Raw genomic sequence first — 57,530 nt, 5'->3', positions numbered from 1 at the left:
TCGGCCGATCTCTGCGCAGAACGCGGGGCGCGGCGCGGCGCGCCGCGATGCGCAGTCGCAGACATCAGCGCCTGCGACCACGCACCAACGCGTCACTTGCGCTCGAAGAACTCGTGATAGGCCTTGGATTTGCCTTCCGGTGACTTGCCCACGCCATTGCGGATCAGCGTCTTGCCGTCGGCAGAAAACGTCCAGAACTCGCCGACAATCACGTCGTCGTCCTTCATCTTGAGGATCTGGTAGGTATCGGCACCGGTCTTGCTCACCGAGATCTGGTTGAAGCGCGCCTGCTCGTTGAGTGGGCTGGGTTTGCCATCGAGCGTGGTGATGTAATCGACCTTGTACGGGGTGGCCGGACGGGTGGTGTTGATGGAGTGGTACTCGATGCGGTTGTCGGAGAACTGCACGTTGATGGTCAGGCGCATGCCCTTGGGAAACTTGCCGTCGCTCCAGTTGGATTTGGATTCCACCAACGTCCAGGCGCCATCGTGCGGATCGGCCGCGAATGCGGTGGAGGTGGCGGTCAGCGTTGCGATGGCGAACAAGGCGGTGGTCAGAAAGGTGCGCATGGGCAGTGTCCTTGGATGCTGGGATGTCAGGCGGTGATGCCGGGTGGCGGCTTCAGGTGTGGCCATCGTCGGAAGGCGATGATCAGAAGTCGGTGCGCGATTCCAGGTGTTGTTCGACCTGTTCGCGGGTGGTCCACAAGGTGCGGAACTCCCCCTTAGATAGCAGCTGTAGCTGGTCGCTGATGTGTGCCGAGCCGGGCTGGCTGGCATTGCCGTAACTCATCAAGCCTTTGGCCTTGATGGGCGTGGAAAACTCCACCAGCGACACCCAGGTTTCGCCGTGTTGCGGCAGGCGTTGGCCATCGGCATTGGGCGGGTTCCAGGTGATCACATCGAACGCGCCGAGATTGCCGAAACCGCCGCGGCCAGGCACATCGACCTCGCCCAGATGGAAGCGCGACACCTCACCGTAGGGCCGATCAATCGCGCCATAGGTCTTCTTGGTGCTGGTCACGGCCTGCTTGAGCTGACGCAGCGCCAGCGCCGGATCCTTCAAGCCGCTAGGTGTGGTCAATGGTGCGGCCAATGACCACGGCGTGGCGTAGCCGGCTTGCGAAAGGTAACGCGCATCGCCGGTGAACAAGCGCGCCCATTCCTCGAACAACAACGCGCCGCGGCTGTCGGTTTCGAAATGGCGGTCCCAGGCCTTGAGCACGGCGATCGCAGCGAGGATGTCCGGATCGGTGCTGTCTGCGGCCGCGGCATACAGCTGCGGCAATGTGCGATCGGCCGCCAACGCCTGCGCGGTGCGCTTGAGCGCGACGAACTGGTCGAAGTCGATGTTGTCGTGTTCGGCCAGCATCTTTACCGAGGTCTGTGCGCGCAACGACATCGGCCCGACCGGTGCGACATACGCGGGAAATGCGCTCGGTTCCAGCACGCGCGGCCAGCTCGCCAGCCACGGCGGGTCGTTGGTGTTCTGCACGAAACCGCCGGCCGGGTTGATCACCTTGGGCAGCTCGTCGTAGCCGTGCACCTCACGCCACAATGTGGACGCGGTATCGCCCGGCACCAGCCCGCTCCAGTACTTCAGATCGCCCTGCGCGTGTTTGGGCAGGATGCCGTTGTCCAGAAACAGCACGTTGCCGGCCTTGTCGGCGTAGACGATGTTGAACATCGGCACCTGCAGCTGTTTCAGCGCGCGCTGGAACTGCGCAAAATCCTGCGCCTTGCCCATGTCCCAGTACTGCTTGAGCATGTCGGGGCGATCCAGCCCTGCCACGCGCAGCGCCACGGTGCTGCCGTCGTAACGCTGAAAAACCGGGCCGTGCACGCTCTGGCGAACTTGCAGCGCCTCTTCCTTCAGCGCGCCATCGGCCTGACGGATCTTCAAGGTCCTGGTCTCACGCTTGAACGGCAGCACCTTGCCGTCCAGCAGATAGCCCTCGCCCGACAGTGTGAGTTTGTAGGTGGTCTGGCCCAGCAGCGTGTTCACCGTATTGGTGAAACCCAGTTGCTTGTTGAAACCGAAACGCAGGATCGGCAGGCCCACCTGGGTAGCGCCGTACAGATCCACGCCGGGCCCGTTGAGATGCGCTTCGTAATAGGTGAAAAAGCCGCTGCCCCACGGCAGATGCGGGTTGGCCAGCAGCATGGCGTGGCCGTCGCGGGTCTTCTTGGGCATCACCGCCCAGGCGTTGGAGCCGTCGCGCGCCTGACCGTCCTTGGGCGGCTCGCCCAGCACTTTCGCAGGCGAGGCGATGTAGACGTAATTCATCAACCGGTGTGCATGCGCCACCACGTCCACGCCGGTGATCGGCAGCACCACTTTGACCTCGGCATCCAGCGCCTCCGGGTGTGCGGCGGCGTAATCGTTGATGCCTTGCGCGAATGCATCCAGATCGGCGCGAAAGCCCGGATCCTGCTGCCGATACCACTGCTGCGCGCGCGCGTAGACATCGTTGCTGGCCAGCCAGCGATCCTGTTCGATGTAGGTGTCGCCCCAGTATTCGGCGGCACGGCCGCGCGCTTCGCCATAGAGATGCAGCAGCAGATTGCCGTGGCTGTGCGTTTGCGCCCAACCGAAGCCGTAAAAGGTGCCTGCCTCGGTCTTGGCGTAGACATGCGGCACGCCGTAGCGATCCCACAGGATCTCGCCGGTATCTTTACCGCTGCTGGCGAGCACCGCCATCGGCGCGCATGCCAGCGCGATCAACAGCAACCCTGCGTAGGTGAAAGCGCTGCGCGAACGCGCCCGCATCAAAGACAATTGCGGCACTGGATCACTCCTCAAAAGGTGTACGTCAACTTGGTGTAGTAGGACCCGCCGGTGAAGCCATACGGCACGCTGGTGACGTAGAAACCACTGCCGGTGCTGGCGACCACGCCGATGTTTTTCGGATATTGGTTGAACAGGTTGTTGGCGCCGAGCGTCCAGGTGATGCGATCGGACAGTGCGTAGGACGCCTCCAGATCGGTGATCCATTTGGCCGGCACGTGCTCGTCGTTGGCCGGGTTGTTTTCCAGCACGTCGAAACTGCCGAAGCGGTTGACGCGCACGTTGAGCGCGAAGTCGCCGATCACCCAATTTCCGCCCAGCAGCAACTTGCTGCGCGGGGTGCGCGACAGATAGCCGCGCGAGGCGCGGTCGAACAGTTCGTAGCCGGTGCCCAGCGAGTCCAGCGCGGCCGGGTTGTCGGCGATGCGGGTGATCTCGGTTTTGTTGTAGTTGTAGCCCAGGTTCCAGTTGACCCGGCCCCAGTCGCCGGCCTCCATGCGCCAGGTCGCCACCACGTCCACGCCTTCGGTGCGGGTGTCGATGGCGTTGGTGAAGTACTGCGCGCTGTCGACCCCGGACACGCCGGCGCGGGTGAGCAGGTCGGTGATCGCCGCACCGGTGATGTAGCCGGTCATGCCGATGCGATCGTCCAGATCGATGCGGTAGGCATCCACGGTGAGGCTGAGCGCGCGGCTGGGGTTGTAGGTGAAGCCGATGCTGGCGTTGGTGGATTCTTCCGGCTTCAGCGGTTCGGCGCCGAGTGCGAGCGCGGCGGGAGAATCCACCGGCAGCGTCTTGGCCAGGAACAACTCGCGATCGCCGTTGTCCAGCGTGCGCCAGCTGCTGTTGGTGGCCGCGTACAAGGCCTGCGCCAAGGCCGGCGCGCGGAAGCCGGTGCTGGCCGCGCCTCGCAATGCGAAGGTAGGGGTGATGGCCCAGCGCGCAGTGAACTTGCCCACCGCGGTATCGCCGGCCGAATCGTCGAAGCGCTCGTAGCGGCCGGCCAGGCCCAGCGACACGCTGTCGGCCACGTCCCAGGTCAGGTCGACATAGGCCGCGCCGCTGTTGCGATGCAGGCTGCCGGCTTCATCGGGCTGGAAGGTGATCGCACCCTGCGCGCCGGGCGGCGGCGCCTGCCCGGCACGCGGATGGCCGGCCGGAAACACGTAGTCGCCAGCCGCATACGCCGCCTGCTCGCCGGCCTGGATTTCGTATTTTTCGTAGCGGTGCTGCACGCCTAGCGACACCTGCAATGGACGCTCGGCCAGCTGCAGGCCGCGGGTGATGTCCAGGCTGGTGGTCCAGTCGGTGGAGGTCAGCTGGCCGAGATAGAACTCGGTGGGGCTGGTTGGCCCCAGACTGGCATTGAGCGTGTGCAGCCCGTCGCGTTCGGAGGCGTTGCTGCCGTAGCTGGTGGCCAGGTCCCAATCCCACTCGCCCCACAGCCCCTTGATGCCGGCGGTGAACTCGTAATCGGTCTCGTCGATGCGCAGGCGCGGGCTGTACCCGTCCGGGTAAATTTCCTGCAGCGTGTTGTTGGCGTTGGGATTGCGGAACGACCATTCCAGATCGCTCAGGCGGCGGCTGTAGGTGGCGTAGGAATAACCGCGCAGGTCGCCGCCCAGGCCGAGTTCGGCGTTGTAGGACAGGTTGGCGCCCTTCTGCCAGGGCTGGCCGAAGTTGCGCGTGATCAACCGGTCGGCGGTGGCCTCGCGCGGGTCTGGCTGGCCGTTGACCGGGTAGTACAGCCGGTAGTTGTCGGCCACCGGCACCGCGCGGTTGGAGGTCTGTTGATAGCGGGCGTCGGCGGCCAGATAGACGAAGCCGTCGCTGCCCAGCGCCAGGCCCTTGCCGATGCTGGCGCTGCTGCTGTCGCCATCGGCGCGGTCGATGTTCTGGCCCCACAGGAGGTCGGCCTTGCCGCCGTCGGCATCGGATTTGAGAAGGATGTTGATGACACCGGCGATCGCATCCGAGCCGTATTGCGCGGCGGCGCCGTCGCGCAGCACTTCGATATGGTCCACCGCCGAGACCGGGATCAGGCTCATGTCCACCGGCACCGAACCACGGCCGACGATACCGGCGATGTTGATGCTGGCGGTGCGATGGCGGCGCTTGCCGTTGACCAGCACCAGGGTGTGATCCGGATTGAGCCCGCGCAGCCCGCCGGTGGCGATCACATACGAGGTGCCGTTGCCGGATTTGGCCGGCGCATTGAACGAAGGTACCAGGTCGTTGAGCGCCGAGAGCAGGCCCGGGCGCCCGGTCTTTTCCAGTTCCGCCGCGCCGATCACATCGATCGGGGTGGGACTTTCGGTGACGGTGCGCTGCACGCCGCGCGCGCCGGTGACCACCACCGCATCCAGATTGCCGACTGCGGCGTCTGCGGGCGGCGCGGCGGAGGGTGCGTCCACTTGTGCATAGCCCACGCCGGGATGGCCGTGCAAGGCGGCCGTCATCGGCTGCGCCGAGGCCAGCGTGATGCGTTCGCCGTCGTCTTCGACCACGCTCAATCCGGTGCCGGTCAGTAATTGCCGTAGTGCCACGCGCGATTCCAGCGTGCCCTGCACTGCCGGCGTGCGCACCTGCTGCAGATACTCGCCCGGCGCCACGATCTGCACGCCGGCCTGCCGTGCGAACTCCGGCAACGCCACCACGGCATTGCTCTCCGGCAGCGAGAACGTGCGCCCCTGCGGTGAGGCGGCCAACGCATGGCCCGCTGCCATCATCGCCACGGCCGTGCCGATGGCCTTGCTCAAACGCCTTGTTGCTGCCTGCATCACTGTTCTCCGCGGGCGCGCGTGCGCCGCTGTTTGATCGCTGTCACCGTTGCTGCCTGGCTCCCCTGTGTGTTCGATGCGTCGCCGCCGCTTTTCCGCCATGGACATCGCATCAGGTGACGCACGGCCATGCACATCACTGCGCGAATGCCCCGCGCAGATGGATGCCGCCACGGGTGTGTTCGATCTGCAGGCCCATGCTCAGTGCGACAGAGCGCGCGAACCCTTCCGGATCGTTGGCCGAGTACAGGCCGACCACGGTGCGTCGCGCCACGGCGGGGTCGTCGATCAGGATGCGCATGTCGTTGTAGCGGGCGAATTCGGCAGCGGCCTGCGCCAGCGTGTCGCCATCGAAGGCGATCATGCCGTCGCGCCAGACCAGCAACTGCTGCACGCGTTGCGCATCCAGCGGCTGCAGCTGCACTGCCCGCGTCGGGCTGACCATGGCCAACATGTTCGCTGTCACGCGTTGCGGTGCGCGCTGGTCGGCATCCACGTCGACGGTGCCTTCGCGCACCACGACCTTGACTGCATCGTCCTGCCGGCGGCGCACGCTGAAGCTGGTGCCGACCGCACGCACTTCCGAGCCGGCCGCCATCACCACGAACGGGCGGTGGCGATCCTTGGCCACATCGAACAAGGCCTCGCCACGCAGCAGCTGGATCTGACGCCGGTCGGCGCGATACTCCACCACCACTTCCGAGCCGGAGTTGAGCGTCACTGCCGAGCCGTCTGCCAATGGCAGGCGCAGCACCTCGCCAATGCGGGTGAGGTGATGGCCGCTGCCGGGCGTGCCGCTGCCCGCCACGGCCTCACTGGGCATGCGATTCATGCGCATGGGTTGCTGCAGCGCCAGCATGCCGCTGGCTGCGGCGACCACACTGGCCGCAAGCGCGGCCAACCAGGCACCGCGTCGGCGCGCACGCACGCGCCTGGCCTGGGTCTGTACTGCGAAGCCCTGCCCCAACGCACGCGCACGATCGAAATGCAGATGCACTGCGTGCGCACGCGCATATGCCCCGCGATGGCGCACGTCTTCGGCCAGCCAGCGGTCGCGCTGCATGCACTCGGCCGGCGTGAGCCGGTCGCCGTCTTCGCGCCCCACCCAGGCGGCGGCAATGTCGTCGATGGTGCGCATGCTCAGGTGCCACGCTGCGGGTCGGCCAGGCGTGTGGCCTGCGCGTCGTGGACGGCGGCCGGTGCGGAGACGCGGGTGCGGCCCATGCGGGCCATCAGCAAACGCAATCCCTTCACGATGTGTTTTTCCACGGTGTTCTCGCTGATTCCGAGCCGCGCGGCGATCTCGCGCTGCGACAGTCCATCGACCTTGCGCAGCAGAAATACCTGGCGGCATTTGTCCGGCAGTGCCGACAGCGCTTCGCCGATGCGGCGCAGCTCCTGACCGGCAATGGCGTGGCGCTCGGGTGAGCGCTCGTCCTGTGTGATGTCCAGGCGCTCGATTTCCGCCACGCTTTCGATCGAAACGATCCTGGCGCGCCGCACCTGCTGCAACAGCACCGACTGCGCGGCGGTGAACAGATAGGCGCGCGGGTTGGCGATATGGCCCACCTCGCCCAGCCCGGCCAGGATGGCGTAGGTCTCCTGGATGACATCGTCGCAATCGACGTTGCCGGGGGCGTGCTTGCGCAGCCAGCGCCGCAGCGCCGGCTCATGCGGCAGGATCTGCGTCGCCAGCCAGGCGGCGCGCTCGGAAGTGATGGCCGGCATCTAGGACGCGGCCGCTGACGTGCCCGCACGTCGAAGTGAGGAAGTCATTGCGTTCTCCGGGGGATTCGAGCGAATGACCTGCTCTTGAAGTCACGATGCGTCAGCGACGCACCTCCGCCATGCCCTCCGACGGGTGGTTCGCTGCGATGGCACTACCCGCGCAGATCGCGCCAGAAATCGACAATGTCCGGTCGGATGCGGCCAACGAAATGGCCGTTGGCAATGACCTCACTGCTTTGGGTTATGCAGGCGCGCCATGCACCAGAGCGCGCTGCCACGCGACTGCCCACGCCACGGTGATGGGCGCCGCCGTGCACGGCAATGCGGTACTTGGCGGTCTGACCGTGTGGCATCCGGGCGCGACGATCGGAACCAATGCGCAAGCGAGTACGGTGTTTGTGGGCCGGGCGTGTTCTACGGCTATGTCGATCCGGAGACCATGACAAATTCCGAATTCGGGGCCGATCTGCACCAGGCGGTGTCGGAAATCACCGCGCGGCCGGCGGGTTGGTGATCGGTTACCGCTGCAGCTGCAACCAACCGCAGGTCATCGCCTGATGTGACCGATACGCGCAGGCCGGGAATGGCCTGCGACACGCGGTTTCAGTCGCCCAGCTCGGCCAAACGCGCGCGCACGCTTTCCACATCGATGTGCTCGCGCACATGCGGCCACTGCCTCGCCCACACCAAGCGGAACACGATCCACGCACCGAACACGCCCAGACAGGTCGAGCCCAGCGCCAGCAGCAACGGATGCAACGGCGAGCCGTTGCCGGTCTGGAACAGATACATGAAGGCCCCGGAAAACAGCAGCCACACGCCGAACACCGGCCAGTTGCTGGCCAGCAGACTCGCGTTAGGGCGCTCGATCTCACGCAGCAACCGGGTCAGCGCCTTGCGTTCGTCTTCGTCCGGTGTCATCGACTGGCCGCTCCATGGGTTGACTGTGTTTTTTAGAGCGGCTAACAAAACGTAGCGAGCGGTCGTCAGGTGGGCGTGGACGGCGCGCTCAGAACCGGAGTGTACGGGTGGTACATGCCGATTCCGAGCACTGGCCGCGCCCGTCTGGCGGCCGCGCAGTAGTTTTGTTAGTCGCTCTTGATCGCCGCGCTAGATCACGCGGCAGAATACTGCCTTCAGATAGCGCGATTCCTGCACGTGCGCCATGAAAGGATGGTCCGGACCGGCACCGGCGACTTTCAGGATCTGGATGGTGCGCCCGGAGAAATACGAGGCGCGGCGCAGCATGTCCAGAAACTCCTGCTCGGCCACCAGCCCGGTGCACGAGAAGGTGGCGAACAGGCCACCGGGCTTGACCACGCCCAACGCCAATTTGTTCATGTCCAGGTATTTCTTCAACGCGGGAATCACCTGCTCGCGGTCGCGGGTCATCTTGGCCGGGTCCAGGATCACCACATCGAACTGGTCGCCGCGATTGGACGCATCGCGCAGCCACGGAAAGATGTCGGCCTGCACGAACTTGGGGCGCACGTTGTTGAGCTTCGCATTGCCCTTGGCCAAGGCGATCACATCCTCGTCGATGTCCACGCCCAGCACCTCCGAGGCGCCACGCGCGGCCGCATACACCGCAAAGCCGCCGGTGTTGCAGCACAGGTCCAGCACGCTCTTGCCTTCAACCTGCTCGCTCAGCCACTGACGGTTTTCGCGCTGATCGGCAAAAAACCCGGTCTTGTGCGCCCCCGCCGGATCGGCGCGGAACTTGATGCCGTATTCGGTGATCACCGCCGCTTCGGTGGTGGTGTTGCCGTGGAAATCGAAGCTTTCCTGCTTTTGCACATGTTCGTCGGCAAAACTGTGGAAGCGGCAGCCCGGGAACTGCTCGCGCAGCGCCTCGTAGATCCATTCGCGATGGCGGAACATGCCGGCGGCGAAGAACTCCACCACCACCAGATCGCCGTAGCGGTCCACCACCAGGCCGGACAGGCCGTCGCCTTCGCTGTGCACCACGCGCCAGGCATCGGACACGCCATCGAGCTTGAGCCAGTCGCGGCGCAGGCTCACCGCTGCAGCGATCTTGCGCGAGAACCAGCCCGCATCCACCGGCACCGATTGATCGGTTTCCAGGATGCGCACGGCAATGCGCGAGTGGCCGTTGTAGAAGCCGCGGCCGATCCATTCCCCATCCACGCCGACCACATCGACGATGGTGCCGGGTTTGGGCTTGGCGGCGGGCTTTTCCACCAGCTTCTGGAAGATCCACGGGTGGCTGGAGCGCCACGCATTCTTGAGTCGGACGACGGGGACAGGAGTATTCATCCGCCCATTGTATCCGGCTGGATTGACGTGCCTGAGCCCGCAACGCAGAATCGGGCTCAGAAGGGGAGTAGCTCCCAGGAACGGCCAACAGAACGTGGCAGCGGTCATGCCATCGTTCGGGAAGTCGCTCCAGCGTTGTCGCCGTCATTACGAGCCCTGTCATCAGGCGCTCCGGTGCAACGGCAACCGGCCACACCGGTTGCGAGCGAGACCTTCGCCGCGCAGGCGAAGGTCCGTCACCCGGAATCCACGATTTCCGTGTCACAAGGCCTCAGCCCACCGGCTGTCCAGGTCGTTTCACTTTTCGGGATTCTTTTATGCAAACCATTGGCAATGTGTGGTTATGGGGTGGCTTCGCGATCGTGGTGATCGTGGCGCTGATGGTCGATCTGGTGCTGATGCGCCATGGCGGCGCGCACAAGGTGACCTTCAAGGAAGCCACCTGGTGGAGCATCGGCTGGGTGCTGCTGGCGCTGGCCTTCAACGCCGGGCTGTGGTGGTACCTGCAGGGCAGCATGGGCGACGCGGCGGCCGACCGGATCGGGCTGGAGTTCCTGACCGGCTATCTGGTGGAGAAGTCACTCGCAGTCGACAACATCTTCGTGTTCCTGATGGTCATGACCTACTTCGGCGTGCCCGAAGAACAGCGCCAGCGCGTACTGATCATCGGCGTGCTGGGGGCCATCGTGCTGCGCGCGATCATGATCTTTGCAGGCTCGGTGCTACTGACCAAGTTCCATTGGCTGCTGTACGTGTTCGGCGCGTTCCTGCTGCTGACCGGCATCAAGATGTGGTTCTCCGCCGGCAAGGAGCCGGATCTGGAAGCCAACCCGGTGCTGCGCTGGATGCGCGGCCATCTGCGGCTCAGCCCGCAGTACGACGGCAACGCGCTGAGCGTGATCAAGGACGGCAAGCGCTGGTTCACCCCGTTGTTCGTGGTGCTGATCCTGATTGCGGTGATCGATGTGATCTTCGCGGTGGACAGCATTCCGGCGATCTTCGCCATCACCACCGACCCGTTCATCGTGCTGACCTCCAACGTGTTCGCAGTGCTGGGCCTGCGCGCGATGTTCTTCCTGCTGGCCGGCATGGCTGATCGCTTCCATTTGTTGCCGTATGGCCTGGCGGTGATCCTGGTGTTCATCGGCACCAAGATGATGATCATCGATCTGTACAAGATCCCGGTGCTGGTGTCGCTGGCGGCGGTAGTGCTGATCCTGATCTTCACCATCGTGCTGAGCCTGCTGCGTCCGCCCAAGCCGGCGCGGCACTGACGGGCCGGGATTGGGGATTCGTGAATGGCAGCGCCGCGTGCGCTGCTCGCATCTAGCGCACCGACCGTCTCCACTGGTCCTTGCCCGCCCACCGTCGCGGGACCTTACGCGGCATGGATGCCGCGTAAGAGCCTACACGGACGTACTTGCGGCGTGTCCCGCGATGGTGGGCGGGCAAGGACCCTGCAGCCAAGGCGCAGATCAACAATCAAAAGCTAGGTGAGTCGAGGGCGCGGTGCCCTCACCGCTCGCGGGACACGCCGTGAATCCGTCCGTGGAGGCTCGGTGGCGGCATCCATGCCGCCACACGGTCCCGCAATCGGCGAGGACACCGCACCAGACGGTTTGTAGGTGGCTTTGTTGAAAACATGCACACCGACCAGCTCGACTGGTCATTGCCCGCCCACCGTCGCGGGACCTTACGCGGCATGGATGCCGCGTAAGAGCCTACACGGACGTACTTGCGGCGTGTCCCGCGATGGTGGGCGGGCAAGGGCCCTGCAGCCAAGCCGCAGATCGTCCGTGATAAGGCGCAGGCCGATCCGCCAACGACCGGCGCCGGGATTGGATTATCCCGTCGCCGGGCCTGCTTATCCCGAGCCGGATAGGCTTGTAAAAAAACCCGCGCGACGCCATCCGTGAAGGCATGACACAGCATCCTGTTGCCGCCGCCGACGCCACCGCCCAAGACCGTCTGGACCGTTCCCGGGTCTTGCGTGCCTTCAACTTCAGCCTGGCCGCCGTGCTGCTGCTGGTGGCGGTATTCACCGCCCAGGGCATGTTCGACTGGCGCGCCTGGGCGGTGGCACCGCTACAGGCCGACGGCCTGCTCGGCATTCTCACCGCACCGCTGCTGCATGGCTCGCTCGCGCATCTGGGCGCCAATGCGGCCGCCTTGCTGATCCTGGGCACGTTAGCCGGCAGCGTGTATCCGCGCGCCACCGCCATGGCGCTACCGTTGTTGTGGCTGGGCTCGGGCCTGGGCGCCTGGCTGCTGGGCGAACCCGGCAGCCGCCACCTGGGCGCCAGCGGTGTCACCCACGGGCTGATGTTTCTGGTGTTCGTGCTCGGCCTGCTGCGCCGCGACCGCCCGGCGATCGCCACCAGCATGATCGCCTTCCTGTTCTACGGCGGCATGCTGCTGACCATCCTGCCGCACGAAGCCGGCGTGTCCTGGCAGTCGCACCTGGGCGGCGCCGTGGCCGGCCTGATCGCCGCGCTGCTGCTGCGCCTGCGCGACCCGCAACAGGCCAAGCCGCGCTACAGCTGGGACGACGAGGACGAAGACGCCGCCTGGGAAGTCAGCACCGCCGAGCGCGACGTGCTGGAACCGCCGCCGCCGCGCCAGGTGCCGGTGCTATGGCAACGCCAGGAAGACGGCTCGCACAACGTGGTGCTGCATTTCCCCCCGCGCGAACGACCGCCGGGAGCGTAGGAGCGCGCTTGCGCGCGATGGGGCGTTATCGGTAACGCCTCATCGCGCGCAGGCACGCTCCTACAACGGCTGATTGCGAGGACGCGCCGTTACTGACGCTCGTTCAACGCACGCCGCGCCAGTCCCGGATCGTCGGCAAAGAACGCATCGATACCGGCATCCAGATACGCCTTCAGCTCGGCCAAAGCGCCCGCCTCGTTACGCTCGGTCACCGCGCCAGCACTGCGATTGTTGATCGCCAGAAAATAATTCTCCGGACGGAACGTATATGGCTGCACCTGCAATCCGGCCGCATGCGCGTCGTGCACCAGGCTGGTCGGCGTACCCAGGCGTTGCTGCGCATCCAACGGAATGATGCTGCGGATGTCCGGGCCGATCGCATCGGCATAGCTGGCGATCTGCTTCAGCCCTTCGGGCGTCACCATCTGCCCATAGGTGCGCGGCGCACTGCCAACACCGGCATCGGGCAGCGCCATCTGCGCGCCACCCAGCAACTGCAGCAGACGAATGTTGCTGGTGCGCCCGATCTTGCCGCGCAGGTCACGCAAATTGCCGGTCTCGAACGACTGGATCACCACCGGCGCGGTCTGCGTGTAGGCATGCGCACGCAAGCTCGCCAGCACCTTGTCTTCCATCGGCAACTTCAGCGCACTGAAATAGCTCGGGTGCTTGATCTCCGGAATCAGCCCGATGGTGCGCCCGGTCGCTGCCGATTCGGCTGCGACAAAATCGATGATCTCGTCGAAGGTGACGATCTGAAACTGCCCATCCCAACGCGTGCCACGCAGTTGCGGCAGCCGCTCGCGCGCGCGCAACGTCTTCAATTCGGCAAGACTGAAGTCTTCGGTGAACCAGCCTTCCATCGGCTGGCCATCGATGGTCTTGCGCGTCTTGCGCGCGGCGAACTCCGGATGGCTGGCCACATCGGTGGTGCCGCCGATCTCGTTCTCATGCCGCGCCACCAGCACACCGTCCTTGGTCGACACCAGATCCGGCTCGACGAAATCGGCGCCATCGATAATGGCCTTGGCGTAGGAGGCCAACGTGTGTTCCGGGCGCAACGCGCTGGCACCACGGTGCGCAAAGATCTGCACCGTTTTCGCCAACGGCGCTTCTGCCACTGCGGGGCCGCTCATGCCGACCATCATCGCTCCCAACACTAGAACACGGTGGAACTGCATCATGCATTTCTCCAACGAAAAAGCAGCCATCAAAACCAAGGCGTGATCGCCAGACGAACGCGGCCGATTGGCGGTGCGGGATATGCGACGCGTACATCCCGCTTTCTCCGCATCGTCCGCACCCGCCTGACAACCACGCGCTAAGGAACCTCTGAACAACGCACCACAGATACGCGACACTACCCGCCTGATGTTGAGGAGTGATCCATGCAACTGACGTTCGGTGACGCTGAGGGCCTGGGCAAGCGCAAGCAGACCCGGCGCGAGATCTTTCTGGCCGAGATGGAGCAGGTGGTTCCGTGGCAGCAACTGCTCGGTCTGATCGCGCCGCACTATCCGGTATCGGGCCGGCCAGGTCGGCAGCCGTACGCACTGGCGACGATGTTGCGGATTCATCTGCTGCAGCAGTGGTATGCGCTGAGCGATCCGGCGATGGAAGAAGCACTGCACGAGATCCCGACCTTGCGGCGGTTTGCCCAGCTCGGTGGCTTGGACAACGTTCCGGACGAGACCACGATTCTCAACTTTCGGCGCCTGCTGGAGACCCATGGCCTTGCCGCGCGGATGCTGGAAGCGGTCAACGCGCATCTGGCGCGCAAGGGCCAGAGCCTGCGGTCGGGCACGATCGTCGATGCGACGCTGATCGCGGCGCCCAGTTCGACCAAGAATGCCGACAACGCGCGCGACCCTGAGATGCATCAGACCAAGAAGGGCAATCAGTGGTATTTCGGGATGAAGGCGCACATCGGCGTGGATGAATTTTCCGGGTTGGTGCACCACGTCCATTGCACAGCCGCCAACGTCGCCGATGTCACGGTGATGCACACGTTGCTGCATGGCAAAGAAGACAGCGTGTTCGGCGATAGCGGCTACACCGGTGCGGACAAACGCGAAGAACTGCAGGCCTGCAAGGCTGCATTCTTCATCGCCGCCAGGCCCTCGACGATGCAAGCCCTCGGCAACAAACGCGAGCGTGCTCGGGAAAGACGTTGGGAACACTTCAAGGCCAGCGTGCGCGCGAAGGTGGAGCATCCATTCCGGGTGATCAAGCGCCAGTTCGGCTACACCAAGGTCCGCTATCGCGGCCTGGCCAAGAACACCGCGCAGGTGCTGACCTTGTTTGCGCTATCGAACCTGTGGATGAAGCGAAAGCAGTTACTGCCGACGATGGGGAACGTGCGCCTGTAACCCGGGCAACACCCTGCAAACGCGCCGGAAACGGCAAAAAAATCGAGGATCTGAGCGCCGTCAGCCTGGTCGATGTGGTTAGGCTCATCCTCCGATGCCGTTGATCAGACCATCCCTAAGTCTTGTCAGCCACTTTAAAACTATCTATGTCGATCAACATCGGGAATCCGTAAGCAGCAGCAAGACCCGCCGTTACGAATCCCCAATCCCGATTCCCCAATCCCTGACTCAGAACTTCGCATCCAACGTCAAAAACACCTGCCGCGGCGCACTGGCATGGAACGCCAGCTGACGCCCATTCGGATCGCTGTTGGCGAACGCGGTGAGGTTGGATGCGTAACGCTTGTCGGTGAGGTTGGTGACGTTGAGCGAGAGCTTGAGGCCCTGCAGCACGCCGGCCTGGCCGAAGTCGTACCCGGCGCCCGCGTCGAACGAGGTGTAACCACCAAAGCCCTGGTCGTTGGTGTAGGTGTAATAGCGCTGCCCGGTGTACTTGCCGCGCAGATTGACGTTCCAGTTGGCGTAGTTGAAGGCGATTTCGCTGGCGAACATGCGCTTGGGCGTATCCACCGTGGTCTTGCCGGCAGTGGCAATGGTCACACCGTTCTGCACGTAGTTGTCGTCGTAGGTCGAACGGTTGATCGAGGCCGAGTTGTACCACTGCAGGTAGCTGGTGGGCTTCCAGATCACGGTCAGTTCGCCGCCGCGGCTGCTCACCGAGCCCACGTTGAAGAACCGCGTGGTGCACGCCGGCGTGGTGCCCTGCTGGATGCTGGCGCAGGGATTGAGCGAGAGCAGACGGTTATCGAAGGTGACGTCATAACCGACCAGCGAGGCTTCGAAGTGGTCGCGCACGAAGCGATAACCGGCTTCCATGGTGCGCGACTTTTCCGGCTCCAGCGCACCAACGCTGGCATCGAACGAGGCCTGCGTCACCAGCAACGGACCGCCGGCGCCGCCGCCCTGGAAGGCGGCGATGTTTTCCGCGTACGAGGCGAACACTTCCTGCCCTTCGGCCAGGCGATAACCCAGACCGATCTGCGGCAGCACCGACTCGCTGGCCTTGATCGAGCCGGTCGCCACCGGCGCTTCCACTGCGATGCCCGGTGTCTCGCGTGCGGTCATTTCGGTACTCGGGCTCTTGATGCCCAGGTCCACGCTCAGGCGCTCATCGAAGAACTTGAAATTGCCCTGCACGTAGAACTGCCGGGTGGTGATGACGTAGTTCTGCGAGAACAACCGGCGATCCGGATCCTGCAGGAACTTGTCGTCGCTGACCGGCCCATCGATCCAGTAGAAATTGCGCTCCACATCGTGGTGGTTGCGCTCGTACCACAGCCCGGCTTCGAGATGATGCGGGCCCAGGTTCCAACCGAGCGAGGCGATGCCGCCGGTGCGGTTGATCCAGTAATTGGTGCTACGAATCGAAATCGGCAATGCCTGCGGCGTGCCCGGGTTGGACGCCTGACCCGGCGACCACCAGTGGCCCTGACCCTTGTTTTCGTGGTGATAGACCTGGGTGTGCAGGCTGATCGCATCGTTGGGCTGGAAGTCGCCGGCCACGTAGAACAGATCGTCGTCGCGCAACGCACGGCTCTGGTAATAGGCATCGTCGACGTTGTCCACGCCGCCACTGAAACCACAGCGTGCCGCATTCCGCGTGGCCGGTGCGCAATACGCCGCAGCCAATGCGCGATTCCAGTCCGGTGCGTAAAGATTCCAGTCCCAGCCCAGGCCACGCGCCATGCCGCTCTTGGATAGATACGAATAATCCGCCTGCGAGGTGCGCGAGGTATCGGCGAACGCGGTCAACTTGCCGCCGTCGAACTGGTACACGCCCTTGGCATTGAACTGCCGCGTAGTGGTCGGCGAGTCCGGACGCGCCCACATATCGGCCTCGGCGTTGATGCCCGACACATATGCCGAAAAGCCGTTGTAGTCGCCGGTATCCACACGCAGGAAGGTACGGCGGTTGGCATCCGACCCCACCGTCTGCGACACCTGCCCGCCGAACACGCTGGACGGATCGGCCGAGTAGTACTGGATAGTGCCGCCGAGGTTGCTGGTGGAGGCGGTGCCCAGCGCACCGATACCCGAGGCCAGCTCCACGCCGCCGAAGTTCTCGGCGATCAGCGCGCGGCTGATGTTGAGGCCGTTGTAGTTGCCGTAGGCGTTGTCGCCCAGCGGCAGGCCGTCGAGCGTATAGCCCAGGCGCGTGCCGTTGAAGCCGCGCAGGCTGATCGTCTGCGACTCTTCGTTGGCACCGAAGGCATCGTTGGATTGCACGTTGACGCCCGGCATGCGGTTGAGCAGCTTCTGGATGCTGGTGCCCGGCGGCAACACCGGAATGTCCTGCTGGGTGATGCGCTGCACCTGACGCGTTTCGCCCTGGCCGATCACCGAGACCGCATCGAGCTGCTGCACGGTCGTGCCGGTATCGGCAGTCACCTCGGGATCGGCGGCATGGGCAGCCGGCGACAACACGAGCGCGGTAAGAACGGCGGCACTTAACAGATGGGTCTTGGGCATGAGCGGCATGGGGACGAGTCAAAAGATGACGGCAAGCGTGCGACAGCTGTCTTGCGCCGATGCGACCGGGACATGACAGTGCTGCGACAGTCGCTGCGCATCCCGCGCCAGTGCTTCGTTGCGCTGGCATGCACATGTCATCTGCGCGTCGTAATCTGCGAGCTCTTCCATGCGCGTTGTTGAGGGTTGGTCCATGTCGCATCGCAGTGCTCGCTCTTATCCTCGGACGCTGACCGGCATCGCCATCGCCGCGCTGGTCGTCGGCAGCGGCATGCTGAGCGCGCGGGAAAAACCAGCATCGACAGGCTCGGTGATCGCCACCGATGCGCGTGGATATCTTGAAAAAGAACAGTTGCCCGACAGCCTGCGCCTGGTGCCGCCACCGCCGCAGGACGGCAGCGCCGCGCTGGCCAACGACGAAGCCATCGCCAAGGCCATGCTCGCGTTGCGCGGCACACCGCGTTGGAACCTGGCCACCCAGGACGCCGCACTGACTTTCCCCGCAGCCGCCAGTCACTTCAGCTGCGCGCTTGGCGTGCAGATCGACCAGACCAGCACCCCACACCTGCTGCGCCTGCTCGAACGCAGCATGCGCGACGCCAGCAGCAGCACCAGCGCGGCCAAGGCACGCTACCAACGCCCGCGACCGTTCATGCGCAACGACCAACCGATGTGCACGCCCGCCGACGATGCGGCGCTGCGCAAGAACGGTTCCTACCCCTCCGGTCACACCGCCATCGGCTGGAGCTGGGGCCTGATTCTGGCCGAACTCGCCCCCGCACAACGCGATGCCCTGCTCGCCCGCGGCCGCGCCTTCGGCGACAGCCGCCTGGTCTGCAACGTGCATTGGCAGAGCGATGTCCTGCAGGGCCGCATGATGGGCGCGGCCACCGTCGCCGCGTTGCACGACAACCCTGAGTTCCAGAAAGACCTGGCTGGCGCACGCCGCGAGATCGCGCAGGCAAGCGCAAAAAAACCCGCAACTACGGCCTTATCGCCAACGTGCGATGCGGAAAACGCCGCGCTACAGACGGTGTTGCCGGGTGTGATGTAAGTCGGCTTGCAGCGTTGCTGCAAGCGTTCGCCGATTATCGATGTCGACAACGGAGCGTGTGGCCGCGTAATGCGGGGCTCAATGTTTGTTCCCGAAACCGATTGGTTATGCAGCGAGCGATGACATCGCCTGAACATCTGTCGCGCCGAGCAACCGTTCTACTTACCAATACAAAAACTCGAAAAGATCTTGCCCAGCAATTCGTCGGCACTCAGCTTGCCGGTGATGTCGCCGAGTGCTTCGTGCGCCAGACGCAGTTCTTCTGCGGCCAGTTCGAGCTGTTCGAAGCCCAGTTCCAGATCTGCCGCGTCTGCATGCTGTTGGGCGCGACGCAATGCCTCGACATGCCGCGTGCGTGCGGAGAATTCACCCTCCACAGTTTCCATGCCATCGCCCAGCGCCAGTTCGCGCAGACGCACGTGCAACTGCTCCAGTCCCAGCCCGGTCACTGCCGATACCGCGATCGCGTCGCTATCCAGTTGTGCAGGCTCGGCCAGCAGATCGCACTTGTTGTGAATCCACAGCTGCCGCGGCACCGCATCGATGGCATCGCCGATCGCATCGCGTGCGGTTTGCGGGTCGCGTGCATCCAGCACGACCAGCGCCAGGTCGGCGCGCTGCAGTTCCGCGCGTGCGCGGCGCATGCCTTCGCGTTCGATCGCATCGCCGCCGTCGCGCAAGCCAGCGGTGTCGACCAAGGTCAGTTCGAAGCCATCGAGCTGGATGGTTTCCTGCAAGGTATCGCGGGTGGTGCCGGCGACGTCGGTGACGATGGCGCGCTCGCTGCCGGCCAGTGCATTGAGCAAGGAACTCTTGCCTGCATTGGGCGGACCGATCAACACCGCATGCAGGCCGTCGCGCAGTTTGCGTCCACGTTCGGCATCGCGCAGTAGCTGCGCGAGCAAGCTGCCTGCGTGCGTCAGTCCATCGCGCACCTGCGTGCCGCCCAGCGTATCCAGCGGCTCATCGGCAAAATCGATCGCCGCCTCCACGTGGATGCGCAGCCGCGTGAGGCTGTCGCTGACTGCATCGACGCGGCGCGAGAACACGCCATCCAGCGAGCGCCGCGCGGCACGCGCCGCGCGCAGATCGCCGGCGGCAATCAGGTCGGCGATGGCCTCTGCCTGCGCAAGATCGAGTTTGCCGTTGAGAAACGCACGCTCGCTGAATTCGCCCGCGCGTGCCTGCCGTGCGCCCAGTGCGATACAGCGCGCCACCACCTGCCGCAGCAACACCGGGCTGCCATGGCCTTGCAACTCCACCACGTCTTCGCCGGTAAAACTGTGCGGCGCCGGAAACCACAGCGCGATACCGTCGTCGATCACCTCGCCCTGCGCATCGCGAAAGCGTGCATAGCGCGCGTGCCGTGGCTGCAAAGTGGCAATGCCCAGCGCGGCGGCGATCTGCGCAGCCTGCGGGCCGGACAGCCGCACGATGCCGATGCCTCCGGTTCCGGCGGCGCTGGCAATGGCAACAATGGTCGATGGCGAAGAAGACATAGGCTGTTGGTACGGCGTGTGGTCAGAAACGTAGCTTGCAGGCGCGCATGCAGAAAGCCCGCCTTGCGGCGGGCCTTCTTCAGATCACTTGGCGTTGGCCTGGATGATCTTGCTCGGCTTCTCGCCGTGCTGGCGGATCATCCACCACTGGATCAGCAGACCCAGGCCACCGTTGACCACCCAGTACAGCACCAGGCCGGCCGGCATGAAGGCCATCATGACGCCGAACACCAGCGGCATGAACTGCATCATCTTGGCCTGCATCGGGTCCATGCCCGGGGTCGGGGTCAGCTTCTGCGTGGCCCACATGATGGCGATGTTGAGCACCGGCAGGATGAAGTACGGATCGCGCGCGGTCAGGTCCTGGATCCAGCCCAGCCACGGCGCCTGACGCAGTTCCACCGATTCCACCAGCACCCAGTACAGCGCGAAGAAGATCGGCATCTGGATCAGCAGCGGCAGGCAGCCGCCCATCGGGTTGATCTTTTCCTTCTTGAACAGCTCCATCGTCGCCTGCTGGTACTTGACGCGATCGTCGCCATAACGCTCCTTCAACTGCGCCAGGCGCGGCTGGAAGCGGCGCATCTTGGCACCGGACTTGTACTGCGCGGCCGACAACGGATACAGCGCCAGGCGCAGCAGTACCACTAGGCCGATGATGGCCCAGCCCCAGTTGTGCAGGAAGCTGTGCAGATGGCTCAGCACCCAGAACAGGCCCTGGCCGATGATGGCCATGATCGAGAAGCGGCTGTAATCGACCACACGGTCCAGGCCCTTCACGTCTTCCTTGGCGATCAGGCTGACCAGCTTCGGGCCCACCCACAGGCGCGCCTCGGTGCTGGCGGTCTGTCCCGGCGCCACGGTGAAGGCGGGGCCACGCAGCTCGGCCACGTCACGCGGGCCGTCCTGGTTCAGCACATACAACGAGGCCTGGTCCTTCTGCGGAATCCATGCGGTAAAGAAGTGGTGCTGCAGCAGCGCCACCCAGCCACCGGTGATCTGGCGATTGAGGCCGCCATCGTCCATGTAGTCCTTGAACGCGCGACGCTCGTAGCCTTCCTGCGGGCTATACCAGGTCGCCCCGTTGAAGCTGAAGGAATCCGGGTTGGTCATGCCGCGGCTGAGGATGGTCGGCACCCGGCTCAACTTGCGGAAAACGTAGCCGTTCCACGGTGCACCGCTCTTGTTGATGACTTCATCCTTGATCGAGATCGCGTAGCGGCCACGTTCCAGGGTGAAGGTGCGGCGGATCGACACGCCGTTGGGGCCCGTCCACACGAACGGCACCACCAAGGTGTTCTGGCCCTTGGCCAGTTCGAACGCGGTGCCCGGCTGTTCGGCGCGGAAGCCGCCCACGCCCGGTACCGGCGAATGCTCGCTGGCCCAGCCGCTGGTTGCGTTGTATGGGTGCGCGGCGTCTTCGGTCAGCAGGCTGACCGGCGCGGTGCCGTCCTTGGTCTGCGGAAACTGCAGCAGTTCGGCATCCAGCACGCTGCGGCCATCCAGCTTCAGGCGCAGCACGTCCGAGGTTAGGGTGACCACCGGCGCAGCCCCGGCAGCGGCCGGAGTTGCCGCAGTAGTGCTGGTGGCTGACACCGTGCCTGGCACGCCCGCCTGCGGGATCGCCTGGGCCGCCGGCACATTGGCCGCGGTCGCAGCTGCATCCAGATCTCGCGCAGCCGGCACCGACTGGGTCGTTGCCACAGCCGGCGCATTGGCAGCCGTCTTGTCCTTGCCCCACTCCATCCACAGCAACGCCGCGACCATCAGCCAGGCAAAAATCAGGAAAACACGGGTCTGGTTCATCGGGCAGCAACTCGCTCAGTCGGAACTGGGTTCCGGCTCTGTCGGGGAAAGGGAGGATGGGTGCATCGTCCTGGCGGGCGGCATTGTGCCGGGCGCAGCAGGCAGGGGCAATGCGCCGGCACGGCGCAGCAGACGCAGGAAGGCGTCGCGAATCTGTGGATTGGTCGCTTTTGCGGCGGCCGAGCGCGCCACGATGACGTAATCACCACCGGCCAGCTCGGGCAACAGGTGCCGCATGGCATCGCGCAACACGCGTTTGATGCGGTTACGTCCAACCGCACGCGTATCGACCTTGCGCGACACCGCCATGCCCAGGCGCGGCGGCGTATCGCCGGTCCGCCAGTGCAGGCTGAGCAACGGGTCCGAGGTGCGACGTGCAGTATCGAAAACGACCGTATATTGCGCACGCGTACGAACCCGCGCAGAGCGAGGAAATCGCCTGCACGGGTTCGATGCGTTCACGGTAGGGACTGCCTCGGCCGCGGGGAGCGGCGCGGCAATCAAGCGCTCAGGCGCTTGCGGCCCTTGGCGCGGCGGCGAGCCAGGATCTTGCGGCCGTCGGCAGTTGCCATACGTGCGCGGAAGCCATGGTCGCGTGCTCGCTTGAGGTTGCTGGGTTGGAAAGTACGCTTGGTGGCCATGGGGCCCTCTGCATGGATGGAGACGAATAGAACCGGAAATTCTATAGGACCTCTACAGCGCCGGTCAACTCCCCAAACGCTTTACCGCAGGTGAGGATGGCAGCAGCCTGTGGATGGACCTGTGAATAAGTCTGGGAAAACCCTGCCCTCGGTGCTAGTCTGGCCCATCCTCTTTTCACTACCGGGCTGCGAGCACGGCGCTTTTCTGCGCGCCGCAGCCAGCAACAGATGATCATACTTTGATGGATGCTTGGCCCCGCTGTCTGGAACGTCTCGAAGCTGAATTCCCGCCCGAAGACGTCCACACCTGGTTGAAACCCCTGCAAGCCGAAGACCGCGGCGACAGCATCGTGCTGTACGCGCCGAATGCCTTCATCGTCGACCAGGTCCGTGAGCGCTATCTGCCGCGCATCCGCGAACTGGTGGCGTACTTCGTCGGCAATGGCGAAGTGGCGCTGGCGGTCGGCTCGCGTCCCCGTGCGCCAGACCCGTTGCCGGCGCCGATGGCCGCGCCCAGTGCACCGGCTGCCGCACCGATCGTGCCATTTGCCGGCAACCTGGATTCGCACTACACCTTCGCCAATTTCGTCGAAGGCCGCAGCAACCAGCTGGGGCTGGCCGCGGCCATCCAGGCCGCGCAGAAGCCGGGCGATCGTGCGCACAACCCGCTGCTGCTGTACGGCAGCACCGGCCTGGGCAAGACCCACCTGATGTTCGCCGCCGGCAATGCGCTGCGCCAGGCCAATCCGGCCGCCAAGGTGATGTATCTGCGCTCGGAACAGTTCTTCAGTGCGATGATCCGGGCGCTGCAGGACAAGGCGATGGACCAGTTCAAGCGCCAGTTCCAGCAGATCGATGCGCTGTTGATCGACGACATCCAGTTCTTCGCCGGCAAGGACCGCACGCAGGAGGAGTTTTTCCACACCTTCAACGCGCTGTTCGATGGTCGCCAGCAGATCATCCTCACCTGCGATCGCTATCCGCGCGAAGTCGAGGGCCTGGAGCCGCGTCTGAAGTCGCGCCTGGCCTGGGGCCTGTCGGTGGCGATCGATCCGCCCGATTTCGAGACCCGCGCAGCCATCGTGCTGGCCAAGGCGCGCGAGCGCGGCGCCGACATTCCGGATGACGTGGCGTTTTTGATCGCCAAGAAGATGCGCTCCAACGTGCGCGACCTGGAAGGCGCGCTCAACACGCTAGTGGCCCGCGCCAATTTCACCGGGCGCTCGATCACCGTGGAATTCGCCCAGGAGACGCTGCGCGACCTGTTGCGTGCCCAGCAGCAGGCGATCGGCATCCCCAACATCCAGAAGACCGTGGCGGACTACTACGGCCTGCAGATGAAGGATCTGCTCTCCAAGCGGCGCACCCGCTCGCTGGCGCGTCCGCGCCAGGTGGCGATGGCGCTGGCCAAGGAGCTCACCGAACACAGCCTGCCGGAAATCGGCGACGCCTTTGCCGGCCGCGACCACACCACCGTGTTGCATGCCTGCCGGCAGATCCGCACGCTGATGGAAGCCGACGGCAAGCTGCGCGAGGACTGGGAAAAGCTGATTCGCAAGCTCAGCGAGTGAGCCGTTGCGTCCCTTGACGGCCCGCTTGGAGAAAAGCGTGGAAACGTTGGGGTCAAATGCGGGAGAATCTGTGGATAACGTTGCGTCGCGGTTCGAGCGAAAAACTATCCACAGGTTTTACCGCTAGACCAGGGGCACTAGTCCAACGACTTTCAGACGCTGAAATGTCTTTGGAAACAAATAGTTATGGTGGTTATCCGCTGAAAACGGCCCTACCATCACCACCAAGCTTTTGATTTATTCCATTATCTTTTAAAGCATAGGGGCACGGAACCACATGCGTTTTACACTGCAGCGCGAAGCCTTCCTCAAACCGTTGGCCCAAGTGGTCAATGTGGTCGAACGCCGTCAAACCCTGCCTGTTCTGGCCAACCTGCTGGTGCAGGTCAAGGACGGACAGGTCTCGTTGACCGGCACGGACCTGGAAGTGGAAATGATCTCGCGTACGATGGTGGAAGACGCGCAGGACGGCGAAACCACCATCCCGGCCCGCAAGTTGTTCGACATCCTGCGTGCCCTGCCCGACGGCAGCCGCGTCACCATCTCGCAGACTGGCGACAAGGTCACCGTGCAGGCTGGGCGTAGCCGCTTCACGCTCGCTACGCTGCCTGCCAACGACTTTCCTTCGGTGGACGAAGTCGAGGCCACCGAGCGTGTGGTGGTGCCGGAAGCTGGGTTGAAGGAGCTGATCGAGCGCACCGCGTTCGCCATGGCCCAGCAGGACGTGCGCTATTACCTCAACGGCCTGCTGTTCGATCTGCGCGACGGCCTGCTGCGTTGCGTGGCCACCGACGGCCACCGTCTGGCGCTGTGCGAAATGGAGCTGGAGAAGGCCGGCGGCGCCAAGCGCCAGATCATCGTGCCGCGCAAGGGCGTCACCGAATTGCTGCGCTTGCTGGAGGCGGCGGATCGTGAAGTCGAGCTGGAAGTCGGTCGCAGCCATATCCGGGTCAAGCGCGGCGATGTGACCTTCACCTCCAAGCTGATCGATGGCCGCTTTCCGGATTACGAGGCAGTGATCCCGATTGGGGCCGACCGTGAGGTCAAGGTTGACCGTGAAGCGTTGCGTGCCTCGCTGCAGCGTGCTGCAATTCTGTCGAACGAGAAGTACCGCGGCGTGCGGGTGGAAGTCTCTCCCGGTCAGCTCAAGATCAGCGCGCACAACCCGGAGCAGGAAGAAGCGCAGGAAGAGATCGAGGCCGATACCAAGGTCGACGACCTGGCGATTGGCTTCAACGTCAACTACCTGCTCGACGCCCTCTCCGCGTTGCGTGACGAGCATGTGGTGATCCAGCTGCGCGATGCGAACTCGTCTGCGTTGGTGCGGGAAGCCAGCAGCGAGAAGTCGCGTCATGTGGTGATGCCGCTGCGTCTTTGACGTTGCGTTCCACGTGGAACACGAAGGGCCCGGCATTGCCGGGCTTTTTTGTTTTGAGGACAGCACGCCTGAAGCCGGTGCTGTATCGGACTATCGAAAACAAAGGGATCCTGGTCTGCAGCGACTCTCGTTTCATTGCCGCGTCGCAGTTGGGTGCCTGTCCGATGTCGGTGGTGCACCGCATTCTGAAGCGAGGCTGCCAACGGTGAGGGTTAGGTCGTGCTTAAGGAGTTAGTGCTGGGCCTGTAACAGCGCGCCTTCGGCCAATCGCGGTAAGAACAAGATGAGATCCGTAGCTCAAGTCTGAACAGGTTCACTTTCGAGCAGTCAGGAACATCGGCGGCTGAGGCGAACCGGTGTCTTCCATCGTCCGATCTTGTGGGCATTTCAAGTACGTTTTTGACTTATGCACATCTGGCTTTGCTTTTAAATCTAGAAATAACTTAAGAGCTTGGTGGTGATGGTAGGGCCAGATTTCGCCGAAAACTACCTTAAGCTATTGTTTCAATGAGATTTTTAGGTCTCGAAACCCTGTGTTTTCAGCCCTATTTACCGGTCTGTAACCTGTGGATAAGCTAAAGGGCACTCCTGAGCATCGAACTTACCCACACGTTATCCCCTGCCTCTCCTTGCCCTGCTTTCACAGGCGTTTGCACGGAATCGGCAGCGATCACGTATCCTGCGCCCCGACCGGGACGCCGGATTAGCTCAGAGCAAACTGATCGATGCACGTTGTGCGGTTGTCCATTCATCGACTTCGTCGTTTCCAGACCGTCGAGCTTCATCCCGCCAGTTCCTTGAACTTGTTTACCGGCGATAACGGCGCCGGCAAAACAAGTGTGCTCGAGGCGCTGCATTTGATGGCCTATGGCCGCAGTTTCCGTGGGCGGGTGCGCGATGGGCTGATCCAGCAAGGCGCCGACGATCTGGAAGTGTTCGTGGAATGGCGCGAGCGCAGCGGCGAGACCAGCGAACGCTCGCGTCGCGCAGGTCTGCGCCATAGCGGCCAGGAATGGACCGGCCGGCTGGATGGGGAAGATGTCGCGCAGTTGGGCTCGTTATGTGCCGCTCTGGCGGTGGTGACGTTCGAGCCGGGCAGCCATGTCTTGATCAGCGGCGGTGGCGAACCACGCCGACGCTTCCTGGACTGGGGCTTGTTCCACGTGGAACCTGACTTCCTGGCGCTATGGCGGCGTTATGCACGTGCGCTCAAGCAGCGCAACGCCCTACTCAAGCAGGGCGCACAGCCGCGAATGCTCGATGCCTGGGATCACGAGCTCGCCGAATCCGGTGAAACCCTGACGTCGCGGCGCCTTCGCTACCTGGATCGCCTGCAGGAACGTCTGATTCCCGTTGCAAGCGCAATCGCCCCCTCGCTAGGGCTGTCTGCGCTGACGTTCGCGCCGGGGTGGAAGCGCCATGAGGTCTCGCTCGCCGACGCGTTGCTGTTGGCACGGGAACGCGACCGCCAGAATCGCTATACCTCGCAGGGACCGCACCGCGCCGACTGGACGCCTGCATTCGACGCGCTGCCGGGAAAGGACGCGCTTTCGCGCGGCCAAGCCAAGCTGACTGCCCTCGCCTGTCTGCTGGCGCAGGCGGAAGATTTCGCCCACGAACGGGGCGAATGGCCGGTGATTGCATTGGACGATCTGGGTTCTGAGCTGGATCGACACCACCAGGCGCGCGTCTTGCAGCGGCTCGCCTCTGCGCCTGCGCAGGTACTCATCACCGCGACCGAAGTGCCGCCGGGGCTTGCAGACGCAGGCGAACTGCTGCATCGGTTCCACGTGGAACACGGTCAAATCGCCGTTCAAGCCGCGTCGGAGTAAGCAACCACGGCACACGTGGGCCGACTGGTATAATTTGTGCGCTATCCCCCTTTTCCCACGGCGCGATGCGGCTCCTGCCGCCCTCGCCCGTGTTGTGGAGCTAACGGCACGCGCATGACCGAAGATCAAAACACCCCGACCACACCCAACAGCACCTACGATTCCAGCAAGATCACCGTGCTGCGTGGCCTGGAAGCCGTCCGCAAGCGCCCCGGCATGTACATCGGCGATGTCCATGACGGCACCGGCCTGCATCACATGGTGTTCGAGGTGGTCGACAACTCGGTCGACGAGGCCCTGGCCGGCCATGCCGACGACATCGTGGTCAAGATCCTGGTCGATGGCTCGGTCGCCGTGTCGGACAACGGCCGCGGTGTGCCGGTCGACATCCACAAGGAAGAAGGCGTGTCGGCGGCCGAGGTCATCCTCACCGTGCTGCATGCCGGCGGCAAGTTCGACGACAACAGCTACAAGGTTTCCGGCGGCCTGCACGGCGTGGGCGTGTCGGTGGTCAATGCGCTGTCCGAGCACCTGTGGCTGGACATCTGGCGCGACGGCTTCCACTACCAGCAGGAATACGCGCTGGGTGAGCCGCAGTACCCGCTCAAGCAGTTGGAAGCCTCGACCAAGCGCGGCACCACGCTGCGCTTCAAGCCGGCCGTGGCCATCTTCAGTGACGTCGAGTTCCATTACGACATCCTGGCGCGGCGCCTGCGTGAGCTGTCGTTCCTCAATTCCGGCGTCAAGATCGCGCTGATCGACGAACGTGGCGAAGGCCGCCGCGACGATTTCCATTACGAAGGCGGCATCCGCAGCTTCGTTGAGCATCTGGCGCAGCTGAAGTCGCCGCTGCACCCCAACGTGATCTCGGTGACCGGTGAGCACAACGGCATCGTGGTGGACGTGGCCCTGCAATGGACCGACGCCTACCAGGAAACCATGTACTGCTTCACCAACAACATCCCGCAGAAGGATGGCGGTACCCATCTGGCCGGTTTCCGCGCGGCGCTGACGCGCGTGCTCAGCAACTACATCGAGCAGAACGGCATCGCCAAGCAGGCCAAGGTCGCCCTGACCGGCGACGACATGCGCGAAGGCATGATCGCGGTGCTGTCGGTGAAGGTGCCCGACCCCAGCTTCTCCTCGCAAACCAAGGAAAAGCTGGTCAGCTCGGACGTACGCCCGGCGGTGGAAAACGCATTCGGTGCGCGCCTGCAGGAATTCCTGCAGGAAAACCCGAACGAAGCCAAGGCCATCACCGGCAAGATCGTCGACGCCGCGCGCGCGCGCGAAGCCGCGCGCAAGGCGCGCGACCTGACCCGCCGCAAGGGTGCGCTGGACATTGCCGGCCTGCCGGGCAAGCTGGCCGACTGCCAGGAAAAGGACCCGGCGCTGTCGGAATTGTTCATCGTCGAGGGTGACTCGGCAGGTGGCTCGGCCAAGCAGGGCCGCAACCGCAAGAACCAGGCGGTGCTGCCGCTGCGCGGCAAGATCCTCAACGTCGAACGCGCGCGTTTCGATCGCATGCTGGCCTCCGACCAGGTCGGCACGCTGATCACCGCGCTCGGCACCGGTATCGGCCGCGACGAGTACAACCCGGACAAGCTGCGCTACCACCGCATCATCCTGATGACCGACGCAGACGTCGACGGCTCGCACATCCGTACCCTGCTGCTCACGTTCTTCTACCGGCAGATGCCGGAGCTGATCGAACGCGGCTACATCTACATCGGCCTGCCACCGCTGTACAAGCTCAAGCAGGGCAAGAGCGAGCTGTATCTCAAGGACGACGCGGCGCTCAACGCCTATCTGGCCAGCAACGCGGTCGAGGGCGCGGCGCTGATCCCGGCCAGCGACGAGCCGCCGATCACCGGCGAGGCGCTGGAGAAGCTGCTGATGCTGTTCACCGGTGCCAACGAAGCGATCGCGCGCAATGCGCACCGCTACGACCCGGCGCTGATGACCGCCTTGATCGACCTGCCGCCGCTGGACGTGGCAAAGCTGCAGGCCGAAGGCGACCAGCACCCTACCCTGGACAAGCTGCAGGCGGTGCTCAACCGCGGCACCCTGGGCACGGCGCGCTACCAGCTGCGCTTCGACCCGGCCACCGACAGCACCTCCGCCACGCTGGTGGCGGTGCGCAAGCACATGGGCGAGGAATTCACCCAGGTGCTGCCGATGGGCGCGTTCGAAAGCGGCGAACTGCGTCCGTTGCGCGAGGTGGCGTTGGCGCTGGATGGTCTGGTGCGCGAAGGCGCGCAGATCGTGCGCGGCAACAAGACCCACCCGATCACCAGCTTCGCGCAGGCGCATGCCTGGTTGCTGGAAGAGGCCAAGAAGGGCCGCCAAGTGCAGCGCTTCAAGGGCCTGGGCGAAATGAACGCCGAGCAGCTGTGGGAAACCACGGTCAACCCGGATACGCGTCGCTTGCTGCAGGTACGCATCGAAGACGCGGTGGCCGCCGATCAGATCTTCAGCACCTTGATGGGCGATGTGGTCGAACCGCGCCGCGATTTCATCGAGGACAACGCGCTGAAGGTGTCCAACCTGGATATCTGAGCCTTCCGTCGTACGCGCGCGCGTCGCCTTGGCGATGCGCGCGCGGGCGCGGTTTTTCGCAGGACGACGATGAGCGCAGATTCTCCAACGACCCCGGCTCCGGCCTCCGCTGCCGGCAAGTCCCGGTTGTTTCCCGCACTGCTCGGCTTCTGGATCGACGTGCTGATCGCCACCGGCCTGCTGCTGACGCTCAGCGTGGCCGGCTTTGCGCTGTGGGGGGCGGTACGCGGCTTCAGCCATGTGCAGGCGGCCAAAGCGCAGGGCCTGACGCCCTCCTCTGCGCAGATCATGGCCGCGATCGGTCAACCCGGGGTGCTGGTGCAGTTGCTCACTGCACTGGTCAGCACCGCCGCGCCGGCGGTGCTGCTGTACTACTGGCGTCGCCGGGCCACCGCTGGCGAACAGGCCGCCTCGCGTGCCGCCACGCGGCGTGCCTCGACCTGGGGCTGGACTGGCCTGGTCGCCGTCTCCGTGTTCGTGCTGAGCAATTTGGTCAGCGTCGCGGCATCGGCGCTGGGCATCAAACCGGTGCCGACCAACCTGCCGCTGATGGAAGAAGCGATCAAGCAATGGCCGCTGCCCTTGGTGCTGTTCGCGGTGGTCATCGCCCCGGCGTATGAGGAATTGCTGTTCCGGCGCGTGCTGTTCGGCCGCCTGCTTGCCGCCGGGCGCCCGTGGCTGGGCATCGCGCTGAGCAGCGCGATCTTCGCGCTGGTGCATGAAGTGCCCGGCATCAGCGGCAACGGCCCGGCCGCCATCGCCCAGTTGTGGCTGATCTACGGCAGCATGGGTGCGGCATTTGCATGGCTGTATTGGCGCACCGGCACCCTGTGGGCACCCATCGCCGCGCACGGCATCAACAACGCCACGGCCCTGGCTGCGCTGTACTTTTTTGGGGTCGGCTGACCCGTTTGACGAAAAGTTAAGACGAGCCTGCCAAAATGCCCCCAGGGTTCCAGGGGGATTGAATGAAAGCCAGGCTGTTGATCGTTGTTGCCGTCCTTACGCTGACGGCATGTGCCACCACAACTTCGCCGACCGGCCGCCGACAGGTGGTGGGAGGCGTCACGCAAGACCAACTCGACAAGCTTGGCGCGGAGTCGTTTGCGCAGACCAAGGCCAAGGAAAAGGTCAGCACCGACGGCAAGCAAAACGCCTACGTGCAGTGCGTGGTCAATGCGCTGGTGGCGCAATTGCCGCCGCAATGGCGCGAAACCCGCTGGGAAACCGCGCTGTTCGTCGACGACGAAGCCAATGCGTTCGCGCTGCCCGGCGGCAAGGTTGGCGTGAACACCGGTATCTTCACCGTCGCCAAGACCCAGGATCAGCTGGCCGCCGTGCTCGGTCATGAAATCGGGCATGTGATCTCGCGCCACCACGAAGAGCGCATCACCCGCCAGCTCGGCGCGCAGACCGGCCTGGGCATCATCGGCGCGCTGGCTGGCGCGGCCTACGGCGATGGCGCGGCCAGTGCGGTGAACCAAGTCGGCGGCATGACCGCGCAGACGGTGTTCCTGCTGCCCGGCTCGCGCACTCAGGAGAGCGAGGCCGACGTGGTCGGACAACGCCTGATGGCGCAGGCCGGCTTCGACCCTGCCCAGGCGGTGACGTTGTGGCAGAACATGATGGCCGCCAGTGGCAACCGCCAGCCGCAATGGCTGTCCACTCACCCCGATCCGGCCAATCGCATTCGCGAACTGCAGGCCGACGTCAATCAGCTCGAGCCGGTTTACAAGCAGGCGCGACAAGACGGCCGGGCGCCACGCTGTGGCTGAAACCGCCCCTGATACGTACCGAATATCGCAACACAGCATGGAAACCGTTTTCGGGAACTGAGACTTTCTGCTAAGTTTGCCGGCTCAGATTTTTCGTACAGCTTCCATTCCGCTTTTCGTACCGCCCGACGGCGGCTCGTCCGAGGTGAATCATGAAACTGCTCAAGCGCAAGCAAGCCCTGTTGTCCCTGTTCATCGCCGCGTCGCTGGGCGGGGCTGTCGTCGCCGATGCGGTCGCGCAGTCGGACCGCTCGTCCGAGCGTGCCAGCCGCAAGTCCAAGAGCAGCGGCAAGGCCGAAGAGCTGTACCCGCAGTCCACCCGCGCCGCGCCGACGATCAAGCCCTCGTCCAAGCTGGGCAGCAAGCTGCAGAAGCTGATCGAAACCTTCAACAAGGGCGAGGACTACCCTGGCGTGCGCACCCAGGCCGATGAAATCCTGGCCAATTCCGCCGCCAATGAAGCCGACAAGGCGCTGGCCGCGCAGCTTGCTGCACAGGCCGCGTACAACACCGACGACACCGCCGCTGCCAAGAAATACCTGCAGCAGGCGATCGGTCTGAATGCGCTGGACAACAACGGCCAGTTCCAGTCGATGCTGATGCTGGCGCAATTGCAGATGCAGGACGACCAGCAGGCCGAGGGCCTGGCCACGCTGGATAAGTACCTGGACGAAAGCAAGTCGCAGCGCCCGGAAGATCTGATCCTCAAGGGCCAGGCGCTGTATCAGGCCGAGCGGTACAAGGAGGCGATTCCGGTGCTGAAGCAGGCCATCGCCGCCTCGCCCGAACCGAAGGACACGTGGAACCAGTTGTTGATGGCTGCCTACGCCGAGGCCGGCCAGACCGGTGAGGCCGTCGCGACCGCCGAGGCGATCGCCGCCAAGACGCCGAACGACAAAAAGGCCCAGCTCAATCTGGCCAGCATGTATATGCAGGCCGACCAGATGGACAAGGCCGCAGCCGTCATGGACAAGCTGCGCGCTGCCGGGCAGTTGACCGAGGAGAAGGAGTACAAGCAGCTGTACTCGATCTACGCCAACACCGAGAACAAGGAAAAGGACGTCATCGCTGTCATCAACGAAGGTATGCAAAAAGGCATCCTCAAGCCTGATTATCAGACATACCTCGCGTTGGCGCAGTCGTATTACTACAGCGAGGACGTGCCCAAGGCAGTCGAGAATTGGCAGAAAGCCGCACCACTTTCCAAGGACGGCGAGACCTATCTGAATCTGGCCAAGGTGCTGCATTCGGAAGGGCGTATCCCCGAAGCCAAGCAGGCTGCCCAGCAGGCGATCGCCAAAGGCGTCAAAAAACCTGAAGACGCAAAGAAGATCATCAACCTGAAGTAAAAAAGAAAATAAACCCCCGAAATCCCTGTGTTTTTAGTGGTTACAGGACTCGGGATTGGTATAAGCTTGGGAGTTCCTGCGGTGTCAAAGCCGTCCGAAAACCTGGGGATCATCACCGTGATCCGGGGCCCCCACTGAAAGAGCCATTGGCGCATGACGGAACAACTCGTTATCCACAGGCATGACTATGATGCCGGGAACCAGGGTCTGAGCTGGGCCCGCATTATCGGCATCGCGTTTGTAATTGCTTTGCACCTCACTGCACTGATGATGTTGCTGATCCCTGCAGTGGCGCCGAAGGCTCCGGCTGAGAAGGAGCGCACCACCATGGTCACCTTGGTGGATGCACCGCCTCCTCCCCCGCCGCCGCCGCCGCCGCCGCCGCCGGAAGACAAGCCGCCGCCGCCGGTCAAGAATCTGTCGCCGCCGAAGCCGTCACCGGTTCCGCCGCCGCCGGAAGCTCCGGTAGTCGACGTTCCCGAACCCCGTCCTAGCGATATCGTCACGCCGCCGAGCCCACCGTCTCCGCCGCAACCGCCGAATGACATCGGCGCCAGTGTCGATATCTCGTCCAAGAACATGAACCCGCCGAAGTATCCGCCGGCTGCATTCCGTGCCGGTGTACAAGGTGAGGTCATCCTGATCGTGGATGTGGATGCAAGCGGCAACGTGACCAATGTGTCGGTCGAAAAGTCCAGCCGCAACCGCGACCTTGACCGTGCCGCGATGGACGCAGCACGCAAGTGGAAGTTCAATGCTTCCACTGTCAACGGGCAGAAAGCCGCCGGACGTGTCCGCGTCCCGGTCAACTTTGCTCTGAACTGATCCACGGGCCGGCTACGGCCGGCCCAGGATCCTGTCTTCCTTTCGCTCCACCCTTCATCACCACACACAACAAAGGTAAGCGTCATGCTGCAGGAATTCTTTATCGCCGCCGCTGCAGGGGGCTCCAATCCGTCGGCCGCTCTTTCGCAGATGGGCTTCGAGCATCTGATCACCGAAATGACCTCTCAGCCCGGCGACTTCGCCGTGTCCTGGGTCGTTCTGATCACCCTGATCGCCATGTCCGCTGCCTCCTGGTACTGGACCGTCATCAACATTTTCCGCGCCACCCGTCTGAAGAGCGCGGCTGACCGCGTCACCACCGCGTTCTGGGATGCCCCGAATGCACAGGACGCCATCCGCGCCATGGAAGAGCAGCCGGCTTCCGAGCCGTTCTCCAAGATCGCGCTGGACGCAGCCCAGGCTGCCGCTCACCACCAGCGTGCCGAAGGCACCAGCGCCGGCGGTCTGGGCGAGAGCCTGAGCCGTTCCGAGTTCGTCGATCGCGCCCTGCGTCAGGCCGTGACCCGCGAAAGCACCCGTCTGCAGTCCGGCATGACCCTGCTCGCCACCGTCGGTGCGACCGCACCGTTCGTCGGTCTGCTCGGTACCGTGTGGGGCATCTACGGCGCGCTGATCAAGATCGGTGCAACCGGTTCGGCTTCCATCGACGCCGTTGCCGGCCCGGTGGGTGAAGCGCTGATCATGACCGCGATCGGTCTGTTCGTCGCCATCCCGGCGGTGTTCGCGTTCAACTTCTTCTCCAAGGTCAACAGCTCGGTGATCGCCAAGTTCGACACCTTCGCTCACGACCTGCACGACTTCTTCGCCACTGGTTCGCGCGTTCGCTAATCCGTAGTAAAGAACGACTTCGCAACGATTTAGACGGAGCCCGTTATGGCCTTCAGTAGTGGAAACAGCGGTGGCCCGATGGCCGACATCAATGTGACGCCCCTCGTGGACGTGATGTTGGTGCTGCTGATCATCTTCATCATTACGGCACCGCTGATGTCCCATAAGGTCAAGGTGGAGCTGCCCGAGGCCAACCTGGTCCAGAAGGAAGAGCCGGAGAAACGTGCCGCGCCGATCACCCTGGCCGTCAAGGAAGACGGGTCGCTGTACTGGAACGACGAGCCGGTCTCCAAGGAAGCCTTGGAGTCGCGCCTGTCCACCGCCGCACAGCAGACACCGCAACCGCCGCTCAACCTGCGTGGCGACCGCACGACCAAGATGCGTACGATCAACGAGATCACCAAGATCGCGCAGGGTCAGGGCATGTTGGACATCGGCTTCGTCGCGACCAAAGAGAAGGGGCAGTAAGCCATGGCATTCAGTACCGGTGGAAACCGTGGCCCGATGGCCGATATCAACGTCACGCCCCTGGTGGACGTGATGTTGGTGCTGCTGATCATCTTCATCGTGACCGCGCCGATCATGACCTATCCGATCGCCGTGGATCTGCCGCAGCGGGTGCTCAACCCGCCACCGCAGACGACCGAACCGCCGCCGCCGATCGAGTTGCGGATCGACGCCAGCAACCAGGTGTTCTGGAACAACAGTCCAGTGCCGGTGGCTCAGTTGCAGCAGAAGATGGAAGAAGTGATCGCCAGCGATCCGACCAACCAGCCGGAACTGCGCATCGATGCGAACCAGGACGCGGAGTACGAGGTGATGGCCAAAGTCCTGGCTGCGGCAAAGAACTCGCAGATGAAGAAAATCGGCTTCATGCAGTAAGACATCGCAAGACCGCAACACAACAGTCATGACGCGACTGCAAACGCCACCGGAAACGGTGGCGTTTTTTTATGCGTGATCGATTCGCAGCGCGACGCTTCGGCTCGGTATTCGAGCATTGTTTTTGCGCTGCGGCCAGTGCAAATGCGGAATATGCAGTGATGGCCAAGGTATTGGTTGCGGCAAAGAACGCGCAGGCCGCTCGCATCAGTTTTGTACAGTAGATAATGCAGTTACTACTGAAGTAAATAGCGCAACGGGGGCAGAAAAACTCTGCTCCGTTGCGAGGAATGGGATGCATAACGTGCAGCTGCCTTAAAGCAACCGAGAAAAACGACAAAACGCAGCGGCCGGCCATCAGGCGTCTGGACCGCATGCGAGAATTCGGTGTTATCTGCGACCTCAAGATCGCCGAGTTCCGTGTTTCGGTAAGTGCCGTCGTTTCGATAGACGCGCCTAGACGATTGAATCTCTCAAACGCTAGCCGACGCGCTGCGCAGTATCTCCAGATACGCACGCACGGTCGCATCCAGACCTTGATACAAGGCTTCGCCGATCAGCGCATGGCCGATCGAGACTTCGAGCACGCCCGGGACAGCCTTGAGAAAATCGCCAAGGTTGTCCTGCGACAGATCATGCCCGGCATTGATGCCCAGCCCTGCGGCGCTGGCACGTTGTGCGGCGCCGGCAAACAGCGCGAATGCAGCGTCTGGCTGCCCGCTCAGATGCGCCTGCGCATACGGGCCGGTGTACAACTCGATGCGGTCTGCACCGAGCACCGCCGCCTGCGCGATCTCGGCATTACCGGCATCGACGAACACACTGACGCGCGCACCAATCGCCTTGAACGAGGCAATCAGTGCGGCGAGCTGTGCGGTGTCCTGTGAAAAGTCGAAACCGTGGTCGGAGGTCAGTTGCCCGTCGCCATCGGGCACCAGGGTGACCTGCTCGGGACGCGTGAGGCGACACAGCTCTAGCAGCCCCGGATAACCATCGCGTGGTGGCGCGAACGGATTGCCTTCGATATTGAATTCGACCGCGTGCTCGCGCGTCAGCGCGCTCAGCGCCAGCACGTCGTCGGCGCGGATATGCCGCTGGTCCGGGCGCGGGTGCACGGTGATGCCGTGCGCGCCGGCCGCGATGCAGGTGCGTGCGGCCTGCACCACATCGGGGTCGTGCCCGCCGCGCGAATTGCGCAGCACCGCGATCTTGTTGACGTTGACGCTGAGCTGGGTGGTCACAACGTCGCTCTCAGGCCTGCGGCTCGCCGTCGCGCGTGGCTGCCAGTGCGGCGGCCTTGCGGGCCTCGGCGATCTCGCGCAGGCGGCGCAGTTCTGCCGGGTCGATCATGCTGCTGGTATCGCGCTGGGTATCGTCCATGCGCGATGCGAACCAGCCGCGCGTCCACAGCAGCAGCAGCAGCAATGCCACCAGCAGCGAGACCACCAGCAACCATACGTGCGGCGTGCTGAAAGCCAGCACCAGCGCACCCAGTGCCATAAGCAGAAACAGCCAGTGCATGACGACCTCCCCAATCAGTGGCGGCAGTGTAGCGCCGCGCCCGGTGCGGTTCCACGTGGGCGCGGTGGGCAAGGTTCAGAGCAGCGGCGACAGCAGCCGTGCGAAGGCTTCGGGAAGGCGCGAGCGCCACAGGGGGCGGCGTCGCACGAAGCGCACTTCCTGGGCGTTTTCCAGGTCGCTGCCGATCAGCCCCGCCAGTTCTGCCGCCACCGCCTGGTCGCGGAACAGCATCGACAACTCGAAATTCAGCCGGAAGCTGCGGCTATCGAAATTGGCGCTGCCGACGATACTGATCTCATCGTCGACCAGTAGCGCCTTGGTGTGCAGCATGCGCGGACCGTATTCGTAGATGCGCACGCCGGCTTCGAGCAGTTCGTCGAAATACGAGCGTGCCGCGTAGGTGACCAGGCGCGAATCGCTGACGCGCGGCACCAGCAGGCGCACGTCCAGGCCGCCCAATGCGGCCGAGGTCAGCGCCATGCGCGCGGCCTCGCCTGGGACGAAGTACGGCGTGACCAGCCAGACCCTGTGCCTGGCTTCGTGGATCGCAGCGACCATCAGCCGATGGATCGCCTCCCATGAGGAGTCCGGCCCCGACACCAGCACCTGCGCATCGACATCGCCTTGCGCGCGGGTTGGCACATCCTCCGGCCACAGCTGTTGACCGTGGAAGGCCGGGCGGCCCTGCCGGGTGGCGTAGAGCCAGTCTTCCAGGAACACCAGCTGCAGGCTGCGCACCACGTGGCCTTGCAGACGCACGTGCAGATCGCGGTAGGCGTCGCTGCGCACTTGCTCGTTCTCGTCGTCGGTGACGTTGATGCCGCCGGTGAAACCGATCCGCCCATCGATGACGATCACCTTGCGGTGGGTGCGCAGGTTCAACCACGGCCGCTTGAACGGCTTGAGTAACTGCGAGGGATGGAACCAGGCGGTCTCCACCCCGGCCTCGCGCAGCGTGCGCAGGCTGCGCCGCGTCATCGCCGAAGAACCCACCGCATCCAGCAACAAGCGCACCTTGACGCCGGCGCGCGCGCGTTCCATCAAAGCCTCGCAGATCGCGGTGCCGCTGCGGTCCGGCTGGAAGATGTAGTACTCCAGATGGATGTGGTCGCGCGCGTGACCGATCGCCTCGATGATGGCGGCGTAGGTGGCCGCGCCGTCGACCAGCCAATGCACTTCGGTGGCGCTGCTGGGCGCCAGGCCGGTGGTGGACTGGGCGATCTTGGCCAGCTCGGTGCAGTCGGCATCGGGTGGGCAGACGCTGTCGTAGCTTTCCATGCCCGAGCGCGAACGGCCGCGACGCAGGCGCTGGCGTTTGACCTTCTGCGGGCCGAGCCAGTAATAGATCAGCAGGCCCAGATACGGCAGCGCGGCCAACGACAGCACCCAGCTGAGCGTGGCCACCGGCTCGCGCTTCTGCAGCACGATCCAGCTGGCGATCCACAGCAGGTACAGCACGTAGGCGGCGAGGAGAAGCGCTTCGAGGTGGGGAATGGTGGCCAGCCAGTCCCACGCGCCCTGTGCAGATGCGAGCATGCGCGGATTCTACGGGCCGCACGCCTTACTGCGATGACCAGGCGGCCAACGCAATGGCGGAGCACGGGTCTGAACGCTGCATCGTGTCGGTGCGCGGTCGCGGCGTGTGAGATCTGCCGGCCGTACGATGGCGCGATGGCAACTGCAATCAAGGGCCGGGGTGCGACCGGCCATCTGCCCGGACGCTTCGAAACCACCACCCAGCAGGCGGTGGACGATGGCTGGTACGCGGACGACAGCGAGGAGTTTGCCGCGCCGGCATTGCGTACGCAGGTCACCGAGGAAACCGCGCGCAGCATCATCAGCCGCAATCAATCGCCGGATATCGGGTTCTCGCAATCGGTGAATCCGTATCGAGGCTGCGAGCATGGGTGCAGCTACTGCTTTGCGCGGCCCTCGCATGCGTATCTCAATCTCTCGCCCGGTCTGGATTTCGAGACAAAGTTGTTCGCCAAGACCAATGCGCCGGAGGTGTTGCGGCGCGAGTTGTCGCGGCCCAGCTATGTACCCAGCCCGATCGCATTGGGCATCAACACCGATGCGTATCAGCCGATCGAACGTAAGCACGCGCTGACGCGGCAATTGATCGAAGTGCTGTGGGAGACGCGGCATCCGTTCACGCTGATCACCAAGAACGCGTTGGTGACGCGCGATCTGGATCTGCTTGCGCCGCTGGCGCGCGAGGGGCTGGTGAACGTGTATTTTTTGGTGACCACGCTCGACCCGCACGTTTCAGCCAAGCTCGAACCGCGCGCGTCCGCGCCGCATGCGCGCCTGCGCGCGATGCGTGCATTGCACGAGGCCGGCGTGCCGGTCGGGGTGATGGCCGCGCCGGTGATTCCGTGGATCAACGATCACGAACTGGAAGCGATCCTGCAGGCCGCCGCCGATGCTGGCGCCGACAGTGCCGGCTACGTATTGCTGCGGCTACCGCATGAAGTGGCGCCGCTGTTCCGCGACTGGTTGCAGACCCATCATCCACAACGCGCCGAGCATGTGATGAGCACGATCCAGCAGCTACGCGGCGGCAAGGATTACGACAGCGCCTTCGGCACCCGCATGCGCGGACAAGGCGTGTATGCGGATCTGCTGGCGAGACGCTTCGCGCTGGCCCACCGCCGCGCCGGTTTCGATGCACGCCAGATGCCGCCGTTGGACACAGGGAAGTTTCGGCGCCCTGCTCCGCCGGCCAAGCCGGTCAAGGAGTCGCCGCAGGGGCAGTTGTTCTAGGGGCGGGAATCGGGATTGGGGAATCGGGAATCGCAACAGCGCAGCTCTTCTGCCGTTGCGATTCTCCATTCCCGATTCCCTATTCCCTATTCCCTATTCCCCGCCGTACAGCGCCTGCGCCGACTGAAACAAAATCCAGCTCGTCGCAATGAACTTGTCGCCGCCGACCGGGCGGTTGCCGCGGTGGGTGTGGGTGAACGCAGTGGGAGCGATCAGCAGGCTGCCGGTGCGTGGGCGGGCCTTGCGCTGCTGGAACAGGAATTCGGTTTCGCCTTGCTCGAACTCCTCGTTGAGGTAGAGCGTCCACAGCAGATGGCGGTGCAGCGTTTCGGCGTTGGCATCGCGCGGATACAGCTCGCAATGCCAGTACGGATAACCGCCCTGGTCGGCGGCGTACCACTGCAGATTGATCGCTGCCGGGCGCAGGCAGGTGCGCGCCAGATCGCCCAACGCCTGATCGCTCATCTGCACGATGTCTTCGGCAACCAGGCGATGCGGGCTGCCGTCCTCGGTGGTGACCTGCAACATCAGTGGTGAAATCAACGCCTGCGGGTAACGCCGCAGATAGCCGAGCAGGCCTTGGAAAACGGCTTGTTGCAGGCGGTTTTCCACCTCCGCCCACTCGGCCACACCGCTGATGCGCAGATCGCGGCTGTGTTTGAGTTCGGGAAACACGCCGCTGCCGACGCGCCCGGGTTGCAGCTGCTGGCTGTCGCGCATGCGTTGCACGATGGCGGCGCAATCCTGCCGCGACACCGCGTGGTCGGTGATCTGGATGAAGTCGGGTTGGTCCATGCCATGACGATAGCAACCTCGACATCGGCCTGCACAGTCGGTGCCTCGATTGCACCCCACCTGGATCGTTTCGCTGCGCCATATCGCAGATTCAAGAGCTTGGGTTCGATGCAATGGTCGAAGCAAGTCGTTAGCCTTGCGTGTTTCGTTGATCAGCAGGATGAGTGGATACCAAGGCCAAGCGTGGAAACTCCGCACGGCGCTATTCCCCCGTCGCTCTCCCTATCCCTGTCGATGACGAATGACGATGCTGCGCTCCGACAAGGCGCTGTATGCGGCTGCAGTGCATGCACGACCGCAAAAGAAAAACCCCGCCGAAGCGGGGTTTTTCATCACTCGTACCAGGAAGCGTCGATCAGAACTTGTAGTTGATCGAAGCGGCCAGCACGTCGCCCTTCACCTTGTAGCTACCAACCAGACGGTCGCCGGTGGCGCTGCGGGTATCGCTGGTCGGGTCGCTGGTGAACAGGTGGGTATAACCGAAGTTGTATTCGGCCTGCTGCGACGGACGCCAGCTCAGACCCAGCGACACCCACTTGCGGCTCGCATCGGGCACGCGCACGTCACGGTGCTCGGCGGTGGTCGGGGTCTGGTCGTAGGCCAGGCCGCCACGCAGGGTCAGCGTTTCGCTCATGCGGTAGTCGGCACCGATCGAGGCGAAGGTGGTGTCGCGGTAGGAGAAGTCCAGCACGCTGTCGGGCTGATTGGACGCGAAGTCCACCGTCACCTGGTCGAACTTGCTCCAGGCGGTGCGGGTGACGTCGGCCATGATCGACCACTGCTCGTTCACGTTGTGGGTGAAGCTGGCGGTGGCGCTGGCCGGCAGCTTGACGGTGGCGCGGCCCTTGGTGTCGACGAAGGTGCCCGGTGCGGCAACGCCCAGCACGGCAGCGGCGTTAGGCGGGGTGGTGAAGTCGGCGTCGCCGTCGGTGATCTTGTGCTCCACTTCCGAGCGGTAGCTGAAGCCGATGTGGGTGTTTTCGTCGATGCTGAACAAGCCGCCGAGGGTGAAGCCCACTTCGGTGCTGTCGCCCTTGATGCGCGAGTAACCGTCGGCGCTACCCGGGGCGAAACCCGGCACGCGACGCGCAGCCAGCACGCTGCCGAAATCCACCGCGTTGGCCAGGTCGATATCCAGACGCTCCGCAAACACCGAGGCGCCGAAGGACACGTAGGGGTTCACGTCGTAGGAGAAGGCGACGTTGAAGTCGATCGCCTGCAACTCGGTCTTGGTGCCGTGGTAACGGCCGACCCAGTCGCGGTCGTATTCGGTCTTGAAACCGAACGGTACGGTCAGCGAGGTACCCAGGTGCATGTTGTCGTTCTCGCCGAACGGCACATGGAAGTACATCGCCGGGACCGGCGCGATCATGCCGGCGTCGCCGCCATTGCCGCCGGAGACCGGGGCGCCGTTGGCATAGTTGCCGCTTTCAGGCTGGAACTTGGCCGAGAAGCTGATGGCGCTGACGTCGGCCTGGAACAGGCGACCGTCGAGCTGACGCATGCCGGCCGGGTTGTTGGCGATGATCGAGGCGTCATCGGGGGCGCTGCCGGAACCGGCGAAGGCGCGGCCAAGACCCTTGGCGCTGTTTTCCTTCAGCTGGAACGCGGCGCCGTGGGCCTGGCCAACGGCCAGCACACCGGCGATACCAACGGCCAACAGGGTGGCGCGGCTGAGAGTGGAAGCGGTAGACATAAGTTGTTGCTCTCCGGATAAAGACTGCAGTGGTCGGTACAGCGCCCGCGCCCAGCGCCAAACAGCAGCTGGAGCGCGCCGGAGACCCCCCCCCGACATACGACGCCGTACGCAGTATAACCACGACGATTAACCGAACAATAACGAAGTTCGTTTTGGCTGGCTGGACAGGTTGGGGATGGGTTCAGGAGCGTGAACCCGCTAGAGTGCCACTCCGATGTTCGTCTCTCTCCCCTCCCGCAAGAAACCTACCCCCCGCTGGGCGGTGCCGTTGCTGTTCGCAACCGTCTGGCTGGCCTACCTGTGGTCGATCAGCCGGCCGGGCGAGGCGCGCAACACGCTATGGCTGGACTGGGGCGCGCTGTCCAGCGGCGTCTCCAACCTGGGCGACTGGTGGGCGACCCTGCGCGACGGCAGCGTGCTGCGGCTGTTCACGGCCTTGTTCCTGCACGCGGACTGGTCGCACCTGCTCGGCAACCTGGTGTTCCTGCTGATCTTCGGGCTGCCGGCCGAGCGCATTCTGGGGCCGTGGCGGTTGTTGCTGCTGTTTCTGGTCGGCGGCGCGGCCTCCAACCTGGCGGCGATCTTTGCGATCGGCACGCCGGACCGGGTGATCATCGGTGCCTCGGGCGCGGTGTCGGCATTGATCGGCACCTATCTGGCGCTGTTTCCCGGCGCCAAGCTGGGCGTGGTGCTGCCGCTGGGGGTGTTTCTGGAATTCATCCGGGTGCCGGCGCCGTTGCTGATCGGGGTGTGGGCGATGCTGCAGGTGGTGTTCGCCTACATCGGCCCGGCGTTCGGCATGGTGGCGTGGTCGGCGCATATCGCCGGTTTCGTGTTCGGCATCGTCTATGGCCTGTACGTGCGCGCGGCGATCGCGCGGCGGCTGCGCAAGCGCCACGGGTTCTAACGCGGCGAGCGACGCGTGGTGGATGGCCCGACGACGCTGATGCAGGCGTTGCGTTCTGGCAGTGACCGGTTGCGCTGCCTCGGCCATGCTGGCGCGCCTATAATCGCCGGCATGGTCAAGCCTTTGTACAAAGTCACCTTCCTCAATCATGGCAAGGTGTACGAGCTTTACGCGCGTGAGGTCACCAGCAGCCATCTGTGGGGCTTCAACCAGATCGGCGAGCTGGTGTTCGACGTGCACGACGGGTTGGTGGTGGATCCCACCGAAGAACGGTTGCGCGAAGAGTTCGGCAATACCAAGACGCTGCACCTGCCGATGCAGAGCATCGTGCGCATCGAAGAGGTCGAGAAGAAAGGCCAGTCGGTGATCCGCGATGCCACCACCGGCGACAAGGTGGTCACGCCGTTCCCGCTACCGACCAAACCGCGCTGATGCGGATCCTGGTGCCCGACGATTACCAGGGCGCCGTCCGCCAGCTGCCCTGTTTGCAGCGGTTGCAAGGGCACGATGTGCAGGTGCTGGGTGCGCTGGCCACCGATCCCAACGAATGGGCCGAGCGACTGGTGGAAGCCGATGCGCTGGTGCTGATTCGCGAGCGTACCCGCGTGGACGCCACGCTGCTGCGGCGTTTGCCGCGGCTCAAGTTGATCAGCCAGACCGGGCGGGTGGGCGCGCATGTGGATGTGGCCGCGTGTACCGAGTTCGGGGTGGCAGTGGCCGAAGGCGTCGGCTCGCCGGTGGCGCCGGCCGAGCTGACCTGGGCCTTGATCCTGTCGGCCAGCCGGCGGCTGACCGAGTACCAGCGCGCGCTGCATCAGGGCCGCTGGCAGGCGCTGGGTGATCCCGGGTTGGGACGCGTGCTGCACGGGCGCACCTTGGGCATCTGGAGTTATGGGCGGATCGGCCAGCGCGTGGCCGGCTTCGGGCGTGCGTTCGGCATGCAGGTGCTGGTGTGGGGCGGCGAAGCCTCTTGCGCGCAGGCCGCGCGCGATGGGTTCGAGATCGCCGACAGCCGCCAGGCCTTGTTCGAACGCAACGATGTGCTGTCGCTGCATCGGCGCCTGAGCGCGCAGACACGCCATCAGGTGACCGTGGACGATCTGGCGCGCATGCGCCGCGATGCCTTGCTGGTCAACACCAGCCGCGCCGAATTGATTGCGCCAGGTGCGCTCTTGGCCGCGTTGGACGCCGGCCGTCCGGCGCAGGCGGCGGTGGATATGTTCGAACGTGAGCCGGTGCTGGATGCGCGCGATGCGTTGCTGCAGCACCCGCGCGTGTTGGCGACGCCGCATCTGGGCTATGTGGAACGCGACAGCTACGCGCTGTACTTCGAAGCGGCATTCGACAATGTGCTGGCGTTTGCTGCAGGCACGCCGCGCAATCTGGTCAATCCCGAGGCGTTGGCGATTGCGCGATAGCGGTTGTTTGAGTGGTGATCGCGTTCGGGAAGGCTTCTCGCGACCAAGGTCGCTCCTACAAAAGCATTCGCGCTGCGGCACGGCTTGTTGCGTGACGTTACATCCGGTCAGCGCTACGGTTGACGGGTGATCGAGGTGTGCGGGTAGGTAGATGACGTTGCAGTGCCAGCGCACATTGATCGCGCCGAGTGCGCAGCGGGTGTAGCTCACCCGCTGCGCCGTGTCCGGATTACTTGACCGGTTCGGCCGGTTTGGGTTTTTCCGCAGGCGCGGTCGGTTCGGCTGGCGCCGCTGGCTTGGCTTTTTCAGCCGGTTCGGTGGGCTTGTCGGTGGCCTTGGGCTTGTCGCCGGTCGCCGGACGCGCTGCTGCCGGCTTGGGTTCGGCTGCTGTCTTGACGGCCTTGGCCTTCTGCGCTGCCTGTGCCTTGGCTTTGAGCGCTGCTTGGGCCTTGGCGGCCGAGCCGGGCTGCTTGAGTTCGGCCAATGCGGCGGCGATCGGGCCATCGCCCGGCAGTACGTCGCCAGCGCTATAGCCCTCTTCGCCCTCGGCATCGCCGCGCAGATGGCCGGGCAAGGTGGCTTCGCTGTAGTCGGTCAGGCTGGCCGGCAGGTCGGCATCGCCCGGTTGCTGTTCCGGGGTGAGCAGCACTTCCGGCACGATGCCGCTGGCCTGGATCGACTTGCCGCTGGGCGTGTAATAGCGCGCGGTGGTGAGCTTGACCGAGTCGCCGTTGTCCAGCGGCAGCACGGTCTGCACCGAGCCCTTGCCGAAGGTGCGGCTGCCGATGATGCGCGCGCGCTGGTTGTCGCGCAGCGCGCCGGCCAGCACTTCCGAGGCGCTGGCCGAGCCGGCGTCCACCAGCACGATGACCGGCACCCCGCCGAGCAGGTCGCCCGGGGTGGCGTCGAACTTGGCATCGCTGATCGAAATACGTCCACGGGTGCTGACGATGTTGCCCTTGTCGAGCAGATCGTCGGCGACCTGTACCGCGGCCGTCAGCAGGCCGCCCGGATTGCTGCGCAGATCCAGCACCAGGCCGCGCAACTTGCCGCCGGCCTGCAGTTGCTTGAGGTTCTTCTGGAAGTCGGCACCGGTGTCGGCCTGGAAGGTGCTGATGCGGATATAGCCATAGCCCGGTTCCAGCAGCTTGCTGCGCACGCTGGCCACGCGGATGGTCTCGCGCTGCAGGGTGACGTCGAACGGCTTGGGTGTCTTGTCGCGCACGATGGTCAGCACGACCTTGCTGCCGGATTCGCCGCGCAGCGGCTCCATCGCCTTGCTGGCGTCGATCGGCTTGCCGTCGATGGCCACGATCACATCGCCGGCGCGGATGCCGGCGCGCGCCGCCGGAGTGTCGTCGATCGGCGCGATCACCTTGAGCGTGTTGTCCTGTTGCTGCAGCAATTCCACGCCGATGCCGTCGTAGGCGCCAGTGGCCTGCTCATCGAAGGCCTCGGCGTCTTCCTTGTCGAAATAGGTGCTGTGCGGGTCCAGATCCGAGAGCAGGCCACGTACGGCGGCATGCATCAGCTTCTTGTCTTCGACTGGATCCACATACGCCTGCTTGACCGCGTTGTAGACCGCCACGAAACGACGGATCTCTTCCAGCGGCACCTTGGACACGGCGGCTTCATTGGCTTCCGGATCGTCCGCAGTGGCCTGGGCGGCGGCGGTGCCGGCCTTCTGTGCCCAACCGGGCGACGCGAACAAGGCCAGCGACAGGGCAACGGACAGGACAGCTACGCGCATGAAGCACTCCGGAAGAGAGAAGACGCCCCACAACGTGGCGCCGCCTGGATTATGCGCGAAGCAGCGATAAATCCGCGTTGAATTGCCGTTGCCTGCTGCAACTGCGCAGATGCATGCGCGGTGGCGTCGCTGTGCGGTGCGCATCGTGCTGGCGATGACGCGGCCAGACGCGCTGCCGGGCATTGGCACACTGCACCGGGAGCGCCCGCCCGATGGCTGCGCAAGCAGCTTGTCCCGGTTCCCTGAGTGGTCGCCTCAATGGTGGCTTCAACGCGCTGCACGTCTGGTCACTGGGACGCGGCAGCGCGCGACTCACCGCACCTGCACTCAGCGCCGCTGCAACCAGCTCGACGGATCCACCGGCTGCCCATTGCGACGCAGTTCGAAGTACAACGCCGGCACGCCCTGCCCGCCCGAGCTGCCGACCTTGGCCACCGCCTCGCCGCGCTTGATCGAGGCGCCGGCATCGCGCAACAGCGTGTCGTTGTGCGCGTACAGGCTCATGTAGCCGTTGCCGTGGTCCACGATCAGGATCATGCCGTAGCCAGTCATCCAGTCGGAGAACACCACCGTGCCATCGGCCACTGCGCTGACGGTGCTGCCCTTGGGCGCGCCGATCAGCACGCCCTTGCTGGTGTGGCCGTCCGGCAAGGTGGCGTTGAAGCGGGCCAGCAGGTTGCCCGACACCGGCCAGCTCAGCCCACCGACCTTGGGGGCCGGCGCGCTGGCGATGACCTTGGGCGGCGTCTTGCCCGGCCGGTCGGGGCGATCGGGACGATCGGTTTTAGCGCGCTTTGCCTGCGCGGCGGCTTCGGCTGCGGCGCGCTTGGCAGCCGCGCGTCGTTCGGCTTCGGCCTTGGCGGCGGCTGCGCGCAGATTGGCGAGCAGTTGTTCCAGCGATTTGGCGTCCTGGCCCAGGGCTTTTTCGCGTTCGGCGCGCTGTTTGTAGCGGTCGTCCAGCTGCGCAACGGTGACCGCCTGCTGCGAGCGATCCTTCTGCAGCGAAGAGGCCTGCGCTTTTTGCTGCGCACGCGCGCTATCCAGTGCCTGGCGCCGGCTGGCGATGTCCTGTTCTACCTTCGCCAAGGCCTCCAGCTGCGTGGTCAGCGCCTGGATGCGCTGCGCGCGCGCGTTCTGCACGTAGCGATGGTCGGCCAGCCGGCGCGTGGCATCGCCCACCGTGTCTTGCGACAACAGCACCTTCAACGGCGCGTTGCGGCCGAGCTGATCGGCGGCGCGCAATAACCCGGCCAGCTGCGCGCGCTGGGTCTGCAGGCCACGCTGCAACTGCGCGCGATCCTGCTGCAGTTTGCTCAGGTGCTGCTCCTGCTCGCGCATCGCCGATTCGGTTTCGCTCAATGCACGTGCGGTCTTGGCTACCTTTTCATCGGCCTGGCGCAGTTGCTGGGCGGCGGTGCCGCGCTTGCCTTCCAGTTCGCGCCGGTCGGCAGTGATGGTCTTCAATTCATCGCGCAGCTGCTGCAGTTTGCGCTCGGCCTCGCGCTGGCTTTGCGCGCTTGCACCGGCGCTGCCGAGCACTGTGCAAGCCAGCATGGCCGCCGCCAGCCACGCGCGTGAGCGGCCGGTGGCGGGGGCAAGCGGCAGGCGCGAGCGCGGTGCGGGCGAAGGGGGCAACGAACGGTCCAGTGACTTCAGGCAGGTGCGCGATTGTATCCAAGCATGGTGTGATCGCCGCCACGCCCCAGATAGCCGCCGCCGCGCGAGGTTCAGCATGAAGTCCCAGCATCTTCTCCTGATGGTGTCCCTTGTCTGCACGAGCGCCTGGGCCAACGAGGACATCAGCAAGGTCAATGGTCGCATCAGCGCCGAGGCCGGCCAATCCTATGGCGCCCTGGACACCGTCAACGGCTCCATCGAAATCGGTGCCGGTGCGCAAACCAAGAGCGTGGAAACCGTCAACGGCAGCATCCAGATCGGCGAGCGCGCGCGCACCGGTGGCGTCTCCACCGTCAATGGCGCGATCACGCTAGGCCAGAAAGTGGTGGTGTCCGGCGGGCTGGAAACGGTCAACGGCAGCATTCTGGTGGAGCGCGGCAGCCAGATCAGCGGCGGCGTGGAAACCGTCAACGGCAGCATCGGTCTGGTGGAAACCGAGCTCGGCAAGGGCATCGAGACCGTCAATGGCGATATCACCGTGGGGGTGGGCTCGCATGTGCATGGCGGGATCGAGGTCACCAAGCCCAATTTCAGTCTTTCGTTCAAGCCGTCGCGTAAGCCGCGGGTGGTGATCGGCCCCAATGCGGTGGTGGATGGGCAGCTGCAGTTCGAGCGCGAGGTCAGCCTGTATGTGCATCGCACCGCCAGGATCGGCGCAGTCACAGGCGCCACTGCGCGCAGTTTCGACAGCGACGTGGCGCCCAAGGACTGACGCGCTCACCACAGTCAGCGCCTAGAATCGGGGGACCTTCGCCGCACGAGGAGTCCCGATGCCCCGCAAGATCCTGTTGTGCCTGGCCGCGACGCTGGCCCTGGCCGGCTGCAAACGTGAGCCCGCCGACGCACCTGCCGCGCCCAGCGCGCAGACCCCGGCCGATACCGCACCCAGCGCACCGGTCAGCCGGCACGCGTTCTCACCGGAGATGACGACCGGCGACTTCGCCGAGCTGGTCAAGACACTGGCCTCGGACGATTTCGAAGGGCGCGGCCCGGGCACCGCGGGCGAAGAGAAGACCGTTACCTATATCCGCGACCAGATGCAGCGCATCGGGCTGCAGCCGGGCAATGGCGATAGCTGGTTCCAGGACGTGCCGATGGTGGAAACCACCGCCGATGCAGCCACCGCACCCAGTCTGCGCAGCGGCGATCAGACCCGCGCACTGGCCTTCGGCACCGACATCGTGGTGGGCACGCGCACCGGCCAGGCCGAGGTCAAGCTGGACAACAGCGAGCTGGTGTTCGTCGGCTACGGCGTGGATGCGCCCGAGCAACAGTGGAACGATTACGCCGGCCAGGACTGGAAAGGCAAGACGGTGGTGATGTTCGTCAACGACCCCGGCTTCCATACCAATGATGCCAAGTTGTTCGACGGCAAGCGCATGACGTACTACGGGCGTTGGACCTACAAGTTCGAAGAAGCCGCGCGCAAGGGTGCGGCTGCCGCGTTGATCGTGCACGACACGCCCGGCGCCAGCTACGGCTGGGATGTGGTGAAGAATTCCTGGGCCGGCCCGCAATACGACCTGCCGGCTAAGGACGACACCGACCCGCGCCTGCCGGTGCAGGGCTGGATCAGCGCCGAGACCGCCAAGCAGTTGTTCGCCAACGCCGGGCTGGACCTGGCGCAGGCCTACAAGGACGCCAGCAAGCGCGGCTTCAAGCCGGTGCCGTTGAAAGCCAGCTGGTCGGTGGACCTGAAGAGCACCATCGCCGAAAAGACCTCACGCAATGTGGTCGGCGTGCTGCCGGGCAGCAGCCACGCCGATGAGGCGGTGCTGTACATGGCGCATTGGGATCACCTGGGCAAGCATCCGGGCGAGAGCGGCGACAACATCTACAACGGCGCGGTGGACAACGCGACCGGCGTGGCCGGCATTCTGGAAATCGCCGATGCCTTCGCGCATCAGGATCCCAAGCCGGCGCGCTCGGTGGTGTTTGTGGCGGTGACGCTGGAAGAATCCGGTTTGCTCGGGTCCAAGTATTACGTGGCCAACCCGAGTTTCCCGCTGGACAAGATCGCCGCGGTGATCAACCTGGATGCGATGTCGGTGGCCGGGCGCGCGCGCGATGTCACCGTGGTGGGCATGGGCAGCTCGGAGCTGGAAGACATTCTCAAGCCGATCGCCGCGATGCAGGGCCGCACGCTGCACGCCGAGGCGACGCCGCAGAGCGGCTCGTATTTCCGCTCGGATCATTTCAACTTCGCCAAGGCCGGGGTGCCGGCGCTGTACGCCGATGGCGGCGAAGACCTGCGCGAGGGCGGCACCGCTGCCGGACGTGCAGCCGCCGAAGACTATGGGCGCAATCGCTACCATGCCCCTGGCGATCAGTACGATGCGGCCACCTGGAAACTCGATGGCACCCTCGAAGATCTGCAGGCCGTGTATGGCGTGGGCAAGGAAGTCGCCGCTGGCGAGCGTTGGCCCAACTGGTATGCCGGCAATCCATTCAAAGCCGCGCGCGACCGCATGATGGTCGGCAAGCCGGGTGTGAGTGCAGTAGCGGATCCGCAGGCACCTGCCTCTGCGGCTGATGGCAAACAGGCCGATGGCAAGCAGGTAGCGCCGGCGCGTTGAGTACACCGAGTGCGCGCATTGCCTCAAGCACGCATGTGTGGAGTCGTGTTGCGATCGATCGAGTTGCGGCACTGCGGGTGACAACAAGGCCTGCGCGCAGCTTGCGGTGTCAATAAACAGGGCCTCCAGTTGGAGGCCCTGTTCAGTGCTGCAGTGCTGCCCGGCAAACATGCTCAAACACCACCACGCGATTGCGTCGGTGATGGATCAGTCGTTGTCCGCGCTGACCACGTGCCCATCTTCCGGATCGATGTGCAGGTCGACCTTCTGCCCGCCACGTTGCTCGGCGTCTGCCTTCCACAGGCCGTCCTTGAACTTGAGGTCGTGCACGTTGGAATAGCCGTTGGTCGACAACGCCGCGCGGATATCGGCCTCGCTCAACTTGGAGGTGGTCTGGTCGCCGTACACGCGCCCGGTCACCGGGTCGATACGCACATCCACATCCTTGCCATCGCCGCTGCGCGCATCGGCGGTCCACACTCCGTGCTCGAACTTGACGTCGTGCACCTTGGTGTAACCCTTGCTGGTGAGCATGCTGGTGATTTCGGCGGACGTCAGCGCCTTGGCCGGCTTATCGGCAGCGGCCTGCGCAAATGCGCCATGCGATGCCAGCGCGAGTGCGCCGATCAGCGCGGTCTTCATCAATCGATGTGCCATGAGACTGCTCCTGCAGTGAAGTGTGCCCATGCTGGACGCGCTGTCATCGCCATCGGGTGAAAAAACCGACGTCGAGGTGGTACGAGTTCAGGCAGCTGAAATGCTCGCACCGGTCTTAAGGAACCTCTGAACAACGCACCACAGATACGCGACACTACCCGCCTGATGTTGAGGAGTGATCCATGCAACTGACGTTCGGTGACGCTGAGGGCCTGGGCAAGCGCAAGCAGACCCGGCGCGAGATCTTTCTGGCCGAGATGGAGCAGGTGGTTCCGTGGCAGCAACTGCTCGGTCTGATCGCGCCGCACTATCCGGTATCGGGCCGGCCAGGTCGGCAGCCGTACGCACTGGCGACGATGTTGCGGATTCATCTGCTGCAGCAGTGGTATGCGCTGAGCGATCCGGCGATGGAAGAAGCACTGCACGAGATCCCGACCTTGCGGCGGTTTGCCCAGCTCGGTGGCTTGGACAACGTTCCGGACGAGACCACGATTCTCAACTTTCGGCGCCTGCTGGAGACCCATGGCCTTGCCGCGCGGATGCTGGAAGCGGTCAACGCGCATCTGGCGCGCAAGGGCCAGAGCCTGCGGTCGGGCACGATCGTCGATGCGACGCTGATCGCGGCGCCCAGTTCGACCAAGAATGCCGACAACGCGCGCGACCCTGAGATGCATCAGACCAAGAAGGGCAATCAGTGGTATTTCGGGATGAAGGCGCACATCGGCGTGGATGAATTTTCCGGGTTGGTGCACCACGTCCATTGCACAGCCGCCAACGTCGCCGATGTCACGGTGATGCACACGTTGCTGCATGGCAAAGAAGACAGCGTGTTCGGCGATAGCGGCTACACCGGTGCGGACAAACGCGAAGAACTGCAGGCCTGCAAGGCTGCATTCTTCATCGCCGCCAGGCCCTCGACGATGCAAGCCCTCGGCAACAAACGCGAGCGTGCTCGGGAAAGACGTTGGGAACACTTCAAGGCCAGCGTGCGCGCGAAGGTGGAGCATCCATTCCGGGTGATCAAGCGCCAGTTCGGCTACACCAAGGTCCGCTATCGCGGCCTGGCCAAGAACACCGCGCAGGTGCTGACCTTGTTTGCGCTATCGAACCTGTGGATGAAGCGAAAGCAGTTACTGCCGACGATGGGGAACGTGCGCCTGTAACCCGGGCAACACCCTGCAAACGCGCCGGAAACGGCAAAAAAATCGAGGATCTGAGCGCCGTCAGCCTGGTCGATGTGGTTAGGCTCATCCTCCGATGCCGTTGATCAGACCATCCTTAATTCGCCTTGCACGTGATGTTTACCTTCCGCGGGAGGTAAACATCACGTGCAAGGTCGTCGATAACGCGATCGGGATGGTTGCGCTGCGATTCGCACAGGAGCCAGAACGATGCACAGCCCGGACGGACGCATAAAAATCGAGCCGCCTTGCGGCGGCTCGACCCGATTACATCAAGGTGTGACGCGTGTGATGCCCGCTGCCCACGGAGACAGGATCGACATCTGTGGCCGGTCGGTGCCGTCCTTGTTCGGCTGTAAGGTATACGCGTAGGAGCCCCACCAAGCGCCTGCGGCCCACCACGTCCAGCCCAACCAGACATCGTCGTTTCTCTGCATATACTTGAGCATGCCATACAGCGCACTATTACAGGTCTTATTGCTGGCACTGCCGAATTCGCCAAGGAAACCGCGCTTGTGATTGGCGCGTAGCCACTCGGTGAAGCTGCGCAAACGATCGGCACCGATGCTGGAATTGACGCACACGTTGGTCGTGCCGCTGGAATCTGCGTCCAGATACTGATGCACCTCGAACGCGTAGTTGTTGAGGGGATCGTAGATGGACGCCAGCGCGGTGGCATTGGAATAGCCATCGCTTGTGAGCGAGGACCAACTGTGCGCACCGGTCCAGAGAACGCCTGGGACCAGGATCAAATTGTTTGCACCGGTGGCGCGGATGGCGTCGATCGCCGCCTGCGCGCTACCGGCCCATCCGCTGGCAGATACGCCATTGGGCTCGTTCATCAGGCCGAAGATCACGGCATTGTCGTTGCGGAACACCAGCGCAAGACGCCGCCATAAATCGGCGAACGTGGCGTTTTGCACCTCGCTGCTACCGATCTTGTAGCCGTTGTATTTGGCGTAGTTGTGGATGTCCAACACCAGATACATGCCCGATGCCTTGGCGCGTGCCACCGCCTGTTGCACCAATGCCAGTTGCGCCGGATCCAATTCGCCGCGCGCACTCGGTTGCAGGCGCTCCCACAGGATGGGAAGACGGATGGTATTCATGCCTACACCTGCGAAATAGGTGTAATCGCTGGTTGCCGGATACATATAGTCCTTGTTGAGGATTCCCGGCTTTTTGGAAGACGCGAATTCTGCGCCTGAGAGATTGACGCCGGCGTATTTCAGTACCCGCGTTCTTGCGTGGGCGAGCGGCAACGTGCCGATCAGGAGGAACAGCAGGGCGCAACGAACAAGGTTGCGAAGCGAGTGAGAAACGGCGGACATAAAGCAACTCCTTAGACGACGGGGAAGATGCGTCACAGCACCCTTTGTGCTTGCGATCTGCGCGAAAATACGCCGCATCCGTCGTCTTTAATGCATCTGCCGTACCGAATTTCCGGTTGCATTAACTGCGAAGTAAATGTGTCGAATGGAGCGCAGTCACATATCGCACAGGTCACTTTTCGAATCAGCGCGTTATAACGTGGGCATGGAATATGCGGAAAAGCAGGCTTTTCAAGCCGCGACAGATGCATCGCTGTGTCGAAATACCATCGTATGGACGCGCTCGCTGTCAACGGTCCGGCGTCGGATCACTGACGTAACAATGCAGTAGCACGTGCAGCGAACGCATAAGCGTTTGCCGTCGTCGTCTATGTTTATCGCAGGCGTTTATTAACTAAGCGATGCGCTTTCCACGGTTGTGTGGCTGATGCGCCGGGCAGGACCATCCGGATGCATGCACGCGAGCTTGGCAGCAAGCTGCTGGGGCAACCAGCGCCGTAGCATTAGAGGATCACGCACCAACTGAAACACCGCCGTCCCCGGCGTCAGTCAGGTGGTGATGGCTTTTCAACTGCAATGAGGGTGTTGCACATGGATATCGAGTCCAAGCTGTGTGACCGCACGTTGCGATGACGCACACAAAAGAGCCGCCTTGCGGCGGCTCGATCGGATCATGGCGAGATCACATCACATCACATCAAGGGCTGAAGCGTGTCGCATGGGTCGCCTGTGGCGACAGGATCGACATCTGCGGCTTATCGGTTCCATCCTTGTTGGGATGCACGTTGTATTCGTAACTGATGTTCCACCATGAACCGGCAGCCCACCAGGTCCAGCCCAGCCAGACATCTGCATTGGTTTCCATATACCCGAGCATGCCCTGCAGCGCTGCATTGCAACCTGCGTTGTTGCCGGTGCCGAATTCGCCCAGGAAACCGCGTTTTTGATTAAGGCGCAACCACTCGGTGAAACTGCGTAGCCGATCGGCGCCGACGGTGGCACTGACGCAGACATTGCTGGTGCCGCTGGAATCGGCATCCAGGTACTGATGCACTTCGAACGCGTAGTGGTTGAGTGGGTCGTAGATGGAGGTCAGCGCGGTGGCGTTGGAATACCCATCGCTGGTGGGCGAGTACCAACTATGCGCGCCGGTCCATAACACGCCGGGGACCAGAATCAAATTGTTTGCACCGGTGGCCCGAATGCTGTCGATGCCTGCCTGTGCAGCGGCAGCCCAGCCACCTGCCGATACCCCATTGGGCTCGTTCATCAGCCCGAAAATCACCGCGTCATCGTTCTTGAACACCAGCGCAAGACGGCGCCACAAATCGCTGAAGGTCGCAATCGGCACTTCAGGAGTGCCTATTTTATAACCGTAGTATTTGGCATAGTTGTGGATATCCAGCACCAGATACATGCCCGATGCCTTGGCGCGAGCCACGGCCTGCTGCACCAATGCCAATTGCGCCGGATCCAGTTCGCCACGTGCGCTGGGTTGCAGGCGCTCCCACAAAATGGGCAGGCGGATCGTATTCATGCCAACGCCGGCGAAATAGGTGTAATCGCTGGCAGGTGCGTACATATAGTCTTTGTTGAGGACTCCCGGCTTTTTCGACGATGCAAACTCGGCACCGGAAAGATTGACTCCGGCGTAGGTGAGTGCGCGTGTCTGCGCATGAACCTGCGGCAAGACGCCAAGCAGGACGAGAAGCAGTGCACAGCAAACAACGCTGCGCAGCGAGCAGGAAACAGAAGACATAAAGCAACTCCTTGAACGACGGGGACGATGCGTCGCAGCCGGTTGCGTGCGATTTGCGCCAAGTGCGCTGCATCGGTAGGACTTAATGCATTGGCTGTGCCCGATCGCGCAGCACACTGAGCGTTAAGTAAATGTGCGAGCTCACTCCCAGTCACAATTCGCTGGGGTCACATTCCGCACCAGCACGCTGTAACGCGCGGCAGAAAAAAGCGGCCGCGCACGCTTCGGCACACGGTCAGCGCGGACGGTGTGCTGTCGAAAGAACGTCGTATGGATGCGTCTGCTGCCAACTGCATGACGCCGATTCATTGGCGCCGTCACGGTTGCGCCTGCATGCTCAGCGCATGCGAGGCGTGGTTTGCAGACGAATGCGAGGTGTCGCTGTTAGCGGGCGATACGCTGCGCGCGGGCGCTCAGGATCGTCATCTGTGGCTTGTCGCGTCCCTGCGCATCGGGCTGCACGTTGAATGGATAGGTCCGGTTCCACCATGCCCCGGCCGCCCACCAGGTCCAGCCGATCCACACATCGCTGTTGGTTTCCATGTACACCAACATGTTGTTGAGTGCGCTGTTGCAGGTCGCGTTGTTGCCAGTGCCAAATTCGCCCAGAAATCCACGTTTGTGATTCAGGCGTAGCCACTGGGTAAAACTGCGCAGGCGTTCGGCACCGACGGTGCTGCTGACGCAACCGGCGCTGGTACCGCTGGAGTCGGTATCCAGATATTGATGCACTTCGATGGCGTAGCGATTGAGCGGGTCGCGAATGGATGCCAGTGCCACGGCATTGGATTGCCCGGCAACGGTGGAATACCAACTGTGCGCGCCGCTCCACAACGCACCGGGAACCAGAATCAGATTGTTGGCGCCGGTTTTGCGGATGGTGTCGATCGAGGCTTGTGCCGCGGTGGCCCAGGATTGCGGATTGATGTCATAAGGCTCATTCATCAGCCCGAAGATCACCGCGTTGTCGTTCTTGAAGGCGATCGCCAGACGGCGCCACAAATCGGTAAAGGTGCTGATCGGCACGCGGCTGCTGCCGATCTTGTTGCCGTAGTACTTGGCGTAGTTGTGCACATCCAGAATCAGATAGACCTTGGCGGCCTTTGCATTGGCGACTGCCTGGCGGATCAGTGCCAATTGCGCCGCATCCAGTTCACCGCCAGCCTTGGGTTGCAGGCGCTCCCACAGGATGGGTAATCGAATGGTGTTCATGTGTTTGCCGGCGAAGTAGCGGTAATCGCTGGCGGCCGGATACAGGTAGTCGACGTTGAGCACGCCGGGTTTTTGCGAGGATTTGATTTCTGCGCCAGAGAGATTGACGCCGGCATACTTCAGGCGATTGCCGCTCTGTGCATGTGCAAGCGGCATGATGACAAGCAGCAGCAATGAGAACGCGCAGCTAAGCAGCCGGCGTGTCCGGGGGGGAGAGGGCAACATGGGTGACTCCTGAAGCATTCGCGGGGGGAGATGCATCGCACTGGCGTGGACCTGCCACGTGCATGACGACAATGCAACGCCTACACCCTAGGCGCATCCGTACATTCAAACTACGAATGCGAGATATCACTTAATTGGAGCTGTGAGCGACTTGGCACTTATTGCTAAACATACACGTGCTTTGATGTGGTAAAGCGGCGTCGCGCGATCGTCATCGCCGCACACAGGTCGCACTCTGCGCGGCAGCACTGCATCGACTGCTGCGCATTCGAGATGGAGTGACGTTGCAGGTTGTCTTGCGGTTACAACACTGCACATCGATGCAGTGGCGTGCCTTGCATCAACGCAGATCGCAATTGCACGTATAAAACTCACCTGGTGCGCGAACGGGACGTCGGCACTTGCGATGTATTGCACGTGAGGTTTGTGTGCTGCGTCGTGATTGCGGCAACACTCCATCACTGCGGATCCTGCAAGACGCGTCGCGCGATTGCGGGGCCACCGCAATCGCGCGTAGCGCTGTGCTGCCAGCGCCCGCACACCCGATGCTTCGGCATAGCGCATGTCATATATGCATGACAAAAAAAACGGTGGCCGCAGCATCTTGCTGCGACCACCGCATTCGAACAGACCAGCGTGTGTTACTTGGTGGCGCGGCGTGCGTACTTGCTCAGGATGGAGATCTGCGGCTTGTCGCTGCCATCCTTGCCCGGCTGCACGGTGAAGAAGTACTCCGGCTTCCACCATGCACCGGCGGCCCACCAGGTCCAGCCCAGCCACACGTCGCTGTTCTTTTCCATGTAGGTCAGCATGCCTTCCAGCGCCTGGTCGCAGACCGGATTGTTGGCAGTGCCGAA

Annotated in this window: 47 protein-coding genes, 1 other RNA gene and 1 pseudogene (1 of these 49 cut by a window edge); 23 read left to right on the top strand and 26 right to left on the bottom strand. The window is 63.7% G+C overall.

Translation table 11 applies throughout. The annotated features are described in order from the left end of the window. Nucleotides 1-92 precede the first annotated feature (92 nt). From NMB96_RS06055 to NMB96_RS06020, 8 genes are all read right to left on the bottom strand, one after another. Complete coding sequence (locus NMB96_RS06055) at nt 93-569, bottom strand: hypothetical protein (protein ID WP_255086491.1); 477 nt, start codon at nt 567-569, stop codon at nt 93-95. Nucleotides 570-651: 82 nt separating this feature from the next. After that, entirely contained in the window at nt 652-2,787 is a 2,136-nt protein-coding gene (locus NMB96_RS06050; protein ID WP_255086490.1) for an acylase, read from the bottom strand. An 11-nt stretch (nt 2,788-2,798) separates the two neighbouring features. Then, nucleotides 2,799-5,546, bottom strand: a complete 2,748-nt coding sequence (locus NMB96_RS06045; RefSeq protein WP_255086489.1) for a TonB-dependent receptor — start codon at nt 5,544-5,546, stop codon at nt 2,799-2,801. 157 nt (nt 5,547-5,703) lie between these two features. Next, entirely contained in the window at nt 5,704-6,705 is a 1,002-nt protein-coding gene (locus tag NMB96_RS06040) for a FecR family protein (protein WP_023905848.1), read from the bottom strand. A 2-nt stretch (nt 6,706-6,707) separates the two neighbouring features. Then, nucleotides 6,708-7,295, bottom strand: a complete 588-nt coding sequence (locus NMB96_RS06035) for an RNA polymerase sigma factor (protein WP_023905849.1) — start codon at nt 7,293-7,295, stop codon at nt 6,708-6,710. Nucleotides 7,296-7,898: 603 nt separating this feature from the next. Beyond that, on the bottom strand, nt 7,899-8,216 hold the full coding sequence (locus tag NMB96_RS06030) for a hypothetical protein (protein ID WP_023905852.1): 318 nt from the start codon (nt 8,214-8,216) through the stop codon (nt 7,899-7,901). A gap of 39 nt (nt 8,217-8,255) precedes the next feature. Further along, nucleotides 8,256-8,332: non-coding RNA, sX9 sRNA (locus tag NMB96_RS06025), on the bottom strand. Nucleotides 8,333-8,405: 73 nt separating this feature from the next. Then, nucleotides 8,406-9,572 carry a class I SAM-dependent rRNA methyltransferase gene (locus NMB96_RS06020; RefSeq protein WP_023905853.1) on the bottom strand — a complete coding sequence of 389 codons (1,167 nt, stop codon included), beginning with the start codon at nt 9,570-9,572 and terminating at the stop codon, nt 8,406-8,408. Between the two features lie 317 nt (nt 9,573-9,889). Between NMB96_RS06020 and NMB96_RS06015 the strand changes: the two genes are divergently transcribed. Together NMB96_RS06015 and NMB96_RS06010 are read left to right on the top strand one after the other, a co-directional pair. Then, on the top strand, nt 9,890-10,846 hold the full coding sequence (locus tag NMB96_RS06015; protein ID WP_074056205.1) for a TerC family protein: 957 nt from the start codon (nt 9,890-9,892) through the stop codon (nt 10,844-10,846). A gap of 646 nt (nt 10,847-11,492) precedes the next feature. Continuing rightward, the gene (locus NMB96_RS06010) at nt 11,493-12,281 is read left to right on the top strand and encodes a rhomboid family intramembrane serine protease (protein WP_023905899.1); all 789 of its coding nucleotides are present in this window, start codon (nt 11,493-11,495) and stop codon (nt 12,279-12,281) included. 89 nt (nt 12,282-12,370) lie between these two features. On the opposite strand, the gene NMB96_RS06005 is transcribed toward NMB96_RS06010, so the two are convergent. Next, complete coding sequence (locus NMB96_RS06005; protein ID WP_255086488.1) at nt 12,371-13,465, bottom strand: glycerophosphodiester phosphodiesterase; 1,095 nt, start codon at nt 13,463-13,465, stop codon at nt 12,371-12,373. Between the two features lie 204 nt (nt 13,466-13,669). Here NMB96_RS06005 and NMB96_RS06000 point away from each other — a divergent pair, with 204 nt between their 5' ends. After that, the gene (locus NMB96_RS06000; RefSeq protein ID WP_183086593.1) at nt 13,670-14,650 is read left to right on the top strand and encodes an IS5 family transposase; all 981 of its coding nucleotides are present in this window, start codon (nt 13,670-13,672) and stop codon (nt 14,648-14,650) included. Nucleotides 14,651-14,878: 228 nt separating this feature from the next. Here the strand turns inward: NMB96_RS06000 and NMB96_RS05995 are convergent, their stop codons facing one another. Continuing rightward, on the bottom strand, nt 14,879-17,179 hold the full coding sequence (locus NMB96_RS05995; protein ID WP_255086937.1) for a TonB-dependent receptor: 2,301 nt from the start codon (nt 17,177-17,179) through the stop codon (nt 14,879-14,881). A gap of 193 nt (nt 17,180-17,372) precedes the next feature. Here NMB96_RS05995 and NMB96_RS05990 point away from each other — a divergent pair, with 193 nt between their 5' ends. Further along, a complete protein-coding gene (locus NMB96_RS05990) occupies nt 17,373-18,233 on the top strand; it encodes an acid phosphatase (protein ID WP_255086487.1) in 861 nt (286 codons plus the stop codon). Between the two features lie 158 nt (nt 18,234-18,391). Here NMB96_RS05990 and mnmE read toward each other — a convergent pair whose 3' ends face one another. The 4 genes from mnmE to rpmH all read right to left on the bottom strand — a co-directional run bounded on the left by mnmE (nt 18,392) and on the right by rpmH (nt 22,179). Then, the gene (gene mnmE, locus NMB96_RS05985) at nt 18,392-19,732 is read right to left on the bottom strand and encodes a tRNA uridine-5-carboxymethylaminomethyl(34) synthesis GTPase MnmE (protein ID WP_255086486.1); all 1,341 of its coding nucleotides are present in this window, start codon (nt 19,730-19,732) and stop codon (nt 18,392-18,394) included. An 84-nt stretch (nt 19,733-19,816) separates the two neighbouring features. After that, complete coding sequence (gene yidC / locus NMB96_RS05980) at nt 19,817-21,538, bottom strand: membrane protein insertase YidC (RefSeq protein ID WP_255086485.1); 1,722 nt, start codon at nt 21,536-21,538, stop codon at nt 19,817-19,819. A gap of 15 nt (nt 21,539-21,553) precedes the next feature. Then, entirely contained in the window at nt 21,554-22,000 is a 447-nt protein-coding gene (gene rnpA, locus NMB96_RS05975; RefSeq protein WP_039512801.1) for a ribonuclease P protein component, read from the bottom strand. A gap of 38 nt (nt 22,001-22,038) precedes the next feature. Continuing rightward, nucleotides 22,039-22,179: a 50S ribosomal protein L34 gene (gene rpmH, locus NMB96_RS05970; RefSeq protein WP_002805908.1), complete on the bottom strand. Its 141-nt coding sequence runs from the start codon at nt 22,177-22,179 to the stop codon at nt 22,039-22,041. Nucleotides 22,180-22,421: 242 nt separating this feature from the next. On the opposite strand from rpmH, the gene dnaA reads away from it, so the two are divergent. From dnaA to NMB96_RS05910, 12 genes and pseudogenes are all read left to right on the top strand, one after another. Beyond that, a complete protein-coding gene (dnaA, locus tag NMB96_RS05965) occupies nt 22,422-23,750 on the top strand; it encodes a chromosomal replication initiator protein DnaA (protein ID WP_006451790.1) in 1,329 nt (442 codons plus the stop codon). A 277-nt stretch (nt 23,751-24,027) separates the two neighbouring features. Continuing rightward, nucleotides 24,028-25,128: a DNA polymerase III subunit beta gene (dnaN, locus tag NMB96_RS05960; RefSeq protein ID WP_006451791.1), complete on the top strand. Its 1,101-nt coding sequence runs from the start codon at nt 24,028-24,030 to the stop codon at nt 25,126-25,128. 725 nt (nt 25,129-25,853) lie between these two features. After that, a complete protein-coding gene (recF, locus tag NMB96_RS05955) occupies nt 25,854-26,960 on the top strand; it encodes a DNA replication/repair protein RecF (RefSeq protein WP_255086484.1) in 1,107 nt (368 codons plus the stop codon). Between the two features lie 114 nt (nt 26,961-27,074). Next, nucleotides 27,075-29,519, top strand: coding sequence for a DNA topoisomerase (ATP-hydrolyzing) subunit B (gyrB, locus tag NMB96_RS05950; protein ID WP_023901928.1), 2,445 nt, complete (start codon nt 27,075-27,077; stop codon nt 29,517-29,519). A 69-nt stretch (nt 29,520-29,588) separates the two neighbouring features. Then, nucleotides 29,589-30,425 carry a CPBP family intramembrane glutamic endopeptidase gene (locus tag NMB96_RS05945; protein ID WP_255086483.1) on the top strand — a complete coding sequence of 279 codons (837 nt, stop codon included), beginning with the start codon at nt 29,589-29,591 and terminating at the stop codon, nt 30,423-30,425. Nucleotides 30,426-30,487: 62 nt separating this feature from the next. Further along, nucleotides 30,488-31,294, top strand: a complete 807-nt coding sequence (locus tag NMB96_RS05940) for a M48 family metallopeptidase (RefSeq protein WP_006451795.1) — start codon at nt 30,488-30,490, stop codon at nt 31,292-31,294. Between the two features lie 152 nt (nt 31,295-31,446). Further along, on the top strand, nt 31,447-32,643 hold the full coding sequence (locus tag NMB96_RS05935) for a tetratricopeptide repeat protein (protein WP_023901931.1): 1,197 nt from the start codon (nt 31,447-31,449) through the stop codon (nt 32,641-32,643). Nucleotides 32,644-32,796: 153 nt separating this feature from the next. After that, the gene (locus tag NMB96_RS05930) at nt 32,797-33,468 is read left to right on the top strand and encodes an energy transducer TonB (RefSeq protein ID WP_006451797.1); all 672 of its coding nucleotides are present in this window, start codon (nt 32,797-32,799) and stop codon (nt 33,466-33,468) included. An 84-nt stretch (nt 33,469-33,552) separates the two neighbouring features. Further along, entirely contained in the window at nt 33,553-34,317 is a 765-nt protein-coding gene (gene exbB / locus NMB96_RS05925) for a TonB-system energizer ExbB (RefSeq protein ID WP_006451798.1), read from the top strand. Between the two features lie 45 nt (nt 34,318-34,362). After that, complete coding sequence (locus tag NMB96_RS05920) at nt 34,363-34,785, top strand: ExbD/TolR family protein (protein ID WP_023901932.1); 423 nt, start codon at nt 34,363-34,365, stop codon at nt 34,783-34,785. 3 nt (nt 34,786-34,788) lie between these two features. Next, nucleotides 34,789-35,199 (top strand): ExbD/TolR family protein, encoded by a 411-nt coding sequence (locus NMB96_RS05915; protein WP_023901933.1) that lies wholly within the window; start codon nt 34,789-34,791, stop codon nt 35,197-35,199. A 131-nt stretch (nt 35,200-35,330) separates the two neighbouring features. Further along, a pseudogene (locus NMB96_RS05910) lies at nt 35,331-35,423 on the top strand (biopolymer transporter ExbD); the annotation flags it as partial. 249 nt (nt 35,424-35,672) lie between these two features. On the opposite strand, the gene NMB96_RS05905 reads toward NMB96_RS05910, so the two are convergent. The 3 genes from NMB96_RS05905 to cls form a co-directional block, all read right to left on the bottom strand. Continuing rightward, nucleotides 35,673-36,440, bottom strand: a complete 768-nt coding sequence (locus tag NMB96_RS05905) for a pyridoxine 5'-phosphate synthase (protein WP_255086482.1) — start codon at nt 36,438-36,440, stop codon at nt 35,673-35,675. Between the two features lie 10 nt (nt 36,441-36,450). After that, the gene (locus NMB96_RS05900; RefSeq protein ID WP_043888791.1) at nt 36,451-36,720 is read right to left on the bottom strand and encodes a hypothetical protein; all 270 of its coding nucleotides are present in this window, start codon (nt 36,718-36,720) and stop codon (nt 36,451-36,453) included. A gap of 75 nt (nt 36,721-36,795) precedes the next feature. Then, nucleotides 36,796-38,256: a cardiolipin synthase gene (gene cls, locus NMB96_RS05895; protein WP_023901937.1), complete on the bottom strand. Its 1,461-nt coding sequence runs from the start codon at nt 38,254-38,256 to the stop codon at nt 36,796-36,798. Nucleotides 38,257-38,391: 135 nt separating this feature from the next. Here cls and NMB96_RS05890 point away from each other — a divergent pair, with 135 nt between their 5' ends. Further along, on the top strand, nt 38,392-39,486 hold the full coding sequence (locus NMB96_RS05890; protein ID WP_255086481.1) for a PA0069 family radical SAM protein: 1,095 nt from the start codon (nt 38,392-38,394) through the stop codon (nt 39,484-39,486). A 93-nt stretch (nt 39,487-39,579) separates the two neighbouring features. On the opposite strand, the gene NMB96_RS05885 is transcribed toward NMB96_RS05890, so the two are convergent. Both NMB96_RS05885 and NMB96_RS05880 read right to left on the bottom strand, forming a co-directional pair. Then, the gene (locus NMB96_RS05885; RefSeq protein WP_183086575.1) at nt 39,580-40,281 is read right to left on the bottom strand and encodes a 2OG-Fe(II) oxygenase; all 702 of its coding nucleotides are present in this window, start codon (nt 40,279-40,281) and stop codon (nt 39,580-39,582) included. Between the two features lie 355 nt (nt 40,282-40,636). Next, nucleotides 40,637-41,977: an outer membrane protein transport protein gene (locus NMB96_RS05880; RefSeq protein WP_023901940.1), complete on the bottom strand. Its 1,341-nt coding sequence runs from the start codon at nt 41,975-41,977 to the stop codon at nt 40,637-40,639. Between the two features lie 217 nt (nt 41,978-42,194). Here NMB96_RS05880 and NMB96_RS05875 point away from each other — a divergent pair, with 217 nt between their 5' ends. From NMB96_RS05875 to NMB96_RS05865, 3 genes are all read left to right on the top strand, one after another. Beyond that, nucleotides 42,195-42,887, top strand: a complete 693-nt coding sequence (locus NMB96_RS05875) for a rhomboid family intramembrane serine protease (RefSeq protein ID WP_023901941.1) — start codon at nt 42,195-42,197, stop codon at nt 42,885-42,887. Nucleotides 42,888-42,998: 111 nt separating this feature from the next. After that, nucleotides 42,999-43,319, top strand: a complete 321-nt coding sequence (locus tag NMB96_RS05870; RefSeq protein WP_006452242.1) for a DUF1820 family protein — start codon at nt 42,999-43,001, stop codon at nt 43,317-43,319. Beyond that, on the top strand, nt 43,319-44,305 hold the full coding sequence (locus NMB96_RS05865) for a D-2-hydroxyacid dehydrogenase family protein (protein WP_255086480.1): 987 nt from the start codon (nt 43,319-43,321) through the stop codon (nt 44,303-44,305). The genes NMB96_RS05870 and NMB96_RS05865 overlap by 1 nt, the downstream gene beginning before the upstream one ends. A 229-nt stretch (nt 44,306-44,534) precedes the next feature. Here the strand turns inward: NMB96_RS05865 and NMB96_RS05860 are convergent, their stop codons facing one another. Together NMB96_RS05860 and NMB96_RS05855 are read right to left on the bottom strand one after the other, a co-directional pair. After that, nucleotides 44,535-46,055 carry a S41 family peptidase gene (locus NMB96_RS05860; protein ID WP_255086479.1) on the bottom strand — a complete coding sequence of 507 codons (1,521 nt, stop codon included), beginning with the start codon at nt 46,053-46,055 and terminating at the stop codon, nt 44,535-44,537. Between the two features lie 327 nt (nt 46,056-46,382). Next, nucleotides 46,383-47,690 (bottom strand): murein hydrolase activator EnvC family protein, encoded by a 1,308-nt coding sequence (locus NMB96_RS05855; RefSeq protein ID WP_255086478.1) that lies wholly within the window; start codon nt 47,688-47,690, stop codon nt 46,383-46,385. A gap of 97 nt (nt 47,691-47,787) precedes the next feature. Here NMB96_RS05855 and NMB96_RS05850 point away from each other — a divergent pair, with 97 nt between their 5' ends. Then, nucleotides 47,788-48,444, top strand: a complete 657-nt coding sequence (locus NMB96_RS05850; protein ID WP_255086477.1) for a DUF4097 family beta strand repeat-containing protein — start codon at nt 47,788-47,790, stop codon at nt 48,442-48,444. A 58-nt stretch (nt 48,445-48,502) separates the two neighbouring features. Beyond that, nucleotides 48,503-50,308: a M28 family metallopeptidase gene (locus NMB96_RS05845; RefSeq protein ID WP_023901947.1), complete on the top strand. Its 1,806-nt coding sequence runs from the start codon at nt 48,503-48,505 to the stop codon at nt 50,306-50,308. A gap of 207 nt (nt 50,309-50,515) precedes the next feature. Here NMB96_RS05845 and NMB96_RS05840 read toward each other — a convergent pair whose 3' ends face one another. Beyond that, a complete protein-coding gene (locus NMB96_RS05840; protein ID WP_023901948.1) occupies nt 50,516-50,965 on the bottom strand; it encodes a PepSY domain-containing protein in 450 nt (149 codons plus the stop codon). Between the two features lie 182 nt (nt 50,966-51,147). On the opposite strand from NMB96_RS05840, the gene NMB96_RS05835 reads away from it, so the two are divergent. Continuing rightward, complete coding sequence (locus NMB96_RS05835) at nt 51,148-52,128, top strand: IS5 family transposase (RefSeq protein WP_183086593.1); 981 nt, start codon at nt 51,148-51,150, stop codon at nt 52,126-52,128. Nucleotides 52,129-52,418: 290 nt separating this feature from the next. On the opposite strand, the gene NMB96_RS05830 is transcribed toward NMB96_RS05835, so the two are convergent. The 4 genes from NMB96_RS05830 to NMB96_RS05815 all read right to left on the bottom strand — a co-directional run. Beyond that, the gene (locus NMB96_RS05830; protein ID WP_183086586.1) at nt 52,419-53,477 is read right to left on the bottom strand and encodes a glycoside hydrolase family 5 protein; all 1,059 of its coding nucleotides are present in this window, start codon (nt 53,475-53,477) and stop codon (nt 52,419-52,421) included. Nucleotides 53,478-54,174: 697 nt separating this feature from the next. Then, a complete protein-coding gene (locus NMB96_RS05825; RefSeq protein WP_255086476.1) occupies nt 54,175-55,236 on the bottom strand; it encodes a glycoside hydrolase family 5 protein in 1,062 nt (353 codons plus the stop codon). Between the two features lie 384 nt (nt 55,237-55,620). Then, nucleotides 55,621-56,616 carry a glycoside hydrolase family 5 protein gene (locus tag NMB96_RS05820; protein ID WP_255086936.1) on the bottom strand — a complete coding sequence of 332 codons (996 nt, stop codon included), beginning with the start codon at nt 56,614-56,616 and terminating at the stop codon, nt 55,621-55,623. A gap of 698 nt (nt 56,617-57,314) precedes the next feature. Next, nucleotides 57,315-57,530: the final stretch of a glycoside hydrolase family 5 protein gene (locus tag NMB96_RS05815; RefSeq protein ID WP_255086475.1), read on the bottom strand. Its footprint extends 858 nt past the window's final position; only the last 216 of its 1,074 coding nucleotides appear in the window; its start codon lies off the right edge, out of view; it ends in the stop codon at nt 57,315-57,317.

Origin of the sequence: Xanthomonas hortorum (assembly GCF_024339125.1) — a bacterium.
Taxonomy (GTDB): Bacteria; Pseudomonadota; Gammaproteobacteria; order Xanthomonadales; family Xanthomonadaceae; genus Xanthomonas; species Xanthomonas hortorum.
The sequence above is the reverse complement of the archived record's forward strand: the minus strand, read 5'-3'. Positions and strand labels throughout refer to the sequence as shown.

What these genes read in the sequence shown, in the direction of transcription:
- NMB96_RS06015 (WP_074056205.1), top strand. Translation starts at nt 9,890, where the DNA reads ATGCAAACCATTGGCAATGTGTGGTTATGGGGTGGCTTCGCGATCGTG.
- NMB96_RS05860 (WP_255086479.1), bottom strand. Translation starts at nt 46,055, where the DNA reads ATGCGCGTAGCTGTCCTGTCCGTTGCCCTGTCGCTGGCCTTGTTCGCG.
- NMB96_RS05825 (WP_255086476.1), bottom strand. Translation starts at nt 55,236, where the DNA reads ATGTCTTCTGTTTCCTGCTCGCTGCGCAGCGTTGTTTGCTGTGCACTG.
- dnaA (WP_006451790.1), top strand. Translation starts at nt 22,422, where the DNA reads ATGGATGCTTGGCCCCGCTGTCTGGAACGTCTCGAAGCTGAATTCCCG.
- NMB96_RS05830 (WP_183086586.1), bottom strand. Translation starts at nt 53,477, where the DNA reads ATGTCCGCCGTTTCTCACTCGCTTCGCAACCTTGTTCGTTGCGCCCTG.
- exbB (WP_006451798.1), top strand. Translation starts at nt 33,553, where the DNA reads ATGCTGCAGGAATTCTTTATCGCCGCCGCTGCAGGGGGCTCCAATCCG.
- rpmH (WP_002805908.1), bottom strand. Translation starts at nt 22,179, where the DNA reads ATGGCCACCAAGCGTACTTTCCAACCCAGCAACCTCAAGCGAGCACGC.
- NMB96_RS05850 (WP_255086477.1), top strand. Translation starts at nt 47,788, where the DNA reads ATGAAGTCCCAGCATCTTCTCCTGATGGTGTCCCTTGTCTGCACGAGC.
- NMB96_RS05880 (WP_023901940.1), bottom strand. Translation starts at nt 41,977, where the DNA reads ATGTCTACCGCTTCCACTCTCAGCCGCGCCACCCTGTTGGCCGTTGGT.
- NMB96_RS05945 (WP_255086483.1), top strand. Translation starts at nt 29,589, where the DNA reads ATGAGCGCAGATTCTCCAACGACCCCGGCTCCGGCCTCCGCTGCCGGC.
- gyrB (WP_023901928.1), top strand. Translation starts at nt 27,075, where the DNA reads ATGACCGAAGATCAAAACACCCCGACCACACCCAACAGCACCTACGAT.
- NMB96_RS06035 (WP_023905849.1), bottom strand. Translation starts at nt 7,295, where the DNA reads ATGCCGGCCATCACTTCCGAGCGCGCCGCCTGGCTGGCGACGCAGATC.
- NMB96_RS05915 (WP_023901933.1), top strand. Translation starts at nt 34,789, where the DNA reads ATGGCATTCAGTACCGGTGGAAACCGTGGCCCGATGGCCGATATCAAC.
- NMB96_RS05935 (WP_023901931.1), top strand. Translation starts at nt 31,447, where the DNA reads ATGAAACTGCTCAAGCGCAAGCAAGCCCTGTTGTCCCTGTTCATCGCC.
- NMB96_RS05920 (WP_023901932.1), top strand. Translation starts at nt 34,363, where the DNA reads ATGGCCTTCAGTAGTGGAAACAGCGGTGGCCCGATGGCCGACATCAAT.
- NMB96_RS05835 (WP_183086593.1), top strand. Translation starts at nt 51,148, where the DNA reads ATGCAACTGACGTTCGGTGACGCTGAGGGCCTGGGCAAGCGCAAGCAG.
- dnaN (WP_006451791.1), top strand. Translation starts at nt 24,028, where the DNA reads ATGCGTTTTACACTGCAGCGCGAAGCCTTCCTCAAACCGTTGGCCCAA.
- NMB96_RS06030 (WP_023905852.1), bottom strand. Translation starts at nt 8,216, where the DNA reads ATGACACCGGACGAAGACGAACGCAAGGCGCTGACCCGGTTGCTGCGT.
- NMB96_RS05865 (WP_255086480.1), top strand. Translation starts at nt 43,319, where the DNA reads ATGCGGATCCTGGTGCCCGACGATTACCAGGGCGCCGTCCGCCAGCTG.
- mnmE (WP_255086486.1), bottom strand. Translation starts at nt 19,732, where the DNA reads ATGTCTTCTTCGCCATCGACCATTGTTGCCATTGCCAGCGCCGCCGGA.
- NMB96_RS05890 (WP_255086481.1), top strand. Translation starts at nt 38,392, where the DNA reads ATGGCAACTGCAATCAAGGGCCGGGGTGCGACCGGCCATCTGCCCGGA.
- yidC (WP_255086485.1), bottom strand. Translation starts at nt 21,538, where the DNA reads ATGAACCAGACCCGTGTTTTCCTGATTTTTGCCTGGCTGATGGTCGCG.
- NMB96_RS05885 (WP_183086575.1), bottom strand. Translation starts at nt 40,281, where the DNA reads ATGGACCAACCCGACTTCATCCAGATCACCGACCACGCGGTGTCGCGG.
- NMB96_RS05940 (WP_006451795.1), top strand. Translation starts at nt 30,488, where the DNA reads ATGAAAGCCAGGCTGTTGATCGTTGTTGCCGTCCTTACGCTGACGGCA.
- NMB96_RS05875 (WP_023901941.1), top strand. Translation starts at nt 42,195, where the DNA reads ATGTTCGTCTCTCTCCCCTCCCGCAAGAAACCTACCCCCCGCTGGGCG.
- NMB96_RS06055 (WP_255086491.1), bottom strand. Translation starts at nt 569, where the DNA reads ATGCGCACCTTTCTGACCACCGCCTTGTTCGCCATCGCAACGCTGACC.
- recF (WP_255086484.1), top strand. Translation starts at nt 25,854, where the DNA reads ATGCACGTTGTGCGGTTGTCCATTCATCGACTTCGTCGTTTCCAGACC.
- NMB96_RS06005 (WP_255086488.1), bottom strand. Translation starts at nt 13,465, where the DNA reads ATGATGCAGTTCCACCGTGTTCTAGTGTTGGGAGCGATGATGGTCGGC.
- NMB96_RS05845 (WP_023901947.1), top strand. Translation starts at nt 48,503, where the DNA reads ATGCCCCGCAAGATCCTGTTGTGCCTGGCCGCGACGCTGGCCCTGGCC.
- NMB96_RS06000 (WP_183086593.1), top strand. Translation starts at nt 13,670, where the DNA reads ATGCAACTGACGTTCGGTGACGCTGAGGGCCTGGGCAAGCGCAAGCAG.
- NMB96_RS06010 (WP_023905899.1), top strand. Translation starts at nt 11,493, where the DNA reads ATGACACAGCATCCTGTTGCCGCCGCCGACGCCACCGCCCAAGACCGT.
- NMB96_RS06040 (WP_023905848.1), bottom strand. Translation starts at nt 6,705, where the DNA reads ATGCGCACCATCGACGACATTGCCGCCGCCTGGGTGGGGCGCGAAGAC.
- NMB96_RS05995 (WP_255086937.1), bottom strand. Translation starts at nt 17,179, where the DNA reads ATGCCCAAGACCCATCTGTTAAGTGCCGCCGTTCTTACCGCGCTCGTG.
- cls (WP_023901937.1), bottom strand. Translation starts at nt 38,256, where the DNA reads ATGCTCGCATCTGCACAGGGCGCGTGGGACTGGCTGGCCACCATTCCC.
- NMB96_RS05930 (WP_006451797.1), top strand. Translation starts at nt 32,797, where the DNA reads ATGACGGAACAACTCGTTATCCACAGGCATGACTATGATGCCGGGAAC.
- NMB96_RS05990 (WP_255086487.1), top strand. Translation starts at nt 17,373, where the DNA reads ATGTCGCATCGCAGTGCTCGCTCTTATCCTCGGACGCTGACCGGCATC.
- NMB96_RS06020 (WP_023905853.1), bottom strand. Translation starts at nt 9,572, where the DNA reads ATGAATACTCCTGTCCCCGTCGTCCGACTCAAGAATGCGTGGCGCTCC.
- NMB96_RS05840 (WP_023901948.1), bottom strand. Translation starts at nt 50,965, where the DNA reads ATGGCACATCGATTGATGAAGACCGCGCTGATCGGCGCACTCGCGCTG.
- NMB96_RS05900 (WP_043888791.1), bottom strand. Translation starts at nt 36,720, where the DNA reads ATGCACTGGCTGTTTCTGCTTATGGCACTGGGTGCGCTGGTGCTGGCT.
- NMB96_RS05870 (WP_006452242.1), top strand. Translation starts at nt 42,999, where the DNA reads ATGGTCAAGCCTTTGTACAAAGTCACCTTCCTCAATCATGGCAAGGTG.